37 protein-coding genes, 2 tRNA genes and 2 pseudogenes are annotated in these 42,991 nt (G+C 55.3%); 4 read left to right on the plus strand and 37 right to left on the minus strand.

Features of this window, described 5'->3' with window-relative positions:
- Positions 1-75: 75 nt before the first annotated feature.
- From G9Q73_RS20720 to rimP, 5 genes are all read right to left on the minus strand, one after another.
- Positions 76-213: a GTP-binding protein gene (locus G9Q73_RS20720; protein ID WP_439654691.1), complete on the minus strand. Its 138-nt coding sequence runs from the start codon at positions 211-213 to the stop codon at positions 76-78.
- Positions 214-249: 36 nt separating this feature from the next.
- Positions 250-486 (minus strand): hypothetical protein, encoded by a 237-nt coding sequence (locus tag G9Q73_RS20725; RefSeq protein ID WP_177420013.1) that lies wholly within the window; start codon positions 484-486, stop codon positions 250-252.
- A gap of 88 nt (positions 487-574) precedes the next feature.
- Positions 575-1,357: a translation initiation factor IF-2 associated domain-containing protein gene (locus G9Q73_RS12105; RefSeq protein WP_177420014.1), complete on the minus strand. Its 783-nt coding sequence runs from the start codon at positions 1,355-1,357 to the stop codon at positions 575-577.
- A gap of 89 nt (positions 1,358-1,446) precedes the next feature.
- Complete coding sequence (gene nusA, locus G9Q73_RS12110) at positions 1,447-2,940, minus strand: transcription termination factor NusA (protein ID WP_177420015.1); 1,494 nt, start codon at positions 2,938-2,940, stop codon at positions 1,447-1,449.
- Between the two features lie 17 nt (positions 2,941-2,957).
- Positions 2,958-3,416, minus strand: a complete 459-nt coding sequence (gene rimP / locus G9Q73_RS12115) for a ribosome maturation factor RimP (protein ID WP_177420016.1) — start codon at positions 3,414-3,416, stop codon at positions 2,958-2,960.
- Positions 3,417-3,885: 469 nt separating this feature from the next.
- Between rimP and G9Q73_RS20525 the strand changes: the two genes are divergently transcribed.
- Both G9Q73_RS20525 and G9Q73_RS12125 read left to right on the plus strand, forming a co-directional pair.
- Positions 3,886-4,113, plus strand: coding sequence for a type II secretion system protein (locus G9Q73_RS20525; protein ID WP_177420017.1), 228 nt, complete (start codon positions 3,886-3,888; stop codon positions 4,111-4,113).
- Positions 4,114-4,405: 292 nt separating this feature from the next.
- Positions 4,406-7,264 (plus strand): EAL domain-containing protein, encoded by a 2,859-nt coding sequence (locus G9Q73_RS12125; RefSeq protein WP_177420018.1) that lies wholly within the window; start codon positions 4,406-4,408, stop codon positions 7,262-7,264.
- Between the two features lie 273 nt (positions 7,265-7,537).
- On the opposite strand, the gene G9Q73_RS12130 is transcribed toward G9Q73_RS12125, so the two are convergent.
- The 25 genes and pseudogenes from G9Q73_RS12130 to rlmE form a co-directional block, all read right to left on the minus strand.
- Positions 7,538-7,614 (minus strand) — tRNA-Met (locus G9Q73_RS12130).
- Between the two features lie 66 nt (positions 7,615-7,680).
- Entirely contained in the window at positions 7,681-9,135 is a 1,455-nt protein-coding gene (gene nuoN, locus G9Q73_RS12135; protein WP_177420019.1) for an NADH-quinone oxidoreductase subunit NuoN, read from the minus strand.
- Between the two features lie 26 nt (positions 9,136-9,161).
- Positions 9,162-10,682 carry an NADH-quinone oxidoreductase subunit M gene (locus tag G9Q73_RS12140; protein WP_177420020.1) on the minus strand — a complete coding sequence of 507 codons (1,521 nt, stop codon included), beginning with the start codon at positions 10,680-10,682 and terminating at the stop codon, positions 9,162-9,164.
- A gap of 18 nt (positions 10,683-10,700) precedes the next feature.
- A complete protein-coding gene (nuoL, locus tag G9Q73_RS12145) occupies positions 10,701-12,689 on the minus strand; it encodes an NADH-quinone oxidoreductase subunit L (RefSeq protein WP_177420021.1) in 1,989 nt (662 codons plus the stop codon).
- Positions 12,690-12,743: 54 nt separating this feature from the next.
- Entirely contained in the window at positions 12,744-13,049 is a 306-nt protein-coding gene (gene nuoK, locus G9Q73_RS12150; RefSeq protein ID WP_177420022.1) for an NADH-quinone oxidoreductase subunit NuoK, read from the minus strand.
- An 11-nt stretch (positions 13,050-13,060) separates the two neighbouring features.
- Complete coding sequence (locus G9Q73_RS12155) at positions 13,061-13,663, minus strand: NADH-quinone oxidoreductase subunit J (protein WP_177420023.1); 603 nt, start codon at positions 13,661-13,663, stop codon at positions 13,061-13,063.
- 35 nt (positions 13,664-13,698) lie between these two features.
- On the minus strand, positions 13,699-14,187 hold the full coding sequence (gene nuoI / locus G9Q73_RS12160) for an NADH-quinone oxidoreductase subunit NuoI (protein ID WP_177420024.1): 489 nt from the start codon (positions 14,185-14,187) through the stop codon (positions 13,699-13,701).
- A gap of 13 nt (positions 14,188-14,200) precedes the next feature.
- The gene (gene nuoH / locus G9Q73_RS12165; protein WP_177420025.1) at positions 14,201-15,256 is read right to left on the minus strand and encodes an NADH-quinone oxidoreductase subunit NuoH; all 1,056 of its coding nucleotides are present in this window, start codon (positions 15,254-15,256) and stop codon (positions 14,201-14,203) included.
- A 4-nt stretch (positions 15,257-15,260) separates the two neighbouring features.
- Positions 15,261-17,621, minus strand: coding sequence for an NADH-quinone oxidoreductase subunit NuoG (gene nuoG, locus G9Q73_RS12170; RefSeq protein ID WP_177420026.1), 2,361 nt, complete (start codon positions 17,619-17,621; stop codon positions 15,261-15,263).
- Between the two features lie 25 nt (positions 17,622-17,646).
- Positions 17,647-18,921: an NADH-quinone oxidoreductase subunit NuoF gene (nuoF, locus tag G9Q73_RS12175; protein WP_177420027.1), complete on the minus strand. Its 1,275-nt coding sequence runs from the start codon at positions 18,919-18,921 to the stop codon at positions 17,647-17,649.
- Positions 18,922-18,926: 5 nt separating this feature from the next.
- A complete protein-coding gene (gene nuoE, locus G9Q73_RS12180; protein WP_177420028.1) occupies positions 18,927-19,433 on the minus strand; it encodes an NADH-quinone oxidoreductase subunit NuoE in 507 nt (168 codons plus the stop codon).
- Positions 19,434-19,442: 9 nt separating this feature from the next.
- Positions 19,443-20,696 carry an NADH-quinone oxidoreductase subunit D gene (locus G9Q73_RS12185; protein WP_177420029.1) on the minus strand — a complete coding sequence of 418 codons (1,254 nt, stop codon included), beginning with the start codon at positions 20,694-20,696 and terminating at the stop codon, positions 19,443-19,445.
- Entirely contained in the window at positions 20,689-21,384 is a 696-nt protein-coding gene (locus G9Q73_RS12190) for an NADH-quinone oxidoreductase subunit C (protein WP_439654711.1), read from the minus strand. Before G9Q73_RS12190 ends, G9Q73_RS12185 begins: the two co-directional genes overlap by 8 nt.
- 35 nt (positions 21,385-21,419) lie before the next feature.
- Positions 21,420-21,539 (minus strand): annotated as a pseudogene (locus tag G9Q73_RS12195) (NADH-quinone oxidoreductase subunit B); the annotation flags it as partial.
- Positions 21,521-22,152, minus strand: a pseudogene (locus G9Q73_RS12200) (NADH-quinone oxidoreductase subunit D-related protein); the annotation flags it as partial. The pseudogenes G9Q73_RS12195 and G9Q73_RS12200, both read right to left, overlap by 19 nt.
- Entirely contained in the window at positions 22,145-22,828 is a 684-nt protein-coding gene (locus G9Q73_RS12205; RefSeq protein WP_439654712.1) for an NADH-quinone oxidoreductase subunit C, read from the minus strand. The gene G9Q73_RS12205 and the pseudogene G9Q73_RS12200, both read right to left, overlap by 8 nt.
- A gap of 36 nt (positions 22,829-22,864) precedes the next feature.
- Positions 22,865-23,341, minus strand: coding sequence for a NuoB/complex I 20 kDa subunit family protein (locus tag G9Q73_RS12210; protein ID WP_177420032.1), 477 nt, complete (start codon positions 23,339-23,341; stop codon positions 22,865-22,867).
- Positions 23,332-23,688, minus strand: a complete 357-nt coding sequence (locus G9Q73_RS12215; RefSeq protein WP_177420033.1) for an NADH-quinone oxidoreductase subunit A — start codon at positions 23,686-23,688, stop codon at positions 23,332-23,334. The genes G9Q73_RS12210 and G9Q73_RS12215 overlap by 10 nt, the downstream gene beginning before the upstream one ends.
- Positions 23,689-23,889: 201 nt before the next feature.
- A tRNA-Leu gene (locus G9Q73_RS12220) sits at positions 23,890-23,974 on the minus strand.
- A 17-nt stretch (positions 23,975-23,991) separates the two neighbouring features.
- On the minus strand, positions 23,992-24,375 hold the full coding sequence (secG, locus tag G9Q73_RS12225; RefSeq protein ID WP_177420034.1) for a preprotein translocase subunit SecG: 384 nt from the start codon (positions 24,373-24,375) through the stop codon (positions 23,992-23,994).
- 25 nt (positions 24,376-24,400) lie between these two features.
- Entirely contained in the window at positions 24,401-25,153 is a 753-nt protein-coding gene (gene tpiA / locus G9Q73_RS12230; protein ID WP_177420035.1) for a triose-phosphate isomerase, read from the minus strand.
- Positions 25,154-25,270: 117 nt separating this feature from the next.
- Positions 25,271-26,620, minus strand: a complete 1,350-nt coding sequence (gene glmM / locus G9Q73_RS12235) for a phosphoglucosamine mutase (protein WP_177420036.1) — start codon at positions 26,618-26,620, stop codon at positions 25,271-25,273.
- A gap of 18 nt (positions 26,621-26,638) precedes the next feature.
- Entirely contained in the window at positions 26,639-27,415 is a 777-nt protein-coding gene (gene folP / locus G9Q73_RS12240; RefSeq protein ID WP_177420037.1) for a dihydropteroate synthase, read from the minus strand.
- A gap of 68 nt (positions 27,416-27,483) precedes the next feature.
- Positions 27,484-29,394: an ATP-dependent zinc metalloprotease FtsH gene (ftsH, locus tag G9Q73_RS12245; protein WP_177420038.1), complete on the minus strand. Its 1,911-nt coding sequence runs from the start codon at positions 29,392-29,394 to the stop codon at positions 27,484-27,486.
- Between the two features lie 150 nt (positions 29,395-29,544).
- Positions 29,545-30,165 (minus strand): 23S rRNA (uridine(2552)-2'-O)-methyltransferase RlmE, encoded by a 621-nt coding sequence (gene rlmE, locus G9Q73_RS12250; RefSeq protein WP_177420039.1) that lies wholly within the window; start codon positions 30,163-30,165, stop codon positions 29,545-29,547.
- Between the two features lie 107 nt (positions 30,166-30,272).
- Here rlmE and yhbY point away from each other — a divergent pair, with 107 nt between their 5' ends.
- Positions 30,273-30,569, plus strand: coding sequence for a ribosome assembly RNA-binding protein YhbY (gene yhbY, locus G9Q73_RS12255; protein WP_177420040.1), 297 nt, complete (start codon positions 30,273-30,275; stop codon positions 30,567-30,569).
- Between the two features lie 128 nt (positions 30,570-30,697).
- On the opposite strand, the gene greA is transcribed toward yhbY, so the two are convergent.
- The 4 genes from greA to trxC all read right to left on the minus strand — a co-directional run bounded on the left by greA (position 30,698) and on the right by trxC (position 36,239).
- Positions 30,698-31,174 carry a transcription elongation factor GreA gene (greA, locus tag G9Q73_RS12260; protein WP_177420041.1) on the minus strand — a complete coding sequence of 159 codons (477 nt, stop codon included), beginning with the start codon at positions 31,172-31,174 and terminating at the stop codon, positions 30,698-30,700.
- A 25-nt stretch (positions 31,175-31,199) separates the two neighbouring features.
- Positions 31,200-34,412, minus strand: coding sequence for a carbamoyl-phosphate synthase large subunit (gene carB / locus G9Q73_RS12265; protein ID WP_177420042.1), 3,213 nt, complete (start codon positions 34,410-34,412; stop codon positions 31,200-31,202).
- Between the two features lie 75 nt (positions 34,413-34,487).
- Positions 34,488-35,627, minus strand: coding sequence for a glutamine-hydrolyzing carbamoyl-phosphate synthase small subunit (gene carA, locus G9Q73_RS12270; protein WP_177420043.1), 1,140 nt, complete (start codon positions 35,625-35,627; stop codon positions 34,488-34,490).
- A 168-nt stretch (positions 35,628-35,795) separates the two neighbouring features.
- Positions 35,796-36,239, minus strand: coding sequence for a thioredoxin TrxC (gene trxC, locus G9Q73_RS12275; RefSeq protein WP_177420044.1), 444 nt, complete (start codon positions 36,237-36,239; stop codon positions 35,796-35,798).
- Positions 36,240-36,368: 129 nt separating this feature from the next.
- On the opposite strand from trxC, the gene G9Q73_RS12280 reads away from it, so the two are divergent.
- Entirely contained in the window at positions 36,369-37,205 is an 837-nt protein-coding gene (locus G9Q73_RS12280) for an MbnB/TglH/ChrH family RiPP precursor modification enzyme (RefSeq protein WP_177420045.1), read from the plus strand.
- A gap of 66 nt (positions 37,206-37,271) precedes the next feature.
- On the opposite strand, the gene tilS is transcribed toward G9Q73_RS12280, so the two are convergent.
- Genes tilS through dnaE form a run of 3 tightly spaced genes read right to left on the minus strand, consistent with a single transcriptional unit; the run spans position 37,272 to position 42,773 of the window.
- Entirely contained in the window at positions 37,272-38,627 is a 1,356-nt protein-coding gene (gene tilS, locus G9Q73_RS12285) for a tRNA lysidine(34) synthetase TilS (RefSeq protein ID WP_177420046.1), read from the minus strand.
- Positions 38,628-38,649: 22 nt separating this feature from the next.
- Positions 38,650-39,609 carry an acetyl-CoA carboxylase carboxyl transferase subunit alpha gene (gene accA / locus G9Q73_RS12290; protein ID WP_177420047.1) on the minus strand — a complete coding sequence of 320 codons (960 nt, stop codon included), beginning with the start codon at positions 39,607-39,609 and terminating at the stop codon, positions 38,650-38,652.
- A gap of 38 nt (positions 39,610-39,647) precedes the next feature.
- The gene (gene dnaE / locus G9Q73_RS12295; RefSeq protein ID WP_218649955.1) at positions 39,648-42,773 is read right to left on the minus strand and encodes a DNA polymerase III subunit alpha; all 3,126 of its coding nucleotides are present in this window, start codon (positions 42,771-42,773) and stop codon (positions 39,648-39,650) included.
- Positions 42,774-42,991: the final 218 nt, after the last annotated feature.

Below are 42,991 nucleotides of genomic sequence, written 5' to 3' on the forward strand. Positions count from 1 at the left end.
GTCAGTTACGTATTGCTCCTCCTGGTTCGCGGCATGACGCCATCATCGGTGCGACCACGAGGATGACGATATCGGTCACTCGCACCACGGCGCGCATCGCGCAGTAAACGCGGCATGGCCAGGGGTATCCAGAAACGAAATGGTGCCCTTGGCTGTTTCGACGTGATACGCACCAATGTGCTGGGTGATGCCACCCGCCTCACCAGCCGCCACTTTACTGGCCCTCTGATGTAGTCGAGCAGCGAAGTCTTACCATGGTCGACGTGACTCATAATGGTAACTACCGGTGACGTGCACCTTGTTCACCTGCTTGCGCGGCGTCCTCAGTACTGAGCAGAGATCCTCGCCTTCACTATCCCGCTGCATGACCGGGATATGTCCCATCTCTTCCACGATCAGTCGATGTGGTCCTGATTCAACGGTTGATTGATGGTGACCACTATGCCCATCTTCATCAGTACCTTGATCACTTCGGCGGCTTTTCACTGACACTGCTGCGCCAGCTCAGCCACGGAGATGCTCGGGTATTTTCACTACGGCACCACTGGCGTGTTTTTGAAACCCGTGCTCCGTATCAACTGCGGCGTTCCCGACGACGGGACGGTTTTTCTGCGGCGCCTACGACCTCTTTTGAAACATGCACTTTTGCGACCGTAGCGGACGAGCCACCTTTTGAATCTTTCTGCTCCTTGCCCTTGCTCTCCTTGTTGCCCTTTTTGCCCCGAGCTGCTTCCTGCTGTTTCGTTTCCTGTTCCTTCTTGACCCGGACCAGTTCTGCCTGACGGGCCACCTCGCTCGCCTCTTCAGCTTGTCGTCTGGCCTCTTCCTCAGCCTTCAGGCGCGTCTCTTCTTCAGCTTGGCGGACTTCTGCCTGCTCCTCTTCACGTTTCTTCGCTTCCGCAGCCTTACGCGCTTCCACTTCAGCCTCGACAACCGCCTGCTGCATTGATTGCTCTTCCAACGCCAAACGGGCGGCTGCAGCCTCCCTCTGCGTCACGTCATCACCAGCAACCACGCTACGCTTCACGTAGGTACGCTTCTTCCGCACCTCGACACTGACGGTTTTGCTCGGTGTACTGGTTGCACGATTCAGTGGATTGCGGCGGGTTGCGCCCGGCTGACGCAATTCACTGACCGTCTTGCGGCGCAGCGTCACCTTATTGGGCGCACTGGCCGATATCGTGGCCTTTTTACCATGGATCTGTCGTAGATGGTTGAGCAGTTTACTCTTCTCATCATCCGAAATTTTGTCGTCGGGGCCTTTTGCCTGGATCCCGGCGTCAGCCAACTGTCCCAGCAACTGCTCGGAGGGAATGCCAACGACCTTGGCAAGCTGTTCTACCGTTACTTCACTCATTTGTTCAGGCCTCTCGACTTTGCCTTACCCATCATATTGCCACGCACTTGAATCATCACTATCCAACGGAGGTCTTCCGCCAGCACACCCTATTCCGCTTCTTCGAACCAGGGCGCACGCGCTGTCATGATCAACTTACCTGCCCGCTCTTCGTCCATGCCCTCAATCTCCATGAGCTCATCGGTGGACTGTTCCGCCAGATCCTCCATGCACCCCACGCCTTTGGCGGCAAGTGCATAGGCCAGATCCTTATCCACGCCTTCCATACCCAGCAGGTCTTCTGCAGGCTCTTCAAAACTCTCTTCGCTTGCGATCGCTTTGGTGAGCAGCATGTCTTTGGCGCGATTTCTCAGCTCTTCGATCAACTCGTCATCGAACTCTTCGATAGCTATCATCTCTTCAATAGGCACGTAGGCCACCTCTTCGATAGAGGTAAAACCCTCCTGCACCAGAATGACAGCAACGTCCTCGTCCACATCGAGCTTTTTCATAAATGTTTCTATGAAGACTCGGGACTCGGATTCACTCTTCTCCTGCGCTTCAGTCTCGTCCATGACATTGAGTTCCCAACCAGTCAGATGGCTTGCAAGGCGTACGTTCTGTCCGCCTCTGCCTATCGCCTGGGAGAGGTTCTCTTCGTTCACTGAGACATCCATCGAGTGCGCATCCTCGTCAACCACGATGGAGACAACTTCTGCCGGAGACATGGCATTGATCACAAACTGGGCCGAATTTTCGTTCCAGAGGATGATATCGACGCGCTCGCCGTTCAGTTCATTGGAAACCGCCTGTACCCGCGATCCGCGCATGCCGACGCAGGCACCGACCGGATCTATGCGTTTATCCAGTGCCTTGACGGCAATCTTGGCCCGCAGACCGGCATCCCGTGCGGCGCCTCGGATATCGATCAAACCTTCACCGACCTCCGGGACTTCCAGTTTGAACAGCTCGATCAACAGTTCCGGCATGGCACGGCTGACAAAAAGCTGGGGGCCGCGTGGCTCGGAGCGAATCTCGTAGAGGTAGCCACGCAGACGGTCACCAACCCGAACCGACTCCTTGGGAATCATGTGCTCACGGCCGATGAACGCCTCAGCATTGCCGCCCAGATCCAAAAACACGTTACCTCGTTCGACGCGCTTGACCGCACCAGTGACCAGTTCGCCTTTACGATCCTGATAGGCTGCAACAACCTTGGCGCGCTCTGCTTCCCGAACCTTCTGTACGATTACCTGCTTGGCTGCCTGGGCTGCAATGCGACCGAAATCAATGGAGTCGATTAGCTCCTCCACGAAGTCGCCAGGTTCGATATCCGCTTGATCCACTTTTGCCACATCGAGCAAAACCTGGCGCAACGCGGCATCCGGTTCATCCTCGGCATATGCTTCAACCACTTCCCATTGACGGAAGGTATCGTAGTCGCCGGTATTGCGATCGATCGCGACCCGCACCAGGATATCGTCACCGTTCTTCTTTCTTGTGGCCGAAGCCAAGGCAGCCTCGATTGCCTCAAAGATGATCCCTTTTTCCACACCTTTTTCGTTGGAAACGGCATCAACAACCAGCAGAATCTCTTTACTCATCTCTGTTGCTTCCCAATTCAGAATTCCGGAATCAACCGCGCCGAATCAATCTCATCCAGAGGAATGTGATAACACGTTCCCTCATCGATGATGAGAACCTCGTCTCTCTCCACTCCACCCAGCTCCCCGGTAAAACGGTGTCTGCCCTCAATCTTGCTACGCGTCTTCAAACGCACCTTCTGCCCACTGAAGCGCTCAAAGTCAGCCTTATTAAACAGCGGCCTGTCCAGCCCCGGCGAGGAGACCTCAAAGCTGTAATGCTCTTTGATCGGATCTTCCACGTCCAGCACACCACTTACCTGGTGACTCACCTGGGAACAATCATCCACATTGATGCCATCGGCATGATCGATATAGATGCGCAACAACAATCCACCAGTACCCCGGCTGGTCAATTCGACACCGACCAGCTCATAACCAAGCAACTCGACCTCTTGACGCACCAGTTTTGTCAAATTCTCAGGGGCAGAACGCATTTTCCTCACCGCACAAAAAATGGGCCAATGGCCCACTCTAAAGATCCGACTTTTCCTTACATATCGGTCAGTTACGATCCCGATACCGGGTCAGGGCCACCCCGTTGCCGCTTAACTGCAACGCCGGGGCGCCGGAAACAAAAAAACCCCGGTTACCGGGGCTTTCTTATAGTTAGTACAGGAAAGCATCCTGTGTATCTTACCGAAAAATACAGCCTATACTCATGCAAACCCGCTGAATAGCCCGGCATTGTAGGGCAATGATTCTACCATTGCAAGCCACCTCATCGCCCTTTCCCCTAAGACTCCTTTAACCCAAAAATTGCGCATACAGAAAAACGAAAGGCAGCCATTTTATTATTTTAGTTCTCTAATTGTTTTTTTCAAACCTATTACTATGCTCGACATGGATATAAACTTCAGTGACGTTATCACTATTTAGAACATCAATAACTCTAATTAAAACCAGATGCGAAAAATACTGGATCTATCTATATCGCCATCGAGTCGCTATACGAAAAAACTCCTTAAACTTGGGATAACGCTGATCGAGCTTCTCATTGCAATTGCAATTTTCGCGCTTATCACGGCAATCACCATACCTATGCTGGAGGGATTCAAGGAAGAGTCCGGATACGTCATAGCGATAAGAGATATAAAACTCCTCGACCAAAGCGCACGACTTTTCTTCCTGTAAGAAGGCAGATACCCACAAACTCTGGAAGAGATGGAAAGCGATATTGAGCTGGATCCATGGGGAAACCCCTACCAATATCTCAACATTGCCAACGGTGGAAACAGAATCAGGGGAAGAGTACGCAAAGACAGGAACCTTGTACCGCTGAACACTGACTTTGACATCTATAGCATGGGGCCGGACGGAGAAAGCCGCCCTCCTCTAACTGCGCGCCACAGTTGGGATGACATTGTAAGGGCAAGTAATGGAAGCTTCATTGGAATAGCATCCGATTATTAAAGAGCGTCCCTGAATGGAATTAAAACGACACTATTTCCAAAGCCGGGTAGCGAGAAGATTCTTTCTCTCGTTCATGCTTTCAGCACTACTTCCTCTGGCAATATTTTTTCTGCTCTCTTCATTTTATGTTGTCGATCTACTCGACTCCATAGACTCAAAAAGAATCGAGGAAACATCGAAAGGAACAGGTATGGCAATAACACGCCATCTACGCCTGCTCGAGGAAGAACTCAAGCTATTTTCCAACTCCCGCCTGGAAAAAAGAGATAACGTCCATAGCGACAATTTAATTCCGGTAACCGATGAACTAATTACTACCGTTGGAGCAATTTTCTCTACGAATCTTGTACCAAGCAAGTACTACAGATATAGGGCCACTGATATAGAACTTCCTCACCTCACGACGGAACAACAGCATTCGCTTGCCAAGGGGCGTTCCGCGATACTCTTTGGGCACCCTGTGGAGCAAAGACCCTATTTCTTCATTCTGAGAGCAATAGATCCTGAGCGACTGAATTTGGGCCTGATCTGGGCAATTATTGATATTGAAATAATTAGAACCATTGGAGAGGAACAAGCAGTGGGGCCTGTTTTCTGTGTTGCGGATGAATCGCTTAATCCGCTATTTTGTTCTTCACAAGAGCAACAGTCCCTGATCTCATCCCTCTCATATGACTTAAGCATCGACAACCGGAGCACTGTATCCAGAAACTATATAGGAGAGGAATTTCTTATTGGATACTGGAAGTTATTTCTTCCCGCACTTTTTGAATCAGACTCATGGATAGTAGTGGTTGGATACCCCAAAGATTACTGGCGGGAGGGAATCGTCGGATTCCTGTATTTGGTTATACCTGTTGTGATTTTAACCGGCTTGCTGGTAACAATATCCACAATGAGGCAAGTCCGCAGCAGGCTCGCCCCCCTGGAGACCTTGCGTGATGCAACCGGAAAAATTTCCACCGGTGATTTTGACCGGCGAGTACGATTAACCAGCGGCGACGAATTTGAGGAACTTGCAAACGACTTCAACCACATGGCCGAAAAACTAGGCGCGCAATTCAACAGCCTTAACGCTTTGATCGAACTTGACAAAGCAATACTGTCATCCCTTGATATCAATCTGATAATTGAGATCGTACTCCACCGACTTAATGATACCGCCCACTTCTCCAGCCCAGGATTCCTGCTGATCGAACGTTTCAGGAAAAACAAAGGCACACTTTTCCACCTTCATGGCAAGGAGAGTCCGATAGAAGAAACTTCCATCAACCTCAACGAAGAATTTATTGAGAGAAGCAATAAACCAGCGAATTCAATGAACTGGTTCGAGGAGAATCCCAGCCTCCTATTCTCACCCTGCCCACAAGACACTGCTGATAATCATGCCTGCATTGTTCCGGTTCTCACTCAACAGCGGTTAACCGGCTTCTTTATCTTTTTCAATGAATCATGCGCAGATGCTTCCCAGGAAGCCTCCGAAAGACTGCTTGAATATGCGAACCATGTCGCAATTGCCATCGGCAACGCTCAATGGGAAGAGGATCTATACCATCAGGCACACTACGATCCGCTCACTGGATTACCCAACCGGGCTCTTTTATATGACCGGCTGGACCAGGCAACTCGATTGGCGCGGCGTAACAACCACCATGTCGCAGTCTGTTTCCTGGATATCGACCTGTTTAAAAATATTAATGACTCCTTTGGGCACAATGTCGGGGACCTTTATCTGATTGAACTGGGAAAGAGGCTTTCTTCATCAATACGTCAGACTGATACGATCGTGCGCTTTGCGGGTGACGAGTTTGTGATACTCATGCCTGAAATCCCACCACACAAGACCGTCCCTTCAGTATTGTCCGTGGTTGAAAAAATCCAAAACGCTCTGAAAGCGGATTTTGTAACCAGTGGTTATTCCATCACTCCAAGCCTTAGTATTGGAATCGCTATCTTCCCAAAAGATGCAGAAGATACCGACTCCTTACTTAAATGTGCCGATACCGCCATGTATCACGCAAAAGAAAATAAACGCGGCGAATACCAATTCTATTCTCATGAAATGAACCGCGTGATGGTCGAAAGACTGATAATTGAACAAGAACTGCAAATAGCGATTAGAGATGAACAATTTTATCTGACTTTTCAACCCCAAGTAGATGCCTTAAATGGGAAAATCACCGGCGCTGAAACATTGATTCGATGGAGACATCCAGAAAAAGGGATGATTTCTCCTGAGGAATTTATACCTATTGCCGAAGACAGCGGCCTTATCAATGAGATTGGCGACTGGATCATAAACAAGGCATGTATCGTTACAAAACAGATGATTGATGAAAACAAGAGTCGCCCTTTCCGGATGAGCATCAATATTTCAGCACAGCAATTCGAGCAGGGAGAGGCACTCATACAAACATTAAACAATGCTATTGAACAATCAGGACTGGATCATAAGCACATCGAGATCGAAGTCACAGAAGGCATCCTGATGAAGGATTTTACGAAAACAATCGAAATATTAAAAAACATCAGGAAAGCCGGCGTAACTGTCGCTGTTGATGATTTCGGAACAGGTTACTCTTCATTAAACTATTTAAGGAAATTACCCATAGATGTTCTGAAAATCGATAAGAGTTTTACTCAGGAGATGCAGACTCACAGCACATCAGCCGCTATTGTTTCGATGATCATACAGATAGCGCATTTACTGAAACTGCGCGTCATCGCAGAAGGTGTTGAAACTAAACATCAGTGCAATGCTCTTTTGGAAGAAGGCTGCACGCATCATCAGGGTTACTTTTATGGAAAACCCATGAATCTTGCTAATCTCAGAAAATTATTGGCTGAAAACTCTGTCACTCCATCAGATTAAACTGATAGTCATGAAAAAACATATCGAGAAACATTCCTGAACCAGCAAGTGCTGCCAAAGCAAAACAGCCTGTTGCTGTCACAAACCACCACCCTCTCCTCACCTGTCTACAATCGTTGCTCCACAGAGTCCCTGCGCCTGCTCAATCACCATATCATTGGTGTCCTTCGCATTTTCAGTATAGGCTGAAAAAATTTCATCCTGGGCCGAGAAACCGGCAATCGAAATTCGAGGTAAAAAAAACCCGAAGTGTAAACACTTCGGGTTTGATGTTGGTAGCGGGGGCCGGATTTGAACCAACGACCTTCGGGTTATGAGCCCGACGAGCTACCAGACTGCTCCACCCCGCATCAGCGAGGCGCAATACTAACGCCTCCAATCATACTTGGCAAGTCCTAAATATGACACTTTTGTTCTCAACCAGCGAAAGCCGCAGTGCAGATCGACAGTAACCCCGCAGGAAACATGCCCAACGCCAGTACGGAGAGGCCATTCAGGGATAATACAATCCGCATGTCCATGCCTGCGATCAAAGGACTATCATCAAGCGGCTTATCAAAATACATCAGCTTGATGATGCGTATGTAGTAGAAGGCACCGATAATAGAGAAGAAAACGCCTACCAAGGCCACCCAGGTCAAATCGACACTGATAACCGCATCGAGTACAAACAGTTTCGCAAAGAAGCCCACCGTCGGCGGCACACCCGCCATGGAGAACATCAAAAGCAACATCATGGCGGCAAACCAAGGACTACGATGACTCAGTCCTTTATAGTCGTCGAGACTCTCTGCCTCAAAACCCTTACGGCTCATGGCGATGACCATGCCAAATCCGCCCAGCGACATGATTGCATACACCAGGGTATAGAACATTGCTGCGGTATAGCCCTCCTGGGTACCCGCGAGTATGCCCAGCAGAATAAAGCCCACATGAGATATAGTGGAATACGCGAGCATGCGCTTGATATTGGTCTGCGCAATCGCGATCAGATTGCCCACGCCCATGGAGAGTATCGCCAGGATAATCAACATGCCCTGCCAACCCTCCCAGCCACCTGGCATCAGCAGCTCCCCCAATCCATCTTTCAGGATGCGAACCGCCAGTGCAAATGCTGCAATTTTTGTCGCACTGCCGATAAACAGGGTAACAGCGGTGGGTGCACCATGGTAGACATCCGGCACCCACATGTGGAAGGGCACCGCGCCAAACTTGAACGCCAAGCCGACGACCACAAAAACGAGACCGAACACCAGGACCATATTGTTCAGATCGGGGCTGGCAAGCGCAGTACTCAATTCATCGAAACGAATGGTTCCGGTGGCGCCATAGATCATTGAGATGCCATAGAGCAGCATGCCGGAGGCAAGCGCACCCAGGATGAAATACTTCATCGCGGCTTCCGCGCCCTGCTTCGAATCCCGGTTGAAGGCAACCAGGGCGTAGAGAGAGAGCGCCAGCAGTTCCAGGCCGAGATAGATCACCAGAAAACTATTGGCGGAGACCATGATACTCATGCCAAGCACAGCAAACAGCCCAAGGGTGTAGAACTCTCCTTTGAACAATCCCCTGTCTTTCAGATAATCCTTGGCATAAAGAAAGGCTACGAAGCTGACCAGGTAGATCGCAACCTTCAACACATCGCTCATGGCATCGCGTACGTAGCTGCCATCAAACACTATCTGCGCGTCGGGCTGTACCACTGCCAGGGTGATCACAACGGCAAGAATCAGACCGACCTGAGTAATCCCGTAAGTAATGATGCGCTGTTCATCTTTCAAAAAGAGATCGACCACCAGCACGATACACGCCAGGGTGAGGAGGAAAATCTCCGGCAGAACCGGAATCAATATTGACGAGTCAAAATGCATTGAACGCTACCGAGTAAGTTGCCTGTTCAGAGCTTCGAGATGGAAACATGCTGCAGCAGATTGGCAATACTGGCATCCATCACCTCAACCAAGGGTGCGGGCCAGAGGCCAAGAACCATGACGGCCACTGCAAGTGTCCCCAACACGATGAGTTCCCGAGAATTCATATCTTCCAGCGCGGCAACATTGTCATTCGACACTTCGCCAAACAGCACCCGCTTGACCATCCAGAGAGTATAGGCCGCACCGATAATCAGTGTCGTTGCCGCCAGAAACGCATACCAGAAATCGGCGCGGAAACTGGCCAGGATCACCATGAATTCACCGACAAAGCCGGATGTGCCAGGCAGACCTGCATTGGCCATGGCAAAAAAGACCATGAATGCCGCAAATACAGGCATGGTGTGCACCACGCCACCGTAGTCGTCGATCTGACGACTGTGCATCCGATCATAGAGCACACCGACGCAGAGGAACATGGCGGCAGAGATAAAGCCGTGAGAGACCATCTGCACCATGCCGCCTTCCACACCCAGCAGAGCGCCGCTACCCTCCCCGGGTCCTGCATCACTCATGATGATGAAGATGATGAAAAAACCGAGGGTGACAAAACCCATGTGTGCGATCGATGAATAGGCAATCAGCTTTTTCATATCCTGCTGAGCCAACGCCACAAAGCCGATGTAGACGACTGCGATCAAAGACATGCTGATGATCATCCAGTCGAGGGTATGACTCGCATCCGGTGTAATCGGCAGACTGAAGCGGAGAAAACCGTAACCACCGATCTTCAGCATGATCGCGGCCAGGATGACAGAGCCGCCGGTAGGCGCTTCAACGTGAGCGTCCGGCAACCAGGTGTGTACCGGCCACATGGGGACCTTTACGGCAAACGCCATCAGGAAAGCGATAAAGATCAGGATCTGTTCCGTCAGGGTTAACTTCAGCTCATGGAACCCGAGGATATCGAAACTCCCGGACTGGAAGAACATGTAGATCAGCGCGACCAGCATGAAAACCGATCCGAAGAAGGTATAGAGGAAGAACTTGATGGTCGCGTAGACCCGGTTAGGACCGCCCCAGACGCCGATGATGATGAACATCGGGATCAGCATCGCCTCCCAGAAGACATAGAAGAGAATGGCATCCAGAGAGGAAAATACGCCTACCATGACGCCTTCCATAATGAGAAAGGCCGCCATGTATTGAGAGGGTCTGTATTTGATCACTTCCCAGCCGGCGATGATCACCAACGGCGTGATAAAGGTAGTCAAAATAATCAGCGGCATGGAGATGCCGTCAACACCCAGGTAGTACTCGATCTTGAACTGGGAGATCCAGGAGGCCCGTTCGACAAACTGCATCGCTGCAGTGCCGCTGTCAAAGCCAAACCAGAGTGGGAGACTCGAAACAAAGGTAAGGGCAGCAACAATGAGTGCTGTCCAACGGGTCGCATTGGGATCCCTGTCACCACTGGCGAGCACCATTATCCCGCCGATAATCGGAAGCCAAATGGTCAGGCTGAGGATGGGCCAATCGGCAATCATGCTATACGTCCTTCCTTCTTAGGCAACCACAAACCAGGTCAGCATCAAGAGCAGACCCAGAATCATCGCAATGGCGTAGTGATAGAGGTAACCTGTCTGCACATGGCGAACGATACCCGCCAGCCAACCGACAGTACGTGCGGAGCCGTTCACAGCCAATCCATCAATCAGGCCACGATCGCCCACCATCCAGAGTATCTTGCCCAACCCACGGCTCCCGCCGGCAAATACCAGCTGGTAGGCCTCGTCGAACCAGTATTTCTTGTCGAGCATGTTGTAGACAGGGCTTGCCATCGACTTGATCCTGTCGGCAATCGACGGATTCTTCATATAGATGTACCAGGCCACGGCGAGGCCACCCATTGCCAGAAAGAACGGCAGCCCCATGATGCCGTGCAGAATGAAACCTGTCGCGCCATGGAAATTCTCACCCATCGCCATCAGCCCATCATGTTCCGGCAGCACGAAGAGTACGCCATCGAACCAGTCACCGAAGAGCATAGGTCCAATGGTCAGGTAGCCCAAAAAGATAGAGGGTATCGCCAACATAACCAGCGGAATGGTAACTACCTTGGGTGTCTCATGAATATGCTCCTTGGCATGGGCATCACGGGGACCTTCGCCATGAAAAACCAGGAAGAACATTCGAAAGCTATAGAGAGCGGTCACAAAAACTCCCGCAACCACCAGCACATAGGCGTAGGTTGAGCCCACAATGTCGGAGTGGTGTACCGCCTCGATGATCGCATCCTTGGAGAAGAACCCGGAGAAACCCGGAAAGCCGATCAACGCCAGTGAACCGATCAGCGAGGTCCAGTAGGTGATGGGCATATACTTCCTGATGCCGCCCATTTTGCGAATATCCTGGTTATGGTGCATACCGATGATGACGGAACCCGCCGCCAGGAAGAGCAGCGCCTTGAAAAAGGCATGGGTCATCAGATGGAAGATGCCTGCTGCGTAGGCAGAAGCACCCAATGCCACCATCATGTAGCCGAGCTGGGAGAGCGTGGAGTAGGCAACGACGCGTTTGATGTCGTTCTGCACGATACCGATTAGGCCGGTAAACAACGCGGTAGTCGCACCGATTATCAGCACGAAACTCAATGCAGTCTCGGAGAATTCGTAGAGCGGCGACATCCTCGCCACCATGAAGATACCAGCGGTAACCATGGTTGCGGCATGGATGAGCGCAGAGATCGGTGTCGGACCCTCCATCGAATCGGGCAACCAGACGTGCAGCGGCACCTGCGCCGATTTACCCATCGCGCCGATGAACAGCAGAATGCAGATGACCGTCATCAACGACCAGCTGCTATCGCCCCAGATGGTGATCTGGGTATCCGCCAGTTCTGGCGCCTTGGCGAAAACCTCGGCGTAGTCGATGCTGCCGAAATACATCGCAACCGCTGCTATGCCCAGGATGAAACCGAAATCACCCACCCGGTTGACCAGAAAGGCCTTGAGGTTGGCGAACACTGCGGTGGGACGAACCGACCAAAAGCCGATCAACAGGTAGGAGACCAGACCCACCGCTTCCCAACCAAAGAAGAGCTGCATGAAGTTGTTGGCCATCACCAGCATCAGCATGGAGAAGGTGAATAACGAAATATAACTGAAGAAACGCTGGTAGCTGTTGACGCCGGCCAGACTGTTACTCGGCCAGTTCTCCTCATCATGCGCCATATATCCAATGGTATAGATGTGCACACAGAAGGAGACGAAAGTCACCACACTGATCATCACTGCTGTCAGCTGGTCGACCAGAAATCCAACTTCCATGGTCAGTCCGTCACTCACCATCCAGGTGTAGAGGGAATCGTTGAAGACCTGCTCACCGTCGAACATAAAGCGTTTGAGCACAAACAGCGAGAGCAGTGCGGAGAGACCGACACCGCCGCTGGTCACCCAGTGCGCCCCCTTACGGCCTATGCGGCTGCCGAAGAAGCCAGCAACAATAGCGCCCAAGAGCGGAGCCAACACTATGACGAGGTAGAGTTTTTCCATGATCGTCGTTCTTTAATTAATTCGCAGTAATAGACCTTAGCAGCCAGTCAGGCGTTAACCCTTCAGGCTATCCAGATCTTCAACATTGATCGAGCGGCGACTGCGGAACAGCACCACCAGAATCGCCAGACCGATTGCCGCTTCTGCCGCCGCAACCGTCATGATAAAAAAGACAAAGACCTGCCCAGTCGTATCTCCGAGAAAATGTGAAAAGGCAATAAAATTCATATTGACCGCGAGCAACATCAACTCAACACACATCATAAGTACGATGAGGTTTTTGCGGTTGATAAAGATGCCGGCGATACTCAACGAAAAGAGGATCGCGCCGAGTATGAGGTAATCTGAAAGTGCAATCATAATCCCGGCTCCTAACCCTTTTCCACATCCATTTTGACCATGCGTACCCGGTCAGCCCGCTTGACCGCCACCTGTTTAGTGGGATCCTGATATTTTGTTTCCGGTCGTTTGCGCATGGTCAGACCAATCGCAGCGATAATCGCAACCAACAGGATCACCGCAGCGATCTCGAAGGGGTACATATATACGGTGTAGAGCACACTGCCCAACTCTGCGGTATTGCTGTAATCAGCAGCATGTCTGGCCGGTGCAGCAAATTTTTCCAACCCGAAGTTCTGCGGTCCGACCACGAACACCAGTTCCGCCACCATGGCAAGCATCATCAACACACCCAGCGGCAGCACCTTCATAAAACCGGCCCGCATTGTTGCCACGTCGATATCGAGCATCATAAGCACGAAGAGAAACAGCACCATCACCGCTCCAACGTAGACCAGCACCAGTGTAATGGCCAGAAATTCCGCTTCCGCCAGTAGCCAGATTCCGCTGCTGGCGACAAAAGCCAGAATCAGGAACAGCGCAGCGTGCACGGGATTACGCCGTGTAATCACCATACTTGCGGCGGCAATCAACACGAATGCCAACACATAAAAGATAAACTTTTCGAAAGTCATCAGTTTTTCCAGCCAGTTAGCCTGTTTTATCCAAATCAGCGATGCTTCGCCTGTGCCTCAAGGTCAGCGGCAATCTGGGATTCGTATTTGTCCCCCATCGCCAGCAGTTTTGCCTTGGTCATCAAGCTGTCTTCACGATTTTCGAAGTGATACTCGTAGAGTCGTGTCTCGACAATTGCATCCACGGGACAGGACTCCTGACAGTAACCACAGAAGATACACTTAAAAAGATCGATGTCGTAGCGCGTAGTCCGACGTGAGCCATCGTCACGAGGCTCCGCCTCAATAGTGATTGCCAGCGCCGGACAGGTTGCTTCGCACAGTTTACAGGCGATGCAGCGCTCTTCCCCATTCGGATAGCGGCGTTGTGCATGCAGACCACGGAATCGCGGCGAAACCGGCGCCTTCTCTTCCGGGTACATCACTGTGAACTTGCGCTTGAACAGGTATCTGCCAGTCACGCTAAGCCCACGGAACAACTCCAACAGGAACAGGCTCTTGAAATAGTTGGTCAGGGCGTTCATGCGTCAGAGCCTCTCAATCGAACCACCAAGGGAGTTGATAGACCACAGCCAGGCCCACTACGGCAATCCAAACAATGGTAATGGGTATGAACACCTTCCATCCAAGACGCATGATCTGATCATAACGATAGCGGGGGAATGTGGCGCGCAACCAGAGGAACATAAAACCGAACAGCGCCGTCTTCATCACCAGCCAGACAAAACCCGGCACCCAGTCAAACAGGGGGCCAAGGACGGGCCAGCCTTCGAAAGGAGACAGCCAGCCACCCAGGAACAGTACTGCGGTCAACGCAGAGATCAGGATAATGTTGGCGTACTCCGCCAGGAAGAAGACCGCGAAGGTCATGCCAGAATAGTCGACATGGAAACCGGCAACGATCTCAGATTCACCCTCCGCCACATCAAAAGGGGCGCGATTGGTCTCGGCCACACCGGAGATCACATAGACACCGAACAGCGGCAGTAACGGCAACCAGAACCAGGAGAAGAGTCCACCCTGCTGAGCTCTGACGATGTCGCCCAGATTCAAACTTCCCGCTGCGACCAACACGCCCACCAGGGCAAAGCCCATGGCGATCTCATAGGCGACGATCTGCGCTGCGGAGCGCATGGCGCCAAGAAAGGCGTATTTCGAATTGGAGGCCCAACCAGCGATAATGACGCCATATACGCCCACCGAGGTCAGTGCCAGAATATAGAGCAGTCCGGCGTTGATATCCGCCAGTATCAGCTTTTCATCAAAAGGGAAGACCGCCCAAGCCGCCAGTGCCGGACCCAAAACCAGGGTCGGCGCGATCAGGAACAGCACTTTGTTCGCGCTGGTCGGGATCACAATCTCTTTGAACATCAGCTTGACAGCATCTGCAATGGGTTGCAGCCAGCCCTTCGGACCGACGCGGTTAGGGCCGATTCGCACCTGCATATAGCCGATAATCTTACGCTCGGCGTAGGTAAAATAGGCCACGCAAACCATCACCGGCGCCACGATGGCGATGATCTTGAGCAGGGTCCAGATCAGAGTCTGTAACCCAAGCGGCAGGGCTTCCCAGATGCTGATAAAAAAATCCATCGGTTTACGCCTTCTCCAGGGTCACTTCGCCAAACTGTGCACCGAGGGTCTCGGTGCCGGCCAGTCCGGCAGAAATTCGGACGCAACCGTCCGGAATATTCGCGTCGATCGAAACCGGCAGTGTTGCCTCTCTGCCAGCCTGTGTCACCACTGCGGAGTCGCAATCGGCAAGGCCCACTTTTTTGGCCTCCTCCGCATTGATGCAGATCGCAGCGGGAGCCGCATCTTTGGTCTGTTGCAGTGCACTTGCCCTGCGCACCAGACTATCCAGCGCATAGGGCGGCACATCGCCAATCCTGATCAGGCCTTCGACAGCGCTCTGCAGATCCGCGCTCTCTGTCTTTCCAATACTGTTATCCGGCGCCACACCCTCACAGAGTGAAGCCAGTTCATCACGAACCTGCTCAGATGAGGTGTATTCGCAATCCTTCTGATCCAGGAGGTTACCCAGCACCCGCAGGACTTTCCAGGCTGGCCTGGCTTCGCCCAGCGGTTTTACCGCGCCGCGGAAACTCTGCCACTCACCTGCGGTATTGACATAGGTGCCGGAGGTCTCCGCAAATGCGGCGATCGGCAGCAAAATGTCGGCAGCAGCTTCCAGGGCAGGGGAAGTGTGGGTATTCAGCGCAACCACCAGATCCGCACTCTCCAGGGCGTTCCGGGTCAGGCCCGCATCCCAGAAGTCATAACCCGGCTCGGCCCCAAGCAGCAGATAACCTTTACGGGGCAGTTTCTGCAACTTCATGACATCCAGCCCTTTCTCAGCAGCCGCCTTGGCGCCGGGCAGCAGATGCGGCAGCGCACCGGCAAGACGGGCGCCAACACTGTTGGCTGCTTCTGCAAGAAAACCGAATGTCGCGCCACTCGCGTTTGCTACCGCCGAGGCCAAAACACAGAGTATTGAATAGTCGGGATGGGCCGCCGCGATATTCCCCAACATCACTGCTGCTTTATCCGCATCTTTCATGGCGCTTGCAATGGCTTTGGCATCATCGTCAGCAACCGCTTTATCGATGACCTTGGCCACAGCCCCCTCACACGACGCGCCCAATGCCTTGGCAACAGCGGCCAGACTTTGCACCATACCCGCAGGAGTGGTTACCTGCTGGCTGGCAGCATAATTCAATTCCAACTGCAACGGATTGATGAAATGCACCTTGGCACCCCTCACTGCAGCCTTACGCAGATTGTGCGCCAGGATCGGCTGCTCCTTGCGGGTATTGGAGCCCACCAGCAGCGCCGCATTCAAACCCTCTATCTCAGTTATCTTCAAACCGAGCCAACTGAAGGCCGGTTCCACGCCATCCAAACGGAAGTCGCCCTGACGAAGACGGTAGTCAATATTGTTGCTGCCCAGCCCCCGAGTCACCTTTTGTGCAAGGTAGAGCTCTTCGAGGGTCGACGAAGGAGATACCAAAGTGGCAATCTGCTCCCCTTCACCGATCTCCTGCAGCCCTGCGGCTGCCATATCCAGCGCCACCTCCCAAGTCACATCCCGCCATTCATCGTTCTGCTTGATCTTCGGCACGGTCAGACGGTCATCGCTATAGAGACCCTGATAGCTGAAACGATCCCGGTCGGAGATCCAGCACTCATTGATCGACTCGTTATCCTTGGGCGCTACCCGCATTACCTTGTTACCGCGCAGGTGGAGATGCAGATTGGAACCGACGGAGTCGTGTGGCGCCACACCCTCGACCTGGGTCAACTCCCAGGCACGGGCCTGGAAACGGAAAGGCTTGGAGGTCAAAGCCCCCACCGGGCAGAGATCGATGATATTGCCTGAAAGTTCAGAGTCGATGCTCTTTTCAATGTAGGTGCCGATCACCATGTGTTCACCACGGCCTGTAGCGCCCATCTCCCGGATGCCGGCGATCTCCTCACCGAATCGGATGCAGCGCGTACAGTGGATGCAACGGGTCATCTCGGTGGCAATCAGCGGCCCGATGTTCTTTACTGGCACCACGCGTTTGCCTTCCACAAAGCGGGAGACATCGCTGCCACAGGCCATGGCCACATCCTGCAGTTCACACTCACCACCCTGATCACAGATCGGGCAGTCAAGTGGATGGTTGATGAGCAGGAACTCCATGGTGCCTTTCTGTGCAGCAAGCGCCAGCGGTGAGCGGGTAAACACCTTCATACCCTCTATCACCGGTGTGGCGCAGGCGGGCAGCGGCTTGGGCGCATTCTTCACTTCGACGAGGCACTGACGACAGCTGGCGGAGATGGAGAGTTTTTTGTGATAGCAGAAACGGGGAATATTGATGCCCGCCTCATCGGTCACTTCGATGAGCATGGCCCCGGCCTTTGCTTTCAGCTCCTGGCCATTAATCTCGATGGTTACCATGGAATCCTGAGTCATCGTCGTATTTCGTCTCTACTGACCTTTAACCCGCACCGACAAGACACTTTTTGTGGTCGATGTGGTATTGGAATTCATCCCGGAAGTGCTTGAGCATACCAGCCACCGGTCCTGCGGCGGCATCACCCAGGGCACAGATAGTGCGACCAGCGATTCTGGCTGCCACGTCATCGAGCAGATCCAGGTCCTCCTGGCGGCCCTGACCGTTTTCGATACGACTCACCACGCGATAGAGCCAGCCGGTACCCTCGCGGCAGGGAGTGCACTGACCACAGGACTCCTCGTAGTAGAAGTAGGACATGCGTTCAAGCACCTTGACCATGCAGTTGGTATCGTCAAACACGATAACCGCACCGGATCCCAGCATGGATCCCGCTTCGGCAATGGCATCGTAATCCATGGTCAGATCCATCATCTGCTCGCCGGGAATAATCGGCGCGGAGGAGCCGCCCGGAATAACCGCCTTGAGCTTGCGTCCCCCTTTTACGCCACCAGCCATCTCCAGCAGCTCAGAGAAAGGCGTACCCATAGGGATCTCGAATACGCCCGGATTATTCAGATTGCCAGAGATGGAGAAGAGCTTGGAACCCCCGCTGTTCGTGACACCAATATCGGCAAACCAAGGCCCGCCCTCTTTCAGGATCATCGGGATGGAGGCCAGGGATTCTGTGTTGTTGATGATCGTTGGACGGCCATAGAGACCGAAATGGGCTGGGAACGGCGGCTTGAAGCGGGGCTGCCCCTTCTTACCTTCGATCGACTCCAGCAGGGCCGTCTCCTCACCGCAGACATAGGCGCCGCCACCAAGATGGGAGTGCAACTCGAAATCGAAGCCGGAGCCCAGCAGGTTTTCACCCAGGAAACCAGCTTCGCGGGCCTCTTTCAGAGCCGCTTCGAAGCGCTCGTAGGGTTCCCAGAACTCGCCGCGAATGTAGTTATACCCTTGGGTTGCACCAATCGCATAAGCGGCAATGATCATGCCTTCGATCAGTTGGTGCGGGTTATAGCGCAGAATATCGCGATCCTTGAAGGTACCCGGTTCACCCTCGTCCGAGTTGCAGACCACGTACTTCTGTCCCGGGGCGTTACGGGAGATAAAACTCCACTTCAGACCAGTGGGAAAACCAGCGCCGCCGCGACCACGCAGGCCGGACTTCTTCACCTCTTCGATGATCTCTTCCGGTGGAGTCTTCTCTTTTAGAATCCTGGTCAGCATCTCATAACCACCCCGGCTCTGATACTGCTCAAGCAGCCAGGGACGATCCAGATCCAGAGTACGCAAACAGACTTCATTCACCATCCGTCTTACTCCAGTCCTTCCAGGATCGAATCGATGATCTCTGGTGTCAGGTTTTCGTAATATTGCTTGCCGATCTGCATCATCGGTGCGCCGCCACAAGCACCCAGACACTCGACCTCATTGAGGGTAAAGCGACCATCTTCTGTGGTCTGGCCCAGCTTGATACCCAACCGATCCTCCAGGTGATCAACAACCCGGTCGGAGTTGTTGATCATGCAGGAGACATTGGTGCAGATGCAGATCTTGTGCTTACCGACCGGTTTCAACTCGTACATCGAGTAGAAGGTGGCCACTTCGTAGACTGCTATCGGCGCCATATCAAGATAGGCCGCCACATCGTTCATCAACTCGGTTGTCAGCCAGCCGCCGTTGGCGTCCTGGACGATACGCAGTGCCGCCATCACCGCCGACTGCTTCCAGTCCGCAGGATATTTGGCAACCCACTGGTCGATCTCTCCCCGAATCTCGGTGGAGAAGATTTCCGCTTTGTTATTCACTTCTATCGTGTTCATCTCAGTGCTCTAGCGGTCGATCTCACCAAATACCACATCCATGGTACCGATCACGGCCACCACGTCGGCAAGCATATGACCCTTGACCATCTCATCCATCGCAGCCATGTGGGCAAAACCGGGAGCACGGATCTTCAGCCGGTATGGCTTATTGGCCCCATCGGAGACGATGTAGCAACCGAACTCGCCCTTGGGTGCCTCCACTGCAGCGTAGACTTCGCCGGGCGGGGTGCAGTAACCTTCGGTGAAGAGTTTGAAATGGTGAATCAGACTCTCCATATCGCCCTTCATGTCGGCCCGCATCGGCGCACCAACCTTATGGTCATCCACCATCACCAGACCGGGATTGTTGCGCAACCACTCGACACACTGTTTGATGATCCGATTGGACTGCCGCATCTCTTCTACACGCACCAGGTAGCGGTCGTAGGAGTCACCCTCGACGCCAACCGGGATATCAAAGTCGACCTTATCATAGGCGGCGTAGGACTGCTTTTTGCGCAGATCCCATTCGACACCGGAACCCCGCAGCATAGGGCCGGTAAAACCCAACTGCAGGGCACGCTCGGGAGAGACGACGCCGATGCCGACGGTACGTTGTTTCCAGATTCGATTATCGGTCAGCAGCGTCTCATACTCATCGACACAGGTCGGGAAGCGATTGGTGAAATCCTCAATAAAATCGAGCAGGGAACCATGGCGGGCATCGTTGCGCCGCTCGGCATCACGGCCGGTCACCCACTGGCTCTGCTGATATTGAGGCATCTGCTCCGGCAGATCGCGATAGACGCCGCCGGGCCGATAGTAGGAAGCATGCATGCGCGCGCCGGAGACCGCCTCGTAGCAGTCCATCAAGTCCTCACGCTCGCGGAAGGCGTAGAGGAATACCGTCATCGCGCCGACGTCCAGTGCATGGGTCCCCAACCACATCAGATGGTTAAGAATCCGTGTAATCTCATCGAACATGGTGCGGATGTATTGGGCGCGCTCCGGCACCTCCACCCCCAGCAGTTTCTCGATCGCCCGCACATAGCTGTGCTCACTGCACATCATGGAGACGTAGTCGAGACGATCCATGTAGGGGATGCTCTGGTTATAGGGCTTGGTCTCCGCCAGCTTCTCGGTCGCCCGGTGCAGCAGACCGACATGGGGATCCGCACGCACGATGACCTCGCCATCCATCTCCAGCACCAGGCGCAAAACACCGTGAGCGGCAGGATGTTGTGGTCCGAAATTCAGGGTGTAGTTACGAATCTCAGGCATCGCTGGAATCCTGCTGTTCTGGCGCTTCCGGGGCATTGCGATGATTATCCCGGATAACACGGGGAACCAGCGTGCGTCCCTCGATGCTTACCGGCTCGTAGATGACACGCGCCTGTTCCGGGTCGTAGCGCATCTCCACCTGGCCGATAAGCGGGAAATCCTTGCGGAAGGGGTGACCGATAAAACCGTAATCGGTGAGTATCCGGCGCAGATCAGGATGTCCTTCGAACAGGATGCCGAACAGGTCGAAAGCCTCGCGCTCAAACCAGTTGGCACCATTCCAGATATCCACCACAGAGGCGACGATTGGGTGTGTCGTATCCACGAACACACGTAACCGCAGGCGCATATTATTCTTTACGGAGAGTAGATGGTAGACCGCGGCAAAGCGCTTCTCCGCATCGAGATCAAATGTCCGGGCAGACTCGACGCCACGCCCGAAGCCGGTCGATGAAGCCGTGGTCACATCCCACTCCGCCACACCATAGGCCGAGTAATCGACACCACAGACATCAATCACCTGTTCAAAGTGGAACGCCTCTTCATCGCGAAGGGTCTGTGCGACCTGCAGGAGATGATCGCGGGGCACAACCAGCGTCACCTCGCCAAAACCCTGTTCAATCTCGCAACCCAGGTCGGTAAACCGCCCGGCCAGCCCTTCCTTCAGGGACGCCATTCTTGCTGCCAGGGGAGTCTGCGCGCTATCACTCATTTCCTTATCACCTATCGCGCAATCGTGCTGGTGCGACGAATCTTGTCCTGCAACTGCAGTACGCCGTACAACAGCGCTTCTGCAGTCGGCGGACAGCCCGGCACATACATCGACACAGGTCGTAAGCGATTGTGAAATCCTCAATAAAAATCGAGCAGGGAACCATGGCGGGTATCGTTGGTGCCGCTCGGTATCACGGCCGGTCACCCATTGGCTCTGCTGATATTGAGTATCTGCTCCGGCAGATCGCGATAGACGCCGCCGGGCCGATAGTAGGAAGCATGCATGCGCGCGCCGGAGACCGCCTCGCTGTAAAGTAGTCCATCAAGTCCTCACGCTCGCGGAAGGCGCGTAGAGGAATACCGTCATCGCGCCGACGTCCAGTGCATGGGTCCCCAAACCACATCATCAGATGGTTAAGAATCCGTGTAATCTCACTGAACATGGTGCGGATGTATTGAGCACGCCTGGCACCTCCACCCACAGTAGCTTCGATCGCTCGCACATAGCTGTGCTCACTGCACATCATGGAGACGTAGTCGAGACGATCCAGCTACGTAGGGATGCTCTGGTTATAGGCTTGGTCTCCGCCAGCTTCTCGGTCGCCCGGTGCACAGACCAGACATGGGGATCTTGACGCATCGATGACCTCGCCATCCATCTCCAGCACCAGGCGCAAAACACCGTGAGCGGCAGGATGTTGTGGTCCGAAATTCAGGGTGTAGCGTTACGAATCTCAGGCATCGCTGGAATCCTGCTGTTCTGGCGCCTGGGCATTGCGATGATTATCCGATAACACGGAACCAGCGTGTTCGATGCTTACCGGCTCGTAGATGACACGCGCCTGTTCCGGATCGTAGCGCATCTCCACTTGGCCGATAAGCGGAAAATCCTTGCGGAAGGGGTGCCCGATAAAACCGTAATCGGTGAGTATGCGGCGCAGATCGGGATGTCCTTCGAACAGGATGCCGAACAGGTCGAAAGCCTCGCGCTCGAACCAGTTGGCACCACTCCAGATATCCACCACTGAGGCGACAATCGGGTGTGTCGTATCCACGAATACCCGCAGCCGCAGGCGCATATTGTTCTTCAAGGAGAGTAGATGGTAGACCGCGGCGAAGCGTTTCTCCGCCTCGATATCAAATGCCCGGGCTGACTCCACGCCGCGCCCGAAGCCAGTCGATGAAGCCGTGGTCACATCCCACTCCGCCACGCCATAGGCCGAGTAATCGATACCACAGACATCGATCACCTCTTCAAAGTGGAACGCCTCATCATCGCGAAGGGTCTGTGCGACCTGCAGGAGATGATCACGGGGCACAACCAGCGTCACCTCGCCAAAACCCTGTTCAACCTCGCAACCCAGGTCGGTAAATCGTCCGGCCAACCCTTCCGCCAGAGACGCCATTCTTGCTGCCAGGGGAGTCTGCGCGCTATCACTCATTTCCTTGATCACCTATCGCGCAATCGTGCTGGTGCGACGAATCTTGTCCTGCAACTGCAGTACGCCGTACAACAGCGCTTCTGCAGTCGGCGGACAGCCCGGCACATAGATATCGACCGGCACCACGCGATCACAACCCCGCACCACCGCGTAGGAGTAGTGGTAGTAACCACCACCGTTGGCGCAGGAACCCATGGAGATCACCCAGCGAGGCTCGGCCATCTGATCGTAGACCTTACGCAGGGCAGGCGCCATCTTGTTGACCAGGGTACCGGCCACGATCATCACATCCGACTGCCGGGGACTGGGACGAAAGATGATACCAAAGCGATCCATGTCGTAGCGGGCCGCAGCGGCATGCATCATCTCCACGGCGCAGCAGGCCAGACCAAAAGACATGGGCCAGAGAGACCCGGTTCGCGCCCAGTTGATCAGTTTGTCAGCGGTAGTGGTGATGACACCCTTTTCGAGAAGACCTTCTACTCCCATTCAAGCGCCCCTTTCTTCCACTCGTAGATAAAGCCGATAACCAAAATACCGAGAAAGACCATCATTGCGACGTAGCCGACCATACCGAGCTCGGTCAAAACGACAGCCCAGGGGAAGAGGAAGGCAATCTCAAGATCAAAGATAATAAAGAGGATGGCGACGAGGTAGTAACGGACGTCAAACTTCATGCGGGCGTCTCCGAACGCCTCAAAGCCGCACTCGTAGGGTGAGAGCTTCTCCGCATCGGGCTTACGGGTTCCAAGCAGAAACCCCATCCCGATCACCACAACCCCCAGGACAAAGGCCACTACCAGAAAAATCAGGATGGGTAGATAATTTTCGAGCATTGTTATGTCGCCCCCCTCAGAACGATCATAATTATCGCCAAGCGAACTCTCTTTTTATTGAGTGCAAAATTCTAGAGCAGCACCATATTCATGTCAAGTCGCATGCGACTGAACAAAATTATAATTATCAATAAGTTATTGTAATTTTTTTCAGGCATGAAAAAACGGCATCACCCGATTATGGGCGATACCGTCCATGAATGGTGCCGATGGCCGGACTTGAACCGGCACGGCTTACGCCACTACCCCCTCAAGATAGCGTGTCTACCAATTCCACCACATCGGCAATAAAATCGTTGAATATTACTCTTGCACCTCTGATTCAGGCACCGCTGCCGGCACCTCCTGCTCAGGCGCAGGGATCACAGGCACGTCAGAGTTGATCGTCTCTGCAGCGGGAACCGCCGTCTCCACCTGCTCAGTCTGCATGGTCTCCATCAGTCCTTGCGGCTGTCGGCTCTGAGTGGAGAAGTAAGCCAGCGTCATACTGGTTATGAAAAAGAGCGCCGCCAGTGCTGCGGTGGCCCGCGACAGGAATGAGGCTGAACCCTGCGCACCAAACACGGTCGCAGAGGCGCCACTGCCAAATGCCGCACCTGCATCCGCACCCTTACCGTGCTGAATCAGAATCAGTCCGACCAGGCCCAGTGCCAGAAAGAGGTGAAATACAACAAGAATCGTCTGCATGAAACTTTTCGCTGCCTATCAGAATTTAGTTTGCGGCGGTACAGATGCCAAGAAAATCCGCCGCCTTGAGTGAAGCACCGCCAATCAGGCCGCCATCGATATCGGGCTTGCCGAGCAACTCCTTGGCGTTATCCGGCTTCATGGAACCGCCATAGAGAATGCGTAGTCCTTCTGCCACTTCCCCGCTCTTCTCAGCCACGCGACTGCGGATAAAGGCATGTACATCCTGGGCCTGTTCCGGGGACGCCGTCTTACCGGTGCCAATTGCCCAGACCGGTTCGTAAGCAACAACACCATCGGCCAGCGCCTCGACGCCTTCAAGTTCGATCACCGCATTCAGCTGACGCGCACAGACATCCTCAGTGATACCCTGCTCACGCTCTTCGAGGGTCTCCCCGATGCAGAGAATGGGAACCAGGCCAGCTGCACGTGCGGCAGCATACTTCTTTGCCACCAACGCGTCGCTCTCCCCATGATAGGTGCGGCGCTCAGAGTGACCGACAATGACATATTTGCAGGCAAAGTCGTTCAGCATGGAAGCTGCCATCTCGCCCGTGAAGGCCCCGGAGGCCTCGACGGAGAGATCCTGCCCACCCCAGGCAATCACAGAACCCGAGAGCTGTTGCTGAACCTGCGGAATGAACACAGCGGGAGGGCAAACTGCCATTTCAGCATTATTGACTTCGCCCGCACCGGCCTTGAGACCTTCGAGCAGTTCGCGAACGCTCTCGATGGAACCATTCATCTTCCAGTTTCCGGCTACCAGCGGCCTACGCATGTCAAAACTCCTGCTGAACGAACAAAGCGGGCTAGCTTAACGGGCAACGCGCCTGAAATCAATGGCGGGTAGACTATTTATCTCCAGCCATTAACCCTAGAGACGCAAAGATCGCACTCAATCCGCTTTGACCAGTCCGCGCACCACATCCGCGAGCTGCTCTGTCAGCCGGTCGACCTGCGCCGCATCGTTGCCCTCAAGCATGACCCGGATCAATGGCTCAGTACCGGACGGCCGCAACAGCACCCGGCCACTACGTCCCAGTTCCGTTTCTACATCATGCACGGCATTGGCCACCTCGGCCGAGACCATGACATCGGCAGGCGCCATATCCCCGAGCTTTATGTTGACCAGTTTCTGGGGATATTTCGTCATGCCGGCCGCCAGCTCCCGTAGAGGCTGACCGGAGAGCTGAACCTCCGCCAGTACTTGCAGTGCTGAGATAATGCCATCTCCAGTGGTAGTCCGGTCGAGGCAGATGATGTGACCGGACTGCTCACCACCGAGATTCCAGCCTTTTTCGGTCAGGCGCTCCATGATGTAACGATCCCCCACCTGGGTTCGTTCCAGCACCACACCCTGCTCGCGTAGTGCAACCTCCAGTCCCAGATTACTCATCAGGGTGCCGATCACCGCCCCTTTCAGGGTTCCCTTCCGCATGCGGGAACTGGCGATAATGAAGAGAATCTCGTCGCCATCGACCTCTTCCCCCCGGTCATCCACCATGATCAGCCGATCACCGTCGCCATCGAAGGCAACACCAAGGTCGGCCTGGTGCTCCAACACAGCCGCCTTGAGGTGTTCAGGATGGGTGGAGCCCACGCCGTCATTGATATTCAACCCGTCAGGCTGCACACCGATTGCCACCACGTCTGCGCCAAGCTCGTCGAACACATAGGGGGCGATGTTGTAGGTGGCGCCGTGGGCACAGTCGACCACGATCTTCATGCCCCTGAAGCTCAGACTCATGGGGATCGTGCTCTTGCAGAATTCGATGTACCGGCCTTCGCCGTCATCCAGGCGATAGGCCTTGCCGAGACTGGCGGAATCAACGGTCGTAATCTCTTTGCCCAGCTCTTGTTCGATAGCGGCCTCAGTATCATCAGGCAGCTTGGTGCCCTGGGCGGAAAAAAACTTGATGCCGTTGTCGTGAAAGGGATTGTGGGAGGCGCTGATCACGATTCCCGCCTGGGCATGCAGGGTGCGGGTGAGATAGGCGATACCTGGGGTCGGCATGGGTCCCAGCAGCTTGATATTGACTCCGGCAGCCGACAGACCTGCTTCCAGCGCCGATTCCAAAAGATAACCGGAGATGCGGGTATCCTTGCCGATCAGCACACTGCTATTGGCTCCAGCACCCAGAACACGACCCGCCGCCCAGCCGAGCTTGAGCACAAACTCCGGGGTTATCGCACCCTGACCGACCAACCCGCGAATGCCATCTGTGCCAAAATATTTGCGTTCCACCCTACTCTCCTTTTTCGGTTATCCCATCACTGCAGCAGCAATCCGCAGCGCATCAACCGTTGCTTTGATGTCGTGTGCACGAATGATCGACGCACCCTGAGTGGCAGCCAAAACGCCTGCTGCAACACTGCCGTACAATCGCTGATCCACCGGCGCATCACCGAGCAGCGCTCCGATCATCGATTTGCGCGAGATGCCCACCAGCAGCGGCACCGATAACGCAGAAAATTCCGACAGATTCTTCAAGAGGGCAAGATTATGCGCCAGGGTCTTGCCGAAACCAAACCCTGGATCCACCAATAGCCGCTCAAGGGGGATACCTGCACTGCGGCAGGCTTTGATGCGTTCATTGAGAAAATCACGCACATCGGCCACAACATCAGCATATTCCGGCGCCGCCTGCATGGTGCGTGGCTCACCCCGCATATGCATCAGGCAGACCGGCACCGCCAACTCCGCGGCAGCTTCAAGCGCACCTTCCGTCTGCAAAGCCTGCACGTCATTGATCAGCCCGGCACCGGCCGCAACCGCTTCACGCATCACCGCCGGCTTACTGGTATCGATGGAGATGGGAACGTCGAGCTCCCGACTGAGACGCTCTATCAGCGGCACAACCCGATCGATCTCCTGGGCCTCGGATACGGGACTGGCGCCCGGCCGGGTCGATTCGCCGCCGATATCGACGATCGCAGCCCCCGCCTCCACCATGCCGAGAGCATGTCTCAGCGCCGGGTCGGTTCGTGTGAAACGACCACCGTCAGAGAAAGAGTCCGGAGTGACGTTGAGGATGCCCATGACCTGGGGGGTCCCCAGGTCAACGGACTTACCTGCACAATCTAGAATCAACGGGAACGGCTGACGGATCAGTGCTGGTTGGCGGGGTTTCCAATAGTGTCCGAGGAACCGTCTGAAGCAGGCGCCTCGCCAGAGGGTTTTTCCGAATCATCCGAGTCGGACTCATCCCAATCTGCCGGGGGACGAGGTTTTTTACCCGTCATGATATCGTCAATCTGGTCTGCATCGATGGTTTCGTACTTGATCAGCGCCTCCGCCATGATGTGCAGTTTATCGAGATTGTCCTTCAGAATCTGATCGGAACGCTGGTAGTTGCGATCGATGAAACCGCGGATCTCCTCATCGATGATATGTGCGGTATCGTCGGAGACATTTTTGTGCTGAGTGATGGATCGACCGAGAAAGACCTCCTCCTCCTCTTCTCCGTACAGCAATGGACCAAGGCGCTCGGAGAGCCCCCATTTGGTCACCATGCTGCGAGCGATTTCAGTCGCCCGTTTGATATCATTGGAGGCGCCGGTGGTCACCTTGTCGATGCCGAAAATCAGCTCTTCGGCGATGCGACCACCAAACAGGCTGGAGATCTGACTCTCGAGAAGCTCCTTGCTGTAGCTGTAACGATCCTCCTCCGGCAGAAACATGGTCACGCCGAGCGCCTGTCCGCGGGGGATAATACTGACCTTGTAGACAGGATCGTGAGATGGCACCAAGCGCCCAACGATGGCGTGGCCGGCCTCATGATAGGCGGTGAGTTTCTTCTCATCATCATTCATCACCATGGAGCGCCGCTCGGCACCCATCATGATCTTGTCCTTCGCCTGCTCCATGTCCGCCATCTCCACCAGGGTTTTGTTGGTGCGGGCGGCAAAAAGCGCTGCTTCATTGATGAGATTGGCCAGATCGGCGCCGGAGAAGCCCGGCGTGCCACGGGCAATGATAGAGGGTTTTACGTCGTCGTCGGCAGCCACCTTGCGCAGGTGGACTTTGAGGATCTGCTCACGCCCCCGCACGTCCGGCAGGGGCACGACAATCTGACGATCGAAGCGGCCGGGGCGCAGCAGCGCCGGATCGAGTACATCGGGACGATTGGTGGCAGCGATCACGATAACGCCTTCATTACCTTCAAAACCGTCCATCTCCACCAACAGCTGGTTCAGTGTCTGCTCACGTTCGTCGTGACCACCACCGAGGCCCGCACCACGATGCCGACCCACCGCATCGATCTCGTCGATGAAGATGATGCAGGGCGCATGTTTCTTCGCCTGCTCGAACATGTCGCGTACACGGGATGCGCCGACACCCACAAACATCTCCACGAAGTCGGAACCGGAGATGGTAAAGAAAGGCACCTTGGCCTCACCGGCAATGGCGCGGGCCAGGAGCGTCTTGCCAGTACCCGGCGCCCCTACCATCAGTGCGCCGCGGGGAAGCTTGCCGCCAAGTTTCTGGAATTTGGAGGGATCTCGCAGGAAGTCCACCATCTCGGAGACTTCTTCCTTCGCCTCTTCGACACCAGCCACATCGCTGAATGTCACCTTCACCTGATCTTCGCTGAGCAGGCGCGCCTTGCTCTTGCCGAAGGACATGGCGCCACGGCCTCCGCCGCCGCCCTGCATCTGACGCATAAAGAAGATCCACAGACCGATAAGCACGAACAGCGGGAACCAGTTGATGAGGATATTCATCAGCAGCGATGGTTTTTCCGGTGGCGTGGCCACAATCTCAACATTGTTGTTGAGCAGATCACTCACCAGACCATCATCACCGGGACTGTAGGTGGAGAAATGCTGCCCGGAACTCAGATTGCCTTCAATGGTGCGTCCATTGATGGTGACATCTTTCACTGCGCCGGACTTAACATCACCGATAAACTCGGAGTAGCTTTTCGGCTGGGCCTTGGTCTGGGTGGTGGTAAAATTGTTGAAAACCGTCATCAATACCACGGCTATCACCACCCAAAGAATCAAATTCTTTGCCATATCGTTCAAACTTCTTTCCTCTCAAATTATCCCGGCAGCTAAAAATATCTTTTTACATCAACCAACTAGCAAGAAAACGACCACCGTCTTCCAACCATTTCAGCGCCGCAACCAAAGGGATACCTGGAATTTTGGCAGTTTTGTACGGTACTACAACTTAAAGCCTGTCGCTACCAGATAGATTTCGCGGCTTTTAGGCCGGGAAGCCTTGGGTTTACGACTTACCACCCTGCCGAACGCCTCACGCATGTCCCGTATATATTGCTCAAAACCCTCGCCCTGGAAGACCTTGACCACAAAACCACCACCGGGTCGCAGCACCTCTTTGGCAAAATCCAGGGCCAATTCACACAGGTACATGGAACGGGGCTGGTCCACTGTGGCCATACCCGTAACATTGGGGGCTATATCGGAAATTACAAGATCCACGGGGTTCTCTTGCAGAATTCCCCGTAACTCATCGAGTGGCGCCTGATCCCGGAAATCCCCCTGAATGAACGGCACCCCGGCAATAGGATCCATCTCCAGGATATCCAGGGCCACCACCATGCCTTTATCACCGACCAACTGCCGGGAAAGTTGCGACCACCCCCCCGGCGCGGCGCCCAGATCCACCACCCGCATTCCTGGTTTAATGAGCCGATCCTTCTCCTGGATCTCCATGAGCTTGAAGACCGCACGAGAACGGTATCCCTCTCTCTGGGCACGTTTCACGTACTCATCTTTGAAGTGACGATCAAGCCACTGGCGGCTGCTCTTACTGCGTTTCATGTTCAGTATCAGACCATTAATTCCGGCAAAAAATCCCACAACCCGCCTTTCAGGAGAGGCACCATCTGAGGTAGAATTCCGCCCCAATCTCTATACGGCACTCAATTATGACCCTCTCTCCCCAGCAAAAACGCGAACTGAAAAAATTGGCGCATCACCTCAAACCTGTGGTCATGGTAGGTCAACATGGACTCCGGGAGAGTGTGCAGGATGAAATCGGCATAGCCCTCGACAGTCATGAACTGATCAAGGTAAAACTTGCCGGCGCCGATAAAGCCGACCGTGAGCAGCTCAGCGGCGCGATTGCCTCCCGCCAAAATGCCGATCTGGTCCAGATTATCGGCCGCGTCGCCATCTTCTACCGGCCCAATCCAGATAAAAAGAAAAACCGAATCGTGGTTTAACTCCCGCCCGTAACCACCGTGTTGAGGTTCGCAGGCCTGATCAAGCGTAGCGGATCAGGCCTGCGATTCAGCACTACAAGCAATACTTGCGGGTTCCGCTACGCTTGAACCGGCCTGTAAAATGAGCGTTAGATGTAACGGACGTCCAGTATCTCAAACTCCCGCCCCCCACCCGGCGTATCGAGAAAGACATCATCGCCCTCGGATTTGCCGATCAACGCCCGAGCAATGGGTGAACCGACCGATATCAGACCGTTTTTGATATCCGCCTCATCTTCGCCGACGATCTGGTAGGTCAACTCCGCATCATTGTCGAGTTCCAGCACATCTACGGTGGCGCCGAACACCACCTTGCCTCCAGCATTGAGGGTGGTGACATCTATGATCTGGGCGTGGGACAGCTTACCCTCCAGATCCTTGATGCGACCTTCAATAAAACCCTGCTGTTCACGGGCGGCGTGATACTCAGCATTTTCTTTCAGATCACCATGCGCGCGGGCCTCGGCAATCGCCTTGATCACCTTGGGGCGGGCAACCCGCTTAAGCTCAACGAGTTCTTCCTGCAGACGCTTCGCGCCTCTGGCAGTCAGGGGTACCTTGCTCATATTCTGTCTCCTCGCCTCATTGCAATCAGCCGTGCAGATCCTGCAGTCGATTTACGCCGACTACGTCCAACTGTTTCAGCGCCAGACAGGTTGCCTCGGCGCCGGAGATGGTGGTCGTGTAGTTGACCTTATACTGTAACGCAGCACGTCGAATCTCAGCAGAGTCCGCAATGGCTTTGGCACCCTCCGTCGCGCTGACAATAACGAAGGAGATCTCCCCATTCTTGATCATATCCACGATGTGCGGTCGTCCCTCCTTGACCTTGTTGACCTGAATGCAATCGATTCCCGCACTCCTGATCACTTTTGCAGTACCCCTGGTGGCGCAGATCTCAAACCCAAGAGCGATCAGATCCTCCGCCACGCGTACGGCACGCTTTTGGTCCACATCACGCACGCTGATTAACGCCATGCCGCCCTCAGGCAGACGTGACCCGGCTCCAAGCGTCGCCTTGTTGAAAGCTTCGCCAAAGGTCTTGCCGACCCCCATCACCTCACCGGTGGATTTCATCTCCGGTCCCAGCACGGTATCGACGCCGGGAAACTTGACGAAGGGAAAAACCGCCTCTTTGACGTAGTAGATCTCAGGCACCACCTCTTCGGTGAAACCCTGCTCCGCCAGACTCACACCCGCCATGCAGCGTGCAGCCACCTTGGCCAATTGAACGCCGGTAGCTTTGGAGACAAACGGCACGGTGCGGGAAGCACGGGGGTTGACCTCCAGCAGGTAGATTTCATCGTCCTTGATGGCGAACTGGGTGTTCATCAGACCCACGACCCCAAGTTCCAGGGCCATCTTGCGGATCTGTTCGCGCATCCTGTCCTGCACGGAAGCCGACAGGGTATAGGGTGGCAGGGAGCAGGCGGAATCACCCGAGTGCACGCCAGCCTGCTCGATATGTTCCATGATACCGCCGATCACCACATCCTTACCGTCGCAGATGGCGTCGATATCCACTTCGATGGCATCACTGAGAAAATGGTCCAGCAACACCGGCGAGTCGTTGGAGACACTCACCGCCTCGCGCATGTAGCGGCGCAGGTCATTCTCGTTGGTGACAATCTCCATCGCACGTCCGCCCAACACATAAGAGGGCCTGACAACCAGCGGATAACCTATCTCTTCCGCCAGCTTAACCGCCTGTTCAGGCTCGGTGGCGGTACGGTTCGGCGGCTGTTTCAGACCCAGTCGCTCCACGGCCATCTGGAAACGCTCGCGATCCTCCGCCAGATCGATGGCATCAGGACTGGTGCCGATAATCGGTGCACCGGCGGCTTCCAGAGCTTCCGCCAGGTTCAGAGGCGTCTGACCACCGTACTGGACGATCACACCCTTGGGCTTCTCCTTATCGATAATCTCCAGCACATCTTCCAGGGTCAACGGCTCGAAATAGAGCCGGTCCGAGGTGTCGTAGTCGGTGGAGACCGTCTCCGGGTTACAGTTGACCATGATGGTCTCGTAACCATCCTCGCGCAAAGCGAAGGCGGCATGTACGCAGCAGTAGTCGAATTCGATGCCCTGACCGATCCGGTTGGGACCGCCGCCCAACACCATGATCTTGTCGCGGTTGCTGGGCGCTGCCTCGCACTCATCCTCATAGGTGGAGTACATGTAAGCGGTACTGGTGGCAAACTCCGCGGCACAGGTATCGACCCGTTTGAATACCGGCCGGACCCCCGCTGCCCATCGCAGCTCACGAACCTCAGCTTCTGTAGCGCCTGTCAAAGTCGCGAGTCGCCTGTCGGCAAAACCCTTGCGTTTCAGGTAGCGCAGCCGCTGCTCATCCAGTGCCTCCAGACCTTGCGCCTTGACTTGACCTTCAATGGTTACCAACTCTTCGATCTGCACCAGGAACCAGGGGTCGATGCGGCTGTGCTCGTGAACCTCTTCCAGACTCATGCCCCAACGGAAGGCGTCCGCCACATACCAGAGGCGTTCCGGCCCCGGCAGACTCATCTCGCGTATCAGGGTGTATTTGACATCCTTCTCTTCCAGATCGACGATCTCACAGAGGCCAAACTTACCGGTCTCCAGTCCCCGCAAAGCCTTCTGCAACGACTCCTGGAAGGTGCGGCCGATGGCCATCACCTCGCCCACCGACTTCATCTGGGTGGTGAGCCGATCATCCGCCAGGGGAAACTTTTCGAAGGCGAAGCGCGGCACCTTGGTGACCACATAGTCGATGGCCGGCTCGAAAGAGGCGGGGGTGGCGCCGCCGGTAATCTCATTCTGCAACTCATCGAGGGTGTAACCCACCGCCAGCTTGGCCGCCACCTTGGCGATGGGAAAACCGGTGGCCTTGGAGGCCAGCGCCGAGGAGCGGGAGACGCGGGGATTCATCTCGATGATGATCATGCGCCCGTCTTCCGGGTTGATGGCGAACTGCACGTTGGAACCGCCGGTCTCCACCCCGATCTCACGCAATACCGCCAGCGAGGCGTTACGCATGATCTGATACTCTTTGTCGGTGAGGGTCTGGGCCGGTGCAACGGTAATGGAGTCACCGGTGTGTACCCCCATCGGATCCAGGTTTTCGATGGAGCAGATGATGATGCAGTTGTCCTTGCGGTCCCGCACCACCTCCATCTCATACTCTTTCCAACCGAGGATCGACTCTTCGATCAAGAGTTCGCTGGTGGGAGAGAGATCGAGTCCCCGCTCACAGATTTCGACAAACTCTTCCGCATTGTAGGCGATACCACCGCCACTGCCGCCCATGGTAAAGGAGGGACGGATGATCGTCGGAAAACCGATACTGACCTGTACCTGATTCGCCTCTTCCAAGCTGTGCGCAATAGCTGAGCGAGGCATATCAAGGCCGATCTTGCGCATCGCCTTGCGGAACAGATCACGATCCTCAGCCTTGTCGATCGCTTCCCTTGAGGCGCCGATCATCTCCACGCCAAACTTTTCAAGCACCCCTTCGCGCACCAGATCGAGGGCGCAGTTGAGCGCAGTCTGACCGCCCATGGTGGGCAGCAGGACGTCGGGGCGCTCCTTTTCGATAATGCGCGCCACCGTCTCCCAGGTGATGGGTTCGATATAGACCGCATCCGCCGTATCGGGATCGGTCATGATGGTCGCCGGATTGGAGTTCACCAGAACCACCCGGAAACCCTCTTCCCGCAATGCTTTGCAGGCTTGGGCGCCGGAGTAGTCGAACTCACAGGCCTGGCCGATCACAATAGGACCGGCGCCGATAATCAGGATACTTTGTATGTCTGTACGTTTTGGCATAGTTTTTCAACCGCGAAGGGCGCAAAGAGCGCCAAGCGTCCAACAAAACCTTTGCGAACTTGGCGTCCTTTGCGTTTAATTCTTTTCCATTAATTCGATGAAATGGTCGAACACAGGCGCCACGTCGTGGGGACCGGGACTGGCTTCAGGATGTCCCTGAAAGCCGAAGGCTGGTTTGTCGGTACGGTGGATACCCTGCAGCGAACCATCGAAGAGCGAGCGATGCGTTGCCGTCAGCGTCTCCGGCAGACTCACCTCATCCACTGCAAATCCGTGGTTCTGGCTGCTGATCATGACCGTCTTTTCGCCCAGATCCTGCACCGGATGATTTGCACCATGGTGGCCGAATTTCATCTTGACCGTCCTGGCGCCGCTGGCAAGAGACAATAGCTGATGCCCCAGACAGATGCCGAACACCGGCATACCTGTAGCGACAATCTCCTGGATCGCTGCAATAGCATAGTCGCAGGGCTCAGGATCGCCGGGGCCATTGGAGAGGAATACCCCGTCTGGATTCATGGCAAGCACATCCTTTGCGGACATTTGGGCCGGCACCACCGTCAGGCGGCAGCCCCGATCCACCAGCATGCGCAGAATATTGCGTTTGACCCCATAGTCGTAGGCCACCACGTGCAGTGGTAACTTCTCTTCGATGGGGTGCTCGGCCTCGGGCATCCCGTTCTCAAGTGACCAGCTGCCCTGAGCCCACTCGTAGGGGGTGTCGGTAGTGACCTCTTTCGCCAGATCCATGCCCTTAAGACCGGGAAAAGCCTTCGCCGCCTCCAGTGCCGTCTGCTCATCGATGCCGTCACCCGCCAGGATGCAACCGCTTTGCGCCCCCTTCTCCCGCAGGATCCGGGTCAGCCTGCGGGTGTCGATACCGGCAATAACGACGATATTGTTGCGCCGCAGATAGGCATCCAGCGTCTCCTGGCTCCGCCAGTTGCTGACCAGGAGGGGAAGATCGCGAATCACCAGGCCAGCGGCATGGATACGTCCCGACTCCTCATCATCCTCATTGGCGCCGGTATTTCCGATATGGGGATAGGTCAGGGTCACAATCTGACGACTGTAGGAGGGATCGGTAAGAATCTCCTGATAGCCTGTCATGGCCGTATTGAAGACTACCTCACCGACAGACTGCCCCTCCACACCAATGGATTCGCCCCGAAAGGTGGTGCCGTCTTCCAGAACCAGAACTGCTGGTTTGTTCAAAAAATTCTCCACTGCGAGCGCACGAAACGGGATAAGCCCTGCGACTTACCCCGTTCCAATTGAATCGTATGGGATCAGTGGCGAAAAGCGCCACGTCAAACCAAGGCAATTCTACTTGAAAGAGAGCAATTCTGTCTACGTGGTTAAGTCACCGTCGCAAAATCCGGGCTAGAGACCCGACAGATGTTGCCGGGTCCAGTTAACGATGCCTCTGACGTCCATGGCTCCAGGCTGCCGGGCGACCTCCCTGCCCCGATGCAGTAGCATCAATGTAGGAATACTGCGGATACCGAACTGCGCTGCCAACTGCTGCTGTTCTTCCGTATCCACCTTTGCCAGCCTCACCTGCGGTTCGAGCTGCGCCGCAGCCTGCTCGAAAGCCGGCGCCATCATTTTACAGGGGCCGCACCAAGAGGCCCAGAAATCGACCAGCAGCGGGAGATCGCTCTTCTGACTGTGGCGCAGGAATTGCGCCCCATCCAGAGCGATCGGCTGCCGCGTAAACAAGGGGTTATGGCACTTGCCGCAGTTGGCGCCATCTTTCAGCCGTGCCGCTGGAACCCGATTGACGCCGCCACAATGGGGGCAGACGATATGCATTGCTTCCGACATGAACTCAATCCCCGAAAAAGATTATCAGATCCCGTCTAAATGGGGATCCATCTCTCGATTTCAAGACGCTACCAATCAAGCGCAAAGCGGTATAATAATATAGTGCTGTTCTCAACAGATGCCCCAATCATGACTATCGACGATCCTGCCAATAACAGAACTGATCCCGGCTTTGGCCTCGGCCTGCGACGCGAGCTGGTCAGACCGGTCATAGCGCAGCGTCCGGCCGTGGACTGGTTCGAGATTCTCTCCGACAGCTATCTGGATGCCGATGAGGAAACGATGGATCAGCTGCTGCAGATCCGCGCTGAATATCCCCTGCTCATGCACGGCGCGGGACTCTCAATTGGGGGGCCGGATCCGCTGGATGAGGCTTATATCAAACAACTTAAAAACCTAATGCAGCGCGTGAAACCCAGCGTAATTTCCGACCACCTCTGCTGGACTCTGCCGGGCCAATCCCACAGCTATGATCTGCGCCCCCTGCCCAGAACGCTTGAGATGATCGATCACCTGAGCCCCCGTATATGTGAGGTTCAGGAGAGACTGGGCAGACGTCTCATGCTGGAGAATATCTCCGTCTATCATCAGGAGAGTGGCGATCAGATGCCGGAGTGGGATTTCATGACGGCAGTTGCGGAAGCCTCAGACTCACTGATCCTGCTGGATCTGAACAATGTCCTGTCTAACTGCAATAAACTGGGGCTGGAACCCATGGCATTTGTGCGCAACCTGCCGGCCCAGCGCATCCGGCAGATTCATCTCGCCCCGCCGGCCAGCAACGTGGAACGCCACGGGGATCCCGCAGAAGCGGTAAAGTCAGATCCGATCTGGCAACTCTACCGCGACACACTGAAACATACCGGCAAGGTCGCCACCATGATCGAACGCAATGATGATATTCCCCCGCTGGAGGAGATGGTCGAAGAGCTGGCGCAAGCCAGGGTTATTGCCAGCCAGACGTAGGCCGGTTCAAGCGTAGCGGAACCGGCAATCCAATGGGTCACGCGAATCCAGGAATTGCCCGATCCGCTACGCTTGATCGGGCCTACTAAGTGGAATAACCGTCCCTTTCCAATCCAGTTGCACTGCAGCAGCCCCCTCTGCCGCCACAAAAGGCTGGCAAACTGCAAACCCAGGAATAATTGCCAACTTCCCATCAAGGAAGATCAAAGGGATACGATCCCGCAACCAGGGCGGTACACCCCAGGTCTGAAACAACTGCTTCAGGGAACGGTGATGACTGTCACCCGCCGGACGGCAGCGCTCACCGCCCCGGCGGAATCTCACCTCGATACGACCGTTTTGCCACTGCTCCGCATCAACCCCATGTTCGGCGAGAGAGACCTCCAGCCTTCCCAGGCCGGATGGCAGTGTCAACGCCGCTTCACCATTCCAACTCAGGCATAACCCAGCATCATGGGGGGGCAGCCGGGGAGCAATAAAAAGGTCATCCCGATAACGGCGCACCTCCATCCCCCCCCAGCCCACCAGCGGGTTGGCATCTTCACGTCCCAGCACACACTCATCCAACATGCGCTGCAGGTGCCGATAACCAGGCGCTACTACACCCTGATCCCGAACCCAATGCCGCAGCAAACTACGAATTCTCGGCTCAGAGAGCCGACTGAGTACCTTCACCGACAACCTTCCAGACTCGGAGCCACGGCACCGCTGCATATCTTCCGCCGCCAACTCATCGATCAGCACCTGGGCATCGGCACAGAGTCCCGCACTGCGGGAAAGCGTCGCGCTGGCAGCGGGCCAGTGCGCCTGAATACGCGGCATGATTTCATGACGTAGATAGTTCCGGGAAAAATCGAGATCGCGGTTACTGGGATCCTCCACCCAAGTCAAATCTTCGCTCTGCGCATAGGCTTCGAGCGCCTGCCGGGTAAAACTGAGCAGGGGACGTTGCAGCCACCCCTTTCCAAGCCGGGCCGTTTTCGCCATCGCCGCCAGACCAGCGGGTCCGCTGCCGCGCAGCAGTTGCAGCAGCAAGGTCTCTGCCTGGTCGTCCTGGTGCTGGGCGGTAAGCAACCAATCATCGGGCTGCAGCAGATCAGCCAAAACCCGATAGCGCGCCTCACGCGCCAGCGCCTCGACACTCTCTCCAGGGGATGGATTCAGCGCCAGGTTGATCTGCTGATAGGGAACTTCGAGGGCTCCCGCGAAATCTCGACAGTGATTGCCCCAGGCGTCGGCTTCGGACTGGAGTCCGTGATGGATGTGGATAGCTTTGAGTTCGCCGGGAAGCCGGTCGCGAATCCGCACAAGCGCGTGCAGTAAAACAGAAGAGTCGAGGCCACCGCTAAAGGCGACATGACAGTCACCGGAACGGGGCAATGGCGGCATCCCTTCGAGCAGGCGGGCCGGAGAAAATTCCATACAGGACGGCGGAAAAGCGGAACTACTCTCCGCTGTACTGGCCGTACTGCATAAGCCGCTGATAGCGGGTATCCAGCAGTTTGTCGATGGCCATGCTACGGAGATTCTCCAGCCCCTCCAGCAGAGAATGTTTGAGATTCTTTGACATCATCTCCAAGTCCCTGTGGGCGCTACCCAGAGGTTCGGGTATGATCTCATCGATCAAATCCAACTCTTTCAGTCGATCGGAGGTGATACCCATCGCCTCTGCGGCAAGGGGGGCCTTTTCTGCACTCTTCCACAGAATGGTTGCACACCCCTCCGGCGAGATTACAGAATAGGTGCTGTATTCCAGCATCATCACCCGATCTCCAACACCGATGGCCAATGCGCCGCCGGATCCACCTTCACCAATCACGGTGCAGATGATCGGGGTACGCAGACCGGACATCACCTTCAGGTTTCTGGCAATCGCCTCGCTCTGCCCGCGCTCTTCAGCACCCACGCCGGGATAGGCGCCGGGTGTGTCGATAAAGGTGAGGATCGGCAGCTGGAACCGCTCCGCCATCTCCATCAGCCGCAGCGCCTTGCGATAGCCTTCGGGACGGGGCATGCCGAAATTCCGATGCAGCTTATCCTTGGTATCACGGCCTTTCTGCTGGCCGATCACCATTACCGGCAGACCATCGATGCGCGCCACGCCACCAACGATGGCATGGTCATCGGCAAAGGTGCGGTCGCCGTGAAGTTCATGGAACTCGTCGAATATCCGGCCGACATAATCCAGCAGATAGGGACGTTGCGGATGTCGGGCGAGCTGGGATATCTGCCAGGGTTTAAGACCGGAAAAGATGGTCTCCGTGAGCGTGCGGCTCTTGCTTTCAAGACGGGTGATTTCGTCCTGAATGTTGATCTCATTATCGTCGCCCACCAGGCGAAGCTCTTCGATTTTCGCCTCAAGTTCGGCGATCGGCTGCTCAAATTCGAGAAAGTTCAGATCCATGCGCGGACTATACCGGAAATCATTTTTTTAGGACAGCCTCACTGACGCGACCGTTTATTGTAGACCACGCTGACACTTCCCTTCCCCAGGAACCGTTCCAGACGCCGCAGCAGCTCATCGACTGGATTGACCCGCCACTCCTGTCCCAGGACGATATCGCCTTCAGCCCTGGCTGAGCGGTAGTGCAATTTAATCCCGGTGGTCCCACCGGTGAAGGGTGACAGCAACTGCTGCAGCTCATGACAGAAACTACCGGCATCACTGCCGTTGAGCTGGACATTCAGACCCAGGTGACCCGCATAGAGCGCCCGCGCCTGTTCAAACGCCAGAACATTATCCACCCGAATGTTCAGGCCTCCCCGGTATTCGTCATAGTTCAGGCTGCCGGAAACCACCAGAATACGGTCTGTGGCCAGCAGATCACGATAGGACTCGTAGGTTTCATTGAACAGCGTGGCTTCGATACGACCACTGCGGTCATCCAGCAGCAGTGTCCCCATATAACCCCGCTGGGTCTGACGGTGGCTGGTCTGCACCACCAGTCCCGCCACTACGACGGGAACACCTCGACGACGCCCACCGCCACCATTTCCCGACCCACTGTCCAGCGAGAGATCGGCAATGCTGGTCCCGGCAATCTGCCGCAGCTCAGCCTCATAACGGTCGATAGGATGGCCGGTGAGATAGAGTCCCAGGGTCTCCTTCTCGCCCTGGAGACGCTGTTCGTCCTCCCACTCCTCCACATCGTCAGGCACCACCTGAGGCTCGTTATCCGTGGCAGGCTGGGGATCACCCATACCGAAGAGATCGTTCTGCCCCCGCGCCAAATCTTCATGATGTTGCTCCGCCATCTTCAGCGCCAGGGGCAGCTGCATCATCAGTGTCGCCCGGTTGGCGCCCAGCCCGTCCAGCGCACCCGCCCGCACCAGGGATTCCAGCACCCGCCGGTTGACCCGTTTCAAATCGATACGACGGCAATATTCGAAGATATCCTTGAAAGCGCCATTAGCCTTGCGCTCCTGGATGATACATTCGATGGCCGATTCACCCACGCCCTTGATCGCGCCCAGGCCATAGACCACCTTGTTTTCACCATCGATAGTGAACTTGTATTCGGAGATATTGACCTGTGGGGGCTCCACCTTGAGCTTCATGCGCCGGCACTCATCGATCAGCGGCACCACCTTGTCGGTATTGTCCATGTCTGCGGAGCAGACCGCCGCCATGAAAGCCGCCGGGTAGTGCGCCTTGAGCCACATGGTCTGGTACGAGACCAGTGCATAAGCGGCAGAGTGGGACTTGTTGAAGCCATAACCGGCAAACTTCTCCACCAAGTCGAATATCCTCATCGCCAGATCAGGATCGACGCCGTTCTTCTCCGCCCCCTCCTTGAACACCGCCCGCTGCTTGGCCATCTCCTCCGGCTTTTTCTTACCCATCGCCCGGCGCAGCATGTCAGCACCGCCGAGTGAATAACCTGCCAGCACCTGAGCGATCTGCATGACCTGCTCCTGGTAGAGGATGACGCCGTAGGTAGCCTCGAGAATCGGCTTCAGCGACTCATGCTGGTAGTTGGCATCGGGGTAGGAGATCTTCTCCTTGCCATGCTTGCGGGCGATAAAGTTATCCACCATACCCGACTGCAGCGGGCCGGGGCGAAACAGGGCGACCAGGGCAGTGATATCACCGAAACAGTCGGGCTTGAGCTTTTTGACCAGCTCCTTCATACCCCGGGACTCGAGCTGGAATATAGCCGTGGTCTCGGCACTCAACAGCAGCTTGAAAGCCGCCTTGTCCGCCATGTCGATGGCGGTGATATCGATGGGTGCCTCTCCGGTTGCAACACGACCGGCGTTCACCGTTTTCAACGCCCAGTCGACGATGGTAAGGGTGCGCAGTCCAAGAAAGTCGAACTTCACCAGCCCGACCTTCTCCACGTCATCCTTATCGAACTGAGTGACCAGACCTTCACCGCTGGCTTCACAGTAGAGCGGTGTGAAGTCGGTGAGCAGGCCGGGGGCGATCACCACACCACCCGCATGCTTGCCGGCGTTGCGCGCACACCCCTCCAGCTTTCTCGCCATCGTGATGAGTTCGGTGACCTCCTCGTCGGTCTCGTAGGCCTGCTTGAGATCCTCGCTCTCCTGCAGTGCCTTTTTCAGCGTCATGCCGATCTCGAAGGGCACCATCTTCGCCACCCGGTCGGTGAAACCGTAAGGATGTCCCAGCACCCGCCCCACATCCCGCACCACTGCCTTCGCCGCCATGGAGCCGTAGGTGATGATCTGGGAGACCGAATCGCGGCCGTAGGTGCGCGCCACATAGTCGATCACCCGGTCACGCTTGTCCATGCAGAAGTCGACATCGAAGTCGGGCATGGAGACACGCTCAGGGTTGAGGAACCGCTCAAACAGCAGTTCGTGCTCGATAGGATCAAGATCGGTGATTTTCAGTGCATATGCGGCCAGGGAACCCGCACCGGAGCCACGCCCCGGTCCCACCGGGATGTCATTGTCCTTGGCCCACTGGATAAAGTCGGCCACGATCAGAAAGTAGCCTGGGAATCCCATACTGTTGATGACGTCCAGCTCGATCTGCAACCGCTCATCGTAGACCTTGCGCTGATTGCTGAACTCCGCAGCCGTCGCATCGAAGATCTGTTCAAGCCGCCACTCCAGCCCCTTTAGGGACTCTGCGGCAAAGTACTCATCGATGGTCATCCCTTCCGGAATGGGGAAATCGGGCAGGTAGTTCTTGCCCAGGGTCAGCTCAATGTTACAGCGCCGGGCGATCTCAACCGAGTTTTCTAGCGCCTCTGGAATATCGGCAAAGAGGGTCTGCATCTCCTCTGGACTGCGCAGATATTGCTGTTCGTTGTAGAGTCTGGGACGGCGGGGGTCATCCAGGGTTCGTCCATCGTGGATACAGACCCGTACCTCATGGGCCTCAAAATCCTCCTGGGAGAGAAAGCGGACATCGTTGGTCGCCACCACCGGCACATCATACTTTTCCGCCAGTGCCACGCTGGCGTGCACACAGGCCTCCTCCTCAAACCTGCCGGTTCGAGTCAGCTCCAGATAGTGCGCGATCTCCCGAACAGCCCCAGCCAGCAGGCCAACAGGCGCTGTGCCCGCCTCATTCCCAGCGAGCAGCGCCCGGCCCAAATCCCCTCACGCCCGCCGGAGGGGCAATCAGTCCACCTGCATTACCTCTTCCAGCCACCTCTTCGTTCCGGGGTGTCGGGCGGCCAAGGTGTTGACCCTCCCGGCAACTACGCCGGGAGATTGCTGTGGCGGGTGAGATTGTTATAGCCAACCTGATTCTGCACCAACAGGAGTAGCCGGAAGGAGCAATACGTAACTGAACGGGAAGCGGCCAACAA

The organism is endosymbiont of Lamellibrachia barhami, from assembly GCF_011947365.2.
Lineage (GTDB): Bacteria > Pseudomonadota > Gammaproteobacteria > Chromatiales > Chromatiaceae > QGON01.

Excerpts from the sequence above, each read along its gene's own strand:
- tilS (WP_177420046.1), bottom strand. The coding sequence starts at position 38,627 with ATGGAATTTTCTCCGGCCCGCCTGCTCGAAGGGATGCCGCCATTGCCC.
- nuoF (WP_177420027.1), bottom strand. The coding sequence starts at position 18,921 with ATGGTGAATGAAGTCTGTTTGCGTACTCTGGATCTGGATCGTCCCTGG.
- nusA (WP_177420015.1), bottom strand. The coding sequence starts at position 2,940 with ATGAGTAAAGAGATTCTGCTGGTTGTTGATGCCGTTTCCAACGAAAAA.
- nuoK (WP_177420022.1), bottom strand. The coding sequence starts at position 13,049 with ATGATTGCACTTTCAGATTACCTCATACTCGGCGCGATCCTCTTTTCG.
- carB (WP_177420042.1), bottom strand. The coding sequence starts at position 34,412 with ATGCCAAAACGTACAGACATACAAAGTATCCTGATTATCGGCGCCGGT.
- nuoE (WP_177420028.1), bottom strand. The coding sequence starts at position 19,433 with ATGAACACGATAGAAGTGAATAACAAAGCGGAAATCTTCTCCACCGAG.
- nuoL (WP_177420021.1), bottom strand. The coding sequence starts at position 12,689 with ATGGAAAAACTCTACCTCGTCATAGTGTTGGCTCCGCTCTTGGGCGCT.
- nuoN (WP_177420019.1), bottom strand. The coding sequence starts at position 9,135 with ATGCATTTTGACTCGTCAATATTGATTCCGGTTCTGCCGGAGATTTTC.
- accA (WP_177420047.1), bottom strand. The coding sequence starts at position 39,609 with ATGGATCTGAACTTTCTCGAATTTGAGCAGCCGATCGCCGAACTTGAG.
- secG (WP_177420034.1), bottom strand. The coding sequence starts at position 24,375 with ATGCAGACGATTCTTGTTGTATTTCACCTCTTTCTGGCACTGGGCCTG.
- nuoG (WP_177420026.1), bottom strand. The coding sequence starts at position 17,621 with ATGACTCAGGATTCCATGGTAACCATCGAGATTAATGGCCAGGAGCTG.
- greA (WP_177420041.1), bottom strand. The coding sequence starts at position 31,174 with ATGAGCAAGGTACCCCTGACTGCCAGAGGCGCGAAGCGTCTGCAGGAA.
- G9Q73_RS12185 (WP_177420029.1), bottom strand. The coding sequence starts at position 20,696 with ATGCCTGAGATTCGTAACTACACCCTGAATTTCGGACCACAACATCCT.
- nuoH (WP_177420025.1), bottom strand. The coding sequence starts at position 15,256 with ATGGATTTTTTTATCAGCATCTGGGAAGCCCTGCCGCTTGGGTTACAG.
- G9Q73_RS20525 (WP_177420017.1), top strand. The coding sequence starts at position 3,886 with ATGCGAAAAATACTGGATCTATCTATATCGCCATCGAGTCGCTATACG.
- yhbY (WP_177420040.1), top strand. The coding sequence starts at position 30,273 with ATGACCCTCTCTCCCCAGCAAAAACGCGAACTGAAAAAATTGGCGCAT.
- trxC (WP_177420044.1), bottom strand. The coding sequence starts at position 36,239 with ATGTCGGAAGCAATGCATATCGTCTGCCCCCATTGTGGCGGCGTCAAT.
- G9Q73_RS12125 (WP_177420018.1), top strand. The coding sequence starts at position 4,406 with ATGGAATTAAAACGACACTATTTCCAAAGCCGGGTAGCGAGAAGATTC.
- G9Q73_RS12140 (WP_177420020.1), bottom strand. The coding sequence starts at position 10,682 with ATGATTGCCGATTGGCCCATCCTCAGCCTGACCATTTGGCTTCCGATT.
- rlmE (WP_177420039.1), bottom strand. The coding sequence starts at position 30,165 with ATGAAACGCAGTAAGAGCAGCCGCCAGTGGCTTGATCGTCACTTCAAA.
- folP (WP_177420037.1), bottom strand. The coding sequence starts at position 27,415 with ATGGGCATCCTCAACGTCACTCCGGACTCTTTCTCTGACGGTGGTCGT.
- nuoI (WP_177420024.1), bottom strand. The coding sequence starts at position 14,187 with ATGAACGCCCTGACCAACTATTTCAAGAGCCTGTTCCTGTTGGAGTTG.
- rimP (WP_177420016.1), bottom strand. The coding sequence starts at position 3,416 with ATGCGTTCTGCCCCTGAGAATTTGACAAAACTGGTGCGTCAAGAGGTC.
- tpiA (WP_177420035.1), bottom strand. The coding sequence starts at position 25,153 with ATGCGTAGGCCGCTGGTAGCCGGAAACTGGAAGATGAATGGTTCCATC.
- G9Q73_RS12280 (WP_177420045.1), top strand. The coding sequence starts at position 36,369 with ATGACTATCGACGATCCTGCCAATAACAGAACTGATCCCGGCTTTGGC.
- G9Q73_RS12105 (WP_177420014.1), bottom strand. The coding sequence starts at position 1,357 with ATGAGTGAAGTAACGGTAGAACAGCTTGCCAAGGTCGTTGGCATTCCC.
- ftsH (WP_177420038.1), bottom strand. The coding sequence starts at position 29,394 with ATGGCAAAGAATTTGATTCTTTGGGTGGTGATAGCCGTGGTATTGATG.
- G9Q73_RS12215 (WP_177420033.1), bottom strand. The coding sequence starts at position 23,688 with ATGCTCGAAAATTATCTACCCATCCTGATTTTTCTGGTAGTGGCCTTT.
- G9Q73_RS12210 (WP_177420032.1), bottom strand. The coding sequence starts at position 23,341 with ATGGGAGTAGAAGGTCTTCTCGAAAAGGGTGTCATCACCACTACCGCT.
- G9Q73_RS12155 (WP_177420023.1), bottom strand. The coding sequence starts at position 13,663 with ATGACTTTCGAAAAGTTTATCTTTTATGTGTTGGCATTCGTGTTGATT.